We start from the raw sequence: 55,206 nt of genomic DNA, 5'->3' as shown, positions 1-55,206 counted from the left end.
GGCCACGCCGGGACGGTCAGTGACTTGCGCTGCGAATAGAAGGCGACTTCACTCGACCAGTCGAAGCCGTACCATATGACTGTATCGTCTTCAGCCGTATGCGCCTTGATGAATTCAGCGATTTTCAACATGGAATTGTTTTCGGCCGAAATTGCCCAGCGCCGGATCGGCCCGTACAGACCCTCGAAGCCGACGAAATTCGCAACAATGAGCCAGGTCGCGAGCATGGCGTACAAGGAATTCCGTTCCGGAAACAGTTCCTCCGCCATCGTTCCGACGCTGAGGCCAACGGCGATCAGAAAAAAGACGGTGGCGGATACCTGGTAATATTCGTGCACGATGTGCAGATTGGTGAACACAAAAAACTGAAGGAGGCCGGTCAATGTCGCCAGAGCGATCGTCCAGCGCCGCGCCGCGTCGCGCGCCACCATCAGGCCCGCTATGATCGCCGCAAGTCCTGCGGCGCCAAAAACGCTGCCCCGAAACACGCGATCGAACAGCACTTCGATCCAGAGTTTCGAGGACAGACGCTGCTCGACCGTACCGAAATTCCAGTTCGTCAGGCTCGACGACGTCAGCGAGGCTCCTATCGGGTTCTGGTTTTTTATAAAATCGGAATAGGCCGTCCACGTGATCAGGAGGGCAACGCCAAACAGGACCACGGCGGCTGCGGCCGCGACGTGGCGCCATTCTCGCCGCATGACGGCAGGCCGGAGATGGCGCAAGGCAATCGCCAGCGAAAACATGGCGGCGACGGGCAAAGCGGTCGTCGACTTTTGCAATAATCCGAGCGCTAGGAACAGGGCTGCGAGCCCGTAATCATAAAAGGAACCCTGTTTCTGATAAATTCGCGTCGCATAGAAGATAAAAAACAGGGTGAAGAACAGGGCCGTCGTCTCGATCATGAACGTGCTGGACCAGAAAACATATTCCGGTGAGCCCATCACCAGCGCCAAGCAAAAAAACCGGGTCGCCACGCTGGCGCCGATCTGTCGCAGGGTGAGATACAACGGCCAGCAACACAGGAGCATGAAAAGCCAGCTCACTATGCGGCCAGCGGCCTCCAAAGGAGCGTGTGTAAGCTTGACTGCAGCAGCAACAATGGCTTGGTAAATTGGAAATTCAAAAGGAATACTCCAGCCCTGCCCGACTACCGGCGTCCAATAAGCTAGCCGCAAACCATCCTTGATAAAATAATAGGTTGTTATGGCTGTCTGGGTTTGCCGGAAACCAAAGGATTCCAGTATCGGCTGGCCCAGCGCCATCCTGAGATAGTAAGCTGAAAATCCGATAGTGACAATAAAAAGCAGAACACTAACCCGTTGCGGCGAAAGCGCATAACTAAAATAGCGCGATATAGCACAAAAAAAAGAAATAGCCTTCCTAACATTAGGTTCAGTGCTATTTTTTACTTTAATATCCATTCTCAAGCGCTCTTTTGTGCGGCGCTAAGTTGGCAACGATAATGCTCCACAATCAAGAAATACGCCGATGGAGCCTATTTAAACTCTTATCTAGTTTGAGGCAAGCCATAAAAGAGCATGCGTAAATGATGCGAAATGTCGTCAGGTGAATATCCCTCGACTGCCAATTCAGGTTCGGATGGAAAAATGCCCACGAAACGGCCGGGACCAATCGGCAGCGCCTCCAATTTCAAAAGCAGGGCTCGAATTAGGTCCATGTCGCGCTTCATTGAAAAGCCCCGTCCACGTCAAATCGAACAGAGTCACGCACCCCGCAGACCGAGCAGCGAAACCGACGAGCGCGGCCAATATCAGGGAACAGGGTTTCGTCGGGCAAGCGGATCGCATCGAACGGCACAGCCCCGGAGTGCTGGCAAGCGCGGCAGACGGGACAGACGCCCCTCAAGCCCTGCCTTCATTGCGGCGATGGTCGGTGCTGTGACTGGAATATTCGCTGGCATGGGTGCGGCCGAAGTCGAGATCGCAGCTACCGAGTCGGCGCTTACCGATGATTTCCGAAAACTGCTTACCGAATGCTTACCGCTGGGCCGCCGCGTTATAAATCAGCGTCAACTATTTCATCCAAGCTATTGATTTTATTGGTGAGTGCGATGGGACTCGAACCCATGACCCTCTGATTAAAAGTTTAGACGGTAGTGCGACTGAAACGATCGGATCGCCGAACTCAGCGCCGAGCTCACTTAAACTTGCAATCACAGACCGTGGCGACATGGTGGCGACAAAACATCGCTAACTATTGACAGCTCGCTGGCGCCGCCGCCGCAAAATATTTGAAACCAATAGGATATATTTGGAGCGGGTGAAGGGAATCGAACCCTCGTATTCAGCTTGGAAGGCTGCTGCTCTACCATTGAGCTACACCCGCGTGGCCACGTTATGCCAAGCGCCGCGGCGCTTGGCAAGACGGACGCGAAGCGAAAGGACCGGCCGCCTTGCCTTGCAATGCCGAAGTTCGCGCCATGGACAAAGCGGCTTCACGCTGGTTTCCTGAGCTTTAGCCGCCGGGATGACGCCCATGCCCTCCAATATCGACAACCTGATGCGCGTACTGGCCCTAATGGCCCTGTTGTTCTATCTCGCGCCGGGCGTTTTTGGACGAGGGTCGCCGACCAGCCAGGTATGGCTGCGCCGCGCCGCCGTGGCCTGCCTGGCGCTCGGCCTCGTTCTCGCCCTGGCTTTGAGCGTCCGTTGGTTTCTGAGATAATTTTCCTTCGTAACCTTCCCCGTTCGATGGCGTTGACAACCAAGACCTGTTGTTCCGCTGGACCAACGCCAAAGGGAGAAATCGATGACCACGGTGCGCGACCCCAGAATCAAGCCCGTCTCAATCGCCGACTTGCGCCCGACCCAGATCACAGTGGGAATGCGCGAGGTCGATGAGAAGCGCCGGCATTGGCGCGAAAAGAAAACAGCAAAGGGCGCTGAATTTCTTGGCGAACATATGATCCCCGTTATCCTCGGGCCAAAGCAGCGCCATTATGTGACCGACCATCACCATTTGTGCCGCGCTTTGCACGAAGAGGGGGTGGAATTTATCTTGACGAATGTCGTCGCTGATCTGAGCGATGTCGAGCCCGACAGTTTCTGGTTTTTCCTGGACAATCGCAGCTGGATTTATCCATTCGACGAGAAGGGAAAGCGTCGCCCCTATGACGCCATTCCGAAATCCGTCGACAAGCTGGTCGACGATCCCTATCGCTCGATCGCTGGAGAGTTGCGCCGGCTTGGCGGCTACGCCAAGGACACTGTCCCGTTCAGCGAATTTTTGTGGGCGGATTTCCTGCGCCGGCGCATCAAGCGCAAACTGATCGACGCCGACTTCACCGCGGCGACGGGAGAAGCGCTGAGACTGGCCAAGAGCGTCGACGCCAATTACCTCCCCGGCTGGTGCGGGCCAGTCTCCGACTAGAGTCGTTTGCGCCCTATTGCGGCCGGTCCATCTGGAAGATCGCGTCCACCACCGCGTAATCCGCCGCGTACCCGCAGCGCACGATGGTTTTGGCGGCGGCCAGATCGAAGCGGCCGTCCTTGACGTATCTCTCGTCGAGATGAACCCCGACCACCTGCCCCAGGGTCAGGATATTGCCGACAGCCTCGCCTTCGAGGTTTTTCAGCCGAAAAATCTCGGTCACCCGGCATTCGAGGCCGCAGGGGCTGGCGGCGACGCGCGGCGCCTTGACGATCCGGCAGGGCGCCATCTCGAGCCCGGCGAAGAGGAATTCGTTTTCCCCGCGCGGGCGGGAGGCTGAACTGGCGTTCATCGCCTCCCGCAATTCAAATGTCGCCATGTTCCAGACGAATTCGCCGGAGTCCGCAGCGAAAGTCGCGGAATCCTTCGCTCCCTCGCTGGAAAAGCCGATCAGCGGCGGCGCGCCAGAAAAGGCGTTGAAGAAACTGTATGGCGCCAGATTAATCTCGCCGGCGCGGCTCATTGTCGAAATCCAGCCGATCGGGCGCGGCGCGACCAAAGCCTTGAACGGGTCGTGGGGCAGGAGTTTCCGGTCGCGCGAAGCTGGCTCGTAGAACATTCTTCCCCGATCACGGCGTGATCTCAGTTCATCCACCGCAAAGACGTGGCGTTCAGTTGATCGATTCGCCGCGCGAGGGATTCGCCATCAATTCGATTGATTCGATCGCCTGTTTGAGACTGGCCAGCCCCTTCGCGCTCATCCGCAGATGCGCCACGACCCGGCGCTCCGACACGATCCGATCCTCCGTGGCGACGTGGGTGAGCGCTTCCAGCGTGATGTTTCCGATCGCGCCATCGAAACCGAAGGTCGGAGCGCCTTCGAAATAAACAAACGGCGCCGTTGCGCTGCCGATCTGAGACAAGGGGGGCGTGGGGATCCTGGGCATTTTGTTCGATTCTTCGGTCATGATGCGATTCCTCAGCTTTCGATTTCGCTCAAACAATCCGGCGCACACCTTAAAGCTATTTGCGGCTCGGCGCATGAAATGACAATGGCCGGCGACATCGAAATGACAGCCGCGGCCGCGAGACCGGGTTCCGGCCGAGCGACGAGGATCGGACCATCGTTTTTTGCCTGAATCAGCAACAAGCTTCGCGTTGTTTTATGTTGCAGCGCGGAAATCTTTCCATCGAGATTTTGTGAAGATTTCTGTCTTGAAAGTTTCATAGAGTAAGGCTTAGCTAGGGCGATAAGCTTTTTAATTACTCCCGTCCAACTGCAATGGCGGCAAAGAGATTCAGAGTCCGGGGGGAGACCGCCGGAAAAGGACTTTTTTTAAATCGCCGCCGCCCCTAGGGCCAATCGGATTTTGCTTCGACACACCAGACCTTTCGGCACGAAAGACACCGTCGGTCCGGAATGGTCCAACGGCCAACAAACTTCCCACAATTCAAGACAAGACTACATCCCAGGAGAAAAAAATGGCTCTCTTCGACGCGCTGATCAACGATATCGCCACCCGCTTCGGACTTGGCTCGAACGCCGCCCCCCTGGTGCGCGAAGTCCTCAATCTCATTGTGGAGCAGCCGAGAGGCCTGACCGGCTTTCTCGAAAAGCTGAAATCCGTCGGTCTCGGTTCGGAAATCGCCTCGTGGCTCGGCAACCCCGCCGCCGCGGCCCTGCCGACGCAACTGATCGAGGGCGCGCTCGGGTCCTCGCTGCTGGGCGGCCTCGCCAGCAAGCTGGGCCTCAGCTCCTCTATCGTCACCCCCGCCCTCGCCTATGTCGTGCCGAAACTCGTCGGCCTGCTGACGCCCGGCGGCGTAATCCCGGCTACCCTGCCCACCGCCGTCAGTGGCTTCCTCTCCGCCGCGCCCGTCGCTGCGCAGCCGGTCCCCCACCACGCGGAAGCGAGCCACGAGACGACGAAAAGCGGCAATCCCTGGCTTTGGCCGGCGCTTCTCTCCGCCGGCATCCTGGCGCTAGCCGCCTTTCTCATGAACCAGCCCGCTCCCGAGCAAAAGGTCGTGAACGTCGCGCCCGCGCCTGTCGCCACGCCGGCGCCCGCACCCATGGCCGCGATGAAGCCCGCGCCGGTGGTTCCGGCTCCGACGCTGCCGGCTCAGCTCTCGCTCAGCAACGATAACGGCGTGATCCATTATTCCGGCTCCGTGCATGACGAGGCCACCCGCTCGTCGATCCTCGACCAGCTGAAATCGGCCTTCGGCGCGGACAAGATCGTCGGCGAAATCGCCGTCGACGCGAACCGCATGGCCGCCTCATGGACGACCAACCTTGGCCCGGCGCTCGATCACTTCAAGCATCCGGGCCTGAAGGCGTCGTTCAGCGGCAATTCGCTCAACCTCGGCGGCATTGCCCAAAACGACATCAACGAAATCATGAGCTATCTGAAGAACCTGTTCGGCGGCGGCTGGTCGTTTGGCTTGCTCGGCGACAAGGCCTCCGAAGCCGCCGCCGCCAACGCCAAGGTGGCCGCAGCCCTCGCCTCGCTGAAGTCCGGCTTCAACCCCAAGGAACTGCTCGACGTCCTGAACATGTCGGTCATTGTCTTCCCAACCTCCGGCTTTGAACTGCCGGCTTCGGAAGAGCCGCTGATGCAGCAGGCCGCCGCTCTTCTGAAGCAGCTCCCGCCAGGCACAGTCGTCGAGATCGCCGGCTATACCGACAATACCGGCGACGCGACCGCCAATGTGACCCTTTCGCAGAATCGCGCCGACTCGATCCGCAAGGCACTGGTCGGCGCCGGCGTCGACGGCTCGACTCTGGTCTCCAAGGGCTATGGCGAAGCCAATCCGGTCGCCAGCAACGACACCGAAGACGGCCGCTCCAACAACCGCCGCATCGAATATCACATCGCCAAGTAGATTTAAGCGGCCAGCGAAAAACACAACGCTGGGAGGGGCGACCCCTCCCAGGATTCACATTTGAAAGACAAAGAAATAGGGGAGAGAACCATGGCGACCAAGGCCGACTTTACCGCCGACGAGTGGAAGATGATCATGGGAAGCCCGATGCTCGCCGCCTTGGCGGTGACGGTCGCCGACCCCAGCGGCATCTGGGGCCTGCTGCAGGAGGGCATGGCCAGCGGACGCGCCCTGATCGAGGCGAAGAGCGCCCCCGGCGCCAACGCTTTGGTCAAGGAACTTGCCGACGAAATGACCACGTCGGAAGGGCGCACCATGGCGCGCGACGGCGTCAAGGCCGAACTGACCGCCAAATCGCCGGAAGAAATCAAGCAACAGGCGCTGTCGACGCTGGCCGAAGTCGGCAAGATTCTCGACGCCAAGGCGCCGCAGGATGCGCCGGAATTCAAGGGCTGGCTGAAACACGTCGCCGAAAGGGTCGCAGCAGCCGCGTCGGAAGGCGGCATTCTCGGCTTCGGCGGCGTACAGGTCAGCGACAAGGAAAAGGCGACCATCGCCGAAATCGCGACCGCCTTGAATCTCGGCTGATCCATTTGGCCCGAGTAGGGAGTCCGGCTAGCTCCGCAGGCCGGGCGCCTCGTGGCCGGTGCGCGCGACATATTCGTTGTAGCCGCCGCCATATTGGTGGACGCCTTCGTCGGTCAGCTCCAGCACCCGATTGGATAAGGCGGCGAGAAAATGCCGGTCATGCGAGACGAACAGCATGGCGCCCTCATACTGCGACAAAGCCTTGATCAGCATTTCCTTCGTCAAGAGGTCGAGATGGTTTGTGGGCTCGTCGAGCACCAGGAAATTCGGCGGATCATAGAGCATTTTCGCCATCACCAGCCGCGCCTTCTCGCCCCCTGACAGCACCCGGCATTTCTTTTCGATATCGTCGCCGGAAAAGCCGAAACAGCCGGCGAGCGAGCGCAAGGAGCCCTGCCCCGCCTGTGGAAACGAATCCTCCAGAGATTCGAATATGGTGCGCTCGCCTTCCAGCAACTCCATGGCGTGTTGGGCGAAATATCCCATCTTGACGCTGCCGCCGAGGGCGACGGCGCCGCGGTCCGCCTGCGTCGCGCCAGCCACCAGCTTCAACAGCGTCGACTTGCCGGCGCCATTGACCCCCATGACGCACCAGCGCTCCTTGCGGCGGACCTGAAAATCCAGGCCCTCGTAGATGCGGCGGGCGCCATAGCTCTTGTGGACGTTCTTCAGGCTGACGACGTCCTCGCCGGAGCGCGGCGCCGGCGGAAAATCGAACAATATGGTCTGACGGCGGCGGGGCGGCTCGACCTTTTCGATCTTCTCCAGTTTCTTCACCCGGCTCTGCACCTGCGAAGCATGCGAGGCGCGCGCCTTGAAACGTTCGATGAACTTGATTTCCTTGGCGAGCATCGCCTGCTGGCGCTCGAACTGCGCCTGCTGCTGCTTCTCGTTGAGCAGGCGCTGCTGCTCATAATATTCGTAATCGCCCGAATAGCTGGACAGCGCGCCGCCGTCGATCTCGACGATCTTGCCGACGATGCGGTTCATGAATTCGCGGTCGTGCGAGGTCATCAACAATCCGCCGTCGTAGTTTTTGAGAAATTCCTCCAGCCAGATCAGGCTTTCCAAATCGAGATGGTTGCTCGGCTCGTCGAGCAGCATGGCGTCGGGGCGCATGATCAGGATGCGGGCCAGCGCCACGCGCATCTTCCAGCCGCCCGACAAGGCGCCGACATCGCCGTCCATCATCTCCTGTGAAAAGCTCAATCCCGCAAGGATTTCCCGCGCCCTGCCCTCCAGCGCATAGCCGTCCAGCTCCTCGAAACGGCCCTGGACCTCGCCATAGCGCTCGATGATCTCGTCCATGTCGTCGGCGCGATCTGGGTCCGCCATGGCGGTCTCCAACGCATGCAATTCCGCCGCCACCACGCTGACCGGGCCGGCGCCGTCCATCACCTCGGCCACGGCGCTGCGGCCGGCCATTTCGCCGACATCCTGGTTGAAATAGCCGATGGTGACGCCGCGATCGACGGAAACCTGGCCCTCGTCGGGGGATTCCTGACCGGTGATCAGGCGGAACAAGGTGGTCTTGCCGGCGCCGTTGGGGCCGACGAGTCCAACCTTCTCGCCTTTCTGCAAAGCCGCCGAGGCCTCGATGAACAGGAGATGATTGCCATTCTGCTTGCTGATGTTTTCGAGTCGAATCATGCGCGGAAGCCCGTATGTTTTCCCGCGTCCTTAAGCCAATTGGTTCGCCGGCGGTAGTGCGGCCGTCGCCAGCGCCGGAAAACGACAAAAATGCTCGCTCTAGTATCGAGCGGCTGTTTCGAGGGCGTTCATGAGCTCCCGGTCGGAAACCGGCTTGAAAAGCACTGCCTTAGGATCGGCCAGCTGGATGCGCGCCATCGTTTTTGCGTCACTCGATCCAGAGAGAAAAATGATTTTGGAGCCCACGAGCGCGCGGATCGCGAGGGCCGCATCGACGCCGTCTCTTTCGCCTCGCAGGCACATATCCATCAGCACGATCGAGGGTCGAAACTCCCGGGCGAGAGCTACTGCATCGTCGGCTGTGGCGGCGGTGGCGCAGACCTTCATGCCCAGATCTTCAATAATCATCGACAGGCCCACGACGATCAGAAATTCGTCTTCAACTATGAGGACATGATCCTGGAGTTCGTCCGCGCGGAGCTCGGTCATGACTGGACCGGAGCGGCGAGGAGAATTTCGGTGCGGGCTCCGTTGATGTTCTCCATGACCAGTGCGCCTTTGAGCTGGCTGACCAGGCCGGTTATTATATTGATTCCATAGCCTGGCTTCGGCGCGAATGGGGATTGCGCGCTCTCGGATGTTTGCCCGTTATCGGAAACGATCAAGGAGATCTTGTCGTGCTCGCCGCGCCCCAATGCGATGGATACACTGCCGACGCCCTCGGGAAAGGCGTGCTTGAGCGAATTGGTCAGCAATTCGGTCACCAGCAAGCCTAACGGTATGGCGAAATCCAACCCCACCTTCAGAGGAATTGACTGAACGGAAACATTGACGCCGCGATAGGCGCCGGAATCGATGACATTTTTAACCAGGTCCCGCAAAAAAGGCGCGACATCGAAGGTTTTCAGATCTGCCGATTTCATCAATTGCTGATGAACCAGCCCCATGGCGTAGACCCTTTGACGAACATTGCGTAACGCGGCGACGGCGTCCTTGTCGGTGATTTGCCGCGACTGCAACGCCAGCAATCCGTCGACGATCTGGAGGTTATTCTTCACGCGGTGGTAGACTTCGCGGAGCAGGATGTCGCGCTGTTCGAGGGCTTCCTTCAAACGCGCGTTTGTTGCCTTGAGCTCCGCCGTATGTTCGTCGACGCGCCGCCCCAAAGCGAGATTAGCCGCCGTGACGCGAGCTTCGCATTCCGCCAACAGAGCGGCGGTCCGCTCCTGCTCAAGCATCTTCGCCTTGAGTTCCGACTTGAGGCCTTCCAGCTCCGGCATGGCTACCTCACGGCTTCGTTGATTTGGCGGTTAAGTGCTTGGCCGCGCAGGACGGCCATGACCAAGGTGTAAATCGCGGGCTTTCCTTGTACAGGATTTTGCAGAATGCAAATCCTAGCATAAGCAAGGCGGCGCTGTCAGGTCAAAACGCTTTTTATTATGTATTTTTCGGCACTTATGCTATGGTCGAAATTCTCGTGAGCTTCGCGCAAAAACAACGTTGCAAACCTCTGGCTCTCCAGGACGCCGAAACAGTCAGCGAAGACCAGCGGCCACGAAAAATGCGGATCCTTGCTTCAGGGCGGAAACCCATATCCGCCGCTTTTTTCTGCAGTGGTTGTTCTCTAGCCCACTGACGCATTACGTCCCGCGGAGCCGTCTGTTTTGGCCGGGAGGCGAAATATGTCGATTTGGGATTGGCTGTTGAACCCGGCAGGACTGACGCCACATGGTTTCTGCCTGAGCTGGGCGCCCGGCCTGGTCTGGCTGCACGCGGCCTCGGACGCCATCACCGGTCTGGCTTATTTCTCGGTGCCGCTCGCTCTGGCGTCGTTCGCGCGACAGCGGCGCGATCTGCAATATGGCTGGGTGATCTATCTGTTCGTCGCTTTCATCCTCGCTTGCGGCGCCACGCATCTCATGTCGATTCTCACTCTCTGGCTTCCCGTTTATGGCGTTGAGGGGATCATAAAGCTGATTACAGCCGTCGCCTCCATCGCCACCGCGATCCTTTTGTGGCCGATGATTCCAAAACTGGTGGCGCTGCCGTCGCCCGCCAAATTGGAAAGCCTCAACGCGGAGCTGAAAGCGACCATTGCCGAGCAGCAACACACCGCCACTTTGTTGAAGGAAAGCGAGTCGCGTGCAAGAGCGTCAAACCTTAGTCTGGAGCGCCGGGTCGACGATCAAACCGCGGAACTCAGAAACGCCAACACCCATTTGACCGAGGCGCTGGAACAACGCACCGCCGCGCTTGAGCAGCGCGATGTCTTGCTTCGCGAAGTCTATCATCGCGTCAAGAATAATTTGCAGATCATCGACGCCCTTCTGGCCGTGCAAGCCGGGCATTTCCACGATACGGATTCAGCGAGCGCGCTGCTTGATTTGCGCCAACGCGTCTATGCGCTGGGACTGGTCCACCAACAACTGATGGACTCGAAGGATTTGAAGACCTTCGACATTGCGCCCTTTTTGCAGGAACTTGCCGACAACATCATCGAAACGAGCGTTTTTCCTGAGGTCAAGGTTTCCGTGCATGCCATTTCATTAACGGTAGGTCTCGATTTCGCCATTCCCTTGGGATTGCTGGTGACCGAATTGCTGACCAATTCGTTGCGACATGCCTTCCCGACCGGGGCTGGGAACATTGCCGTGGTCCTGGCGCGCAACGAGGAACAAAAGCTTGCCTTGACCGTTTCCGACGATGGTCGGGGACAGGCGCCCAACAAGATTTCAACAGCTGTTCCCAAAGCTGGTTGCGGAATGAAGATCATTTCTGGCCTTGTCGCCCAGCTCAGAGGCACGATAACCGTTCGAAACGAAGGCGGCATGCGCACGGAGATATGCGTCGCCGAGCCGGCCCTGGCATGAGCGAAATGCAAGATGGCAATGCTCAAAACCGGGTGCTCATCGTCGATGATGAGTTCCTGATCGTCATGGGCCTGTCCATGGTGATCGAAGAAATGGGGATGGAAGTCTGCGCGTCCGCAGCCACAGCCGACGATGCGGTCGCGCTTGCTCAAAAATATCGTCCCTCGATCGTGCTGATGGATATGCGGTTGCAGGGCGACAAGGACGGCGTCGATGCGGCGCTGGAGATCCACGAAACAGTTGGCTCCAAAGTCATCTTCATCACGGGCTCGCGGGAGCAGGAAACGGCCTCGCGCATCCGCATGGACCATCCTTCGGCGGTGCTTTACAAGCCCATTTCAGACGGGCAGCTTCGCGCGACGATCGAAAAAATCACTTGCGACTAAACTGCGGGCCTTCGGCATTGGGCGGCCCCGCTTCAGCCGGCAACTCGCATACGCCTCGCACGTCATCGACTTCCTCGATCGCGGCGCGCTCGCCGGCCCAGTCACCGCCTTTCTGTACGATTGGAACATGCTGCCGATTGGGCAGCAGCTATGGGAGAAGGAACTCCATTCCTACAAGGAGTTCCCGCCGCTTCAGGCGCCGGAGACCTATAATCTTTCGGGAATTCTGGACATGATAAAAAAAGGCGGTCATCCGAGCGACTAAGCGCAAGACCCGAGCTTGACACATCAGCGGGCGACCCGAAAGGGCCGCCCGTTTTCGCGGAGACGGCGTTGGCATTGGAGCGGTTCCAGCGGAATTGATGGAGCCCAAGGCAGAGCTTTAAATCGTCTCATACCCTGCGATGGCATCGAAGATTTGGCGGACATGGAGCGATTCGAAAGAAACCTCGGGCAGACGAACGCGGAGGATTGCCTGATGGCCGCTAGATCAGGGGATAGCGCATTGACCTGTCGGGGCCTCGACCGCGACAATGATGAAAAACAAGGATTCGATCGTGTCTTCCAATGATTCAATTTTCCGCTTGAACCGCCGGCTTCTCCTTGCCGCACTGATCGCGGCGCCGGCCTTGACCGCGATGGTTGGCCCGGTCTCGACTTCGGCCCATGCGGCGGAGGATCACGACGCTTTGCCCTCATGGAACGACGGCCCCGCCAAAAAGGCGATCCTCGATTTCATTCGCATCACCACCGACCCATCGAGCAAGGATTTCGTGCCGCCGGAGGAGCGCATCGCCACCTTCGATCAGGACGGCACCTTGTGGGTCGAGCACCCAATCTACTCGCAACTGATCTATTGCTTCGACCGCGTCCCGGCCTTGGTCAAAGCCAGGCCCGAACTGGCCAAGGTCGAGCCGTTCAAGACCGTGCTGACGGGCGATTTCGAGAAGATCGGCAAGCTTCCGCTGCGCGCCATCGAGGAAATCGCGGTCGCGACCCTCACCGGCATGGACGTGGAAATGTTCCAGGCAGAAGTGAAGGCGTGGATCGCCGGAGCCAGGGATCATCGCTGGAAGCGGCCTTACACGGACCTGATCTACCAGCCGATGCAGGAAGTCCTGACGTTGTTCCGCGCCAACGGCTACAAGACTTTTATCGTCACCGGCGGCGGACAGGATTTCGTGCGCGTCTATTCCGAACGCGTCTACGGCATCCCGCCCGAGCAGGTGGTCGGCAGCGCCGTTGGGACAAAATACGGCTACGACAAGAACGGCAAGCCGTTCCTGACCAAGGAGCCGAAGCTTTTGTTAAACGACAACAACGCCGGCAAGCCCGAGGGCATCCATCTCGAGATCGGCCGCAGGCCGCGCGCCGCCTTCGGCAATTCGACCGGCGACCGCCAGATGCTCGAATATACCCAGGCCGGCGACGGCGCGCGGCTATCGATGCTCGTGCTGCATGACGACGGCAAGCGCGAATATGCCTACGGACCGGCTCAGGGTCTGCCCGACAGCAAGGTCGGAACTTTTCCGCAGGCGCTCTATGACGAGGCGAAGAAGGACGGCTGGTTCGTGATCAGCATGAAGGACGACTGGAAGCGCATCTTCGCGTTTGAATAGCCGTGTTCGATACAAGGCCTGCGAGGCGCGCTTCGTTGCGCGCTCATTTTTATCGGAAAAGTCGGGAATCTCAGGAGCTTTCGAGAAAGGCCAGCATCGTATCGGCGTCGGAGACCTTCACGCCGACGCCGCTCGGATTGTCCCTTACATCTGGCTCGGCGAATAATTTTTTGATGTTTCCATCGTCCACGAGCATGGAATAGCGCCAGCTCCGCAGGCCCATGCCCTGCTGCCGGCGATCGACGAGCATGCCCATAAGCCGGGTGAAGTCGCCATTGCCGTCAGGCAGCATGAAGACCCTTTCGATATTCTGCGCCTTGGCCCACTGAAACATCACAAAGGCGTCGTTGACGGCCAGACAGATGACCCGGTCGACGCCAAGGCGTTTGAAATCGTCGTATCGCCGCTCATAGCCGGGCAGATGACTTTCGGAACAGGCCGGGGTGAAAGCGCCCGGCAAAGCGAAAAGCACGACGCGCTTGCCGCCGAAAATTTCCTGGCTGGAGACGTCCTTCCATTCGAACGGGTTGGGGCCGCCAAGCGCGTCGTTCCTGACTCGAATGTGGAAGGTGACGTTGGGCACAGAGGTCGGTGTCATTTTCTTAGACTCGCGCTCATCGGGCTCCGACAATAACGCGACCCTCTTCCCGACACGAGCCCGGAAAAAAAGTCCAGACGCACTTAAGTCCTTTGAAGCCCTCAGCCGGACAACGGCGACTTGACAAAGGCCTCCGGCGCTGCACAGCAGACCAGATCATCATCGTCGGGTCGAGCGGCGTGACCGAAAATCATTGTGGTTGGAGAAGGGATGCCCGGACCAGCCCGCGCTCGACAAACAGACCAGCAACAGAACGAAGAAGGCGAGGCTCCGACGGAGTGAAAGGTCGCCCGGGATCTAAACCCGGCCAGAGTGCGGGTTGCGTCTGAATTTGCGTGACGCCGCCCACCTTGTCTGCCGATCGCCAGGCGCCGCTTCGGAATGGTTCGGTTCAAGTAACTATCGGCAGCATTTATGACAAGGCGAAGTTAAATCCAATGCAAGCAAAGCTTCAGCCGCTGTATTCAATTCAAAGTGTATTTACATGCAAAAATGCCCATTCGGCGCCTATATGAGCGGCGAGTCTTTCTTGTCGGCCTAGGAGTGCTGGCTCGCAGCGCCGGGAGGCGTATGCAGGAGGGCAATTGCCGGGGCCTGGGGAGCGAGGGGTGGTCGCGCCTCCGCCGCCCCGCGAATTGCCTTATACGCGCGCATTTCTCCAGTTTTTCGCGAGGCCAGGATGCTTACTGTCGTCATTCTGATTTGCTCGATCTCCACTCCGCCTGGAGATTGCGACGCCGCCCACGCTCTCGAAATGCTGAATGTCGGTGTAGTCCGCTCGTTGGCGGCCTGCGGCGTTCAGGCGCAAGCAGTGTTGGCCAGGTCCGCCATAAAGCCCGTTCCAGAACGCGAATACGTCAAAGTCAGATGCGCCAGGGAGGGTTGAGCACAGGCGGCCGTCCTGCGCTCGGCATCTGGTCGATCATCTCGTTTTTTTAAGTGGAATGGTGGGAGAGGTAGGACATCCACAACGCTATAAAATCAAGTAGTTAGCCGAAGTGGGTCACATAAATCACCTCATTAGCCAATCACCGGAGTTTCCGACCCACGAGGAATGAAACGGGCGAGCATCTGGCGTATAATTCTTGCGCGTCGCCGGCACAGAGGTCGGCCTGTTTTTTGGTGCCTGCAAGCCCGTCCATTAGTCGGACCCGGAACCCTTGAGCACCCCGAATTGTGCAGTTGGCTGGCAACAGCCTCAGAGCACGTCTGTTAGATTTCATCAACGGGGGTTCCAAGTCGACGGCGTTCGAGGAGGAACAGATGGAAGTTCTGCACGCGCATTGCGCTGGGTTGGACATTCACAAGGACACGGTGGTCGCCTGCGTCCGCCACATGGCGGGCGGCGCCGCCAAGCGAGAGATCAAGACGTTCAAGACGACGACCAAGGAGCTCATGGCCCTGTCGGATTGGCTGTCGGCCGAAGGCTGCGTCAACATCGCCATGGAGGCGACGGGAGTTTACTGGAAGCCGATTTGGCACGTCCTGAGCGATGGCGAATTCGTCTTGATCTTGGCGAACGCGGCCCATGTGAAGAACGTGCCGGGTCGCAAGACCGACGTCAACGACGCGGCTTGGCTGGCCGATTTGTTGGCGCATGGGCTGATCCGCGGCAGCTTCGTCCCGGACGAGCAAACGCAGGAGATGCGCGATTTTCTGAGGACCCGTAAGCAACTGGTGCGCGAGCGGAGCGGCCATATCCAGCGGATCCAGAAGACCTTGGAAGACGCCAATATCAAACTTGATTCCGTCATCGCCAACATCATGGGCGTGTCCGGCCGAGCGATGATCGAGGCGTTGATCGCAGGCGAAACCGATCCCGCCAATCTCGCCAGTCTCGCTCATCGGCAAATCAAAGCCCCGCGCGACGATCTGAATGAAGCCCTGCGTGGCAAGGTGACCAAGCATCATCGCTTCATGCTGCGCCTCCATCTCCAGCAGATCGACGCCCTCGATGCCGCCATCGCTCAGATTGATCAGGAGGTCGACGCCAACGTCGAGCCGTTTCGCGCCCTGATCGATATCCTCAGCTCAATCCCCGGCATCAGCGCTCTCAGCGCAAATGTCATCCTGGCCGAGATCGGCGCCGACATGAGCCGCTTTCCCACGGACGCACATCTGATCTCCTGGGCTGGACTATGTCCCCGCAACGACGAAAGCGCCGGCAAGCGGCGATCCAATCGCATGCGAAAGGGAGCGCCTTGGCTCAAGACCACATTGATCCAATGCGCCTGGGCGGCGGTGCGCAAGAAGGGCTGCTATCTCCAGGCCCAATTCCATCGCCTGCGCTCCCGGCGCGGCGCCAAGAAAGCCATCGGCGCCGTCGCCGCATCGATCCTGACCGCCGCATACCATATGCTCAAGGACGGAACATGTTACCAGGACCTCGGCCCTGATCACTTCGACCGCCGCGCCAAGGCCGTCCAAACTAAACGCCTTGTCGCTCGGCTTCAAAACCTCGGCTTCGCTGTTCAGATCTGTCCTCTGGCCGCGTAAGCCACCAGGATGTTTCTTGTTAGAGAACAGCATCGGTCAAAAATAGTCATAAAGGCATTTGCCGCTTTCCACCGCATTTGAGACCTTCGTGCGGCGATCAGCGAATTTCTCCTATGGGTCTTGGTCGAGTGAACACCGCGAGCGGGCTGACGGCAAAAGCGATTTTGAAGCGGCCGTCTTCGGCTCGTTGTTTTGTGTCGGGGTTCTTGTGGAATAGACTGGCGGCGTTCGGCAATCTCGCGCGTTCACTGGTGCGGCTAATGCCAAAAACTACCGGTTTTCATCCCGCTCGGATCGCTGCTACCAGCGCCGGCCTGCCGAGGATATCCTAATCTATGCGTGCGTGCCTATGTTTCCCGCATTTGCGCCGCCCATTCCATTGGCGCGGCGCAGAGGCTGGAAACGCCAGCCGTATGCGGGAGCGCGCCATCAATGGCCGCCCTCACAATGTCCGGTGAGAGAAAGGCCAGAGGCAACGTCATGCGGACGGAGCGCTCGGAAACTTGCTCGAGGCTCGCGATTTCGGCCAAGCTGGCGACAGAACCATCTGTCAGTCGGTCGACCCAACGGCGGGCGCGGATGACGGCTGCGATCAGACGGGCGCGCGCCTCGGCTCTGATCGGTTCGGCGTTGAAGTCCGGCGCGCCCGATGGGGTAATGACGGCGCGCTTGCGGGTGTGGCGCGGGCGCGTCCACGGGATGGAAATCTCTGATGCCGGAGCCACATCTGGTTGAGATTTAAGCGTCAGCCGCAGTTCGAGATCGAACACGACGACCTGATCGAGCATGGCGGCGACTAGTTCGTCGTCCGCGAGGCTAGCCTCGTCCGACGCGGCGATCGCTGTTTCGTGGATACTCTTCTCTTGGCGTATTCCTCTCAGGCAATCGAGCACCAGCCTCTCGACGTCAACGGCCGGCACACGCGCGACCGAGCCGACTTGTTCGGCCCGGTTCTGCGCCTTCGCGCAGGAGACGTAGTAGCGATAGCGGGCAGGGCCCTTATTCGCATGGGCCGGTGTCATGAGGTTTCCGCGATCGTCGCGGATTTTTCCCATCAAAATGGCCCCGGAACGCCGCCATCGCTCCTTGCGCCCCTTGATGTTGGCGGCGAGGACCGTTTGAACGGCGTCGAAGAGTGCGACATCGACAATCGGTTCATGCTCGCCGCGCCACGATTTTCCGCGAGGGGTGATTTCGCCAAGATAAATGCGGTTTTTCAAGATCACTGACAGCGGCCCATGGGTCAATGCGCCGCCGCCGATAGTCCTGCCGGAAGCGAGTTCGCGAACGCGCGTTTTGAAGCCGCGCATCTTCAACTCTTCAGCTAATGCAGGAACCGATCGAAGCTCCAGATAGCGACGAAACATCGACCGCACTTCTTCGGCTTCTTCCGGCACGATCTTGAGCTTGCGGTTTTCGACGCGGTAGCCCAGGGGCAAGTTCCCGCCCATCCATATTCCTTTTTTCTTCGACGCGGCGATCTTGTCGCGGATCCGCTCTCCCGTGACTTCGCGTTCGAATTGGGCGAAGGACAGCAATACGTTGAGAGTCAGGCGGCCCATGCTGTTGGTGGTGTTGAAAGCCTGGGTGACCGAGACGAACGAGACGCCATTCGCGTCGAATAATTCGACAAGCTTGGCGAAATCGGCAAGCGAACGGGTCAGGCGATCGACTTTGTAGACGACGATGATGTCGACCTTTTTCGAGCGGACGTCGGCGAGAAGCATCTGCAATGCCGGCCGCTCGATCGAGCCGCCCGAGAATCCGCCGTCGTCAAAGCGCGTCGGAATCAAAACCCAGCCCTCATGGGCTTGGCTCTTGATGTAGGCTTCCGCCGCTTCGCGCTGGTTGTCGAGCGAGTTGAACTCTTGCTCGAGGCCGGCGTCGCTCGAAACGCGGGTGTAGATGGCGCAGCGCAGCCGAGTTCGCGTAAGTTTGTCAGCAGGCCTCATGCTCCGCCCCCGTGGGCCCTTTTTCCTGGTTGGCGTCGGCGCGACCGGTCTTGTTCCGCAAGCCAAAGAAATAGGGACCGTTCCAAATTGTGCCGGTGATCGCGCGGGCGACTTCCGATAAGCTGCCATAGGTGCAGCCGTTCCATTGGTATCCCTGCTCTACCACCATGACGCGATGCAGCTCGCCGGCGTGTTCACGCATCAGAAGCGTTCCGGGCCGAAACCTTGTCCTGGGCGCGACAGGCGGAACTGGCGGGACGACGCGTTGGCGCCGGGCACCGTCTTCCGTCTTTGCCGCCGATTGGTTCTTTCGTTCCAAATCGAGTGACTTGGCGACGTCGGCCAGAAACTTCAGCGCGTCCGCATCGAGATCGCCAAAGGCTCTTGCCTGAATCCGGTAGGCGACAATGCGCAAAAGCAGCCATCGGGGGAGGTGCGAAGGCGCGGTCTTTCGCGTTAGTTGACGGTAGCGGATGCGAAGGTCATTGGCGTCAAGCACCTCCAAACGATCGAGTTCCGCGCGGACAAGTTTCTCGAGCGGTTCGGTCGAAACGCCGTTGTCTGTGGTTTGTGATGCCGGCGCCAACACGGTGGCTTGATCTGTTGATCGGCGCGGTGGGCGAGGGGACTGCAGCATGGTTAAGCGCCCACTTTATCCGCAGCAAGCGCGCTCGCATGGTCCAAAACGACGCCCACGGCATCCGGCTTTTCTGTGATCGCGTAGCGCGCGCCATCGGCTCCTGCTCGGCGTTCAATTTTTTGACCCTTCTGCCGAAGCCTCGTCATGGCCGCGCGGACGGTATGCGGCAACCAGCCGGTCGCGGCGGTGAGTTCCCCAATATTGGCTCCGGCCTCCCTGCAAAGAAGGTTAATCGCCAAATCGCCTTTGCTGCCGGGACGCGGAGAGCTGGCCGTTTTTGCTCCTGACTTTGCCCTATTGTTGTCAGCGCCAGCGGCGTTTGCGTCGTTTCCCGACGGCTGGTCTTCTCCGAGGCTATCTTCCGGGTCGATGCCGATAGAAGCGAGGCCTGTTCGCGTAATGCGCAGGCCGACCGGCGAGCCATCTTCATTACGCCGCCAGTGCGGAGAATTTGACGCGACAACGATTTCTTCGGCGAGGCGTTGTTTCAGCAGCGCGCGCGCGACCGTTCCCACCGCGCCTCCCTTTAGCCGGTCGGAAATTGGAATGAGGCGATCGTCGCGATTGGCGGCGGCCGCGAGCAGCACGGCCTGGGTGTCGGAGAGGTACATAGTGGCTCCATTAGGATTATGGCGGCGTTGGCGCCGTCACTGCCTCGGCCCTGCGCCCGAGGACGGGGCAGGGCAGTCCACTTTCCTTGAAGTTTTCTCCTTTTTTGCTCCGTTGCCGATTCAGCGCCAGAACCATCAGGGCATCGCGCTCAATCAGGCGGATGGCGGCTCGCGCCGCTGTCCCGCGCGAGAATAAAGCTCGCGGAGAGAATGCGCTGCGCGTCAAACAGCAGCGGCTCGATTTCGAAAAGCCGCTCCTTGGCTCGCTCGCGCTGGCCGCGTTCGATGGCGTCCTCCGCTTCTTGACGCGGGCGGCGCTCTCAACCAGCCGCCAATTCACGGCGCGAACAATAAACTGCAGGATGTCGCCGCCCATTGGATTTGAGATTTAGCTCCCTTCGCTCGCCTCAGGCGCTGCTTTCCAACTCCGCGCCCCATAATGGCCGCATCCGATCGCCGCGACGCCTCCCGCGCTCACGACAACACACGCTCTTCCGTGCGCTGAAGTCCAGCCGAAACATACGAAATAGATCAATCCAGCAACTGGCCCGGCTTTACGCAAAGCGTTTCGGCGAGCTTTTGGATAATCAAAATCGTTGGGTTGCGGCCGCGGCGTTCGACGTCGGTGATATAGGTGGCGCTGGAGCATTATATCGAACGCTTCGACGCCATTTCGAACGTCAAAGCCAAATTTTCGTCAACCCCACGCCGCAAAACCAGCTTGCAGCGTCGCATCGGCCGGATGTGACGCTTTGGTCCGGCGAAAACCCGTCCGTCGCCGCCATGCGCAATGGCCTCCTCGACTGGCTCATCGCCAGGGCCGGATAGGGCGGGGCCGCAGCCCCGCCCTTCAACTCAGGTGTTGCAATTTTTCGTTTACGGAGGCGCCCGTCGCGCGGAACGATGGCGGACGTCATTCATCGCCGTTGCGCCGGCGCTGCGGCGCGTCGTCGTCGACGGCGAGGGGATTCAATTTTTTTCCGCATTTTCGGCGTTAGGCGCAGTTCTGCAAGCGAGTTCGAACTTCCGAAGGAGCGCTTCCTTAGCGCCGGAAACATCGAAAGCCGGCGTGCCCACGGTCGTGTCCAGCACGCCCCATTTTAACATCAGGTCCAGCAGCATTTTCGTGGCCGGGGAATTGCCCTGAAAGGCTTTCTCCATCTGCGCCCGAAACAGCAGTTCGCCTGCAGGCATGCGGCGGGTCTTGCCGTTTATCTTGGCGGCGCGCGGCTCCATCAAAACATCGATCATCTTGAGGCGGCCTTCATCCTTCCGCTTCGGCCGACCGGCCGGATTGCCGCTGCGGCCCTTTTTGAACTGGTGATCTTTCGGCGGGCGGCCGTATCCCACCGCGTAATCCTCGTCCGCAACTTGACGATCGCCGCTTTCATTGGTGTGTTTCATTGTCTTACGCTCCTGTATTTGAATTAAAAAAAGCGCGTCTTTCGACGCGCCTTTGGCTGGGAGTAGGGGGGAGATTCGGATTAAGGGGTCAGGCGAGGACGAGCTCGGCCATCCTTCCCTCCGCCACAGCTTCGAAGTTTTCGCCGGTGGCGGCCAGAATGGCCGACTTGCCGGTGAAGGCCTCAAACCTGCGGATCGCCACATCGGCATAGGCCGGATCGATCTCGATTCCCCGCGCCCTGCGCCCGGTCATCTCGGCGGCGATGAGAATCGTTCCCGATCCCGCGAAGGGATCGAGCACCACATCGCTGCGCTTGGTCACGTCGCGAATGGCGTCGGCGATCATCTGGGCCGGCTTGACGGTGGGGTGATCGGCAAGGTCTTCGTCGCGGCCCGCACGAAAACTATTGGCGCCGGCGTAGGTCCAGACATTGCTTCGAGAGCGGCCATGTTTTCCGAGCTCGACATTGTTGCGGTGCGGAGCGGCGCCCTGCTTGAAGATCAAGCAGAGCTCATGCATCGAGCGGTAAAGCGATCCCATCCCGGCGTTGGTTTTTTTCCAGACGCACATATTGAGAAGCGACAGGCCGAGGCGGCGCGCCGCGCTCTGCAGGTCATAGGAATGTCGCCAGTCCATGAACACATAGTGGAGCGCGCCTTCGCTAAGGTGCTGACCCGCCTGCTCCATAAAGGCTGCGAGGAAGACGACGAACTCTTCCTCGCCCATCTCGCCGGAGGCGAATGTGAATTCGCGATGAACATTGCGTCCCAGCCCAGAAACATGGCCGGCGATCGGCACGTTATAGGGGGGGGCGGTGATCATCATCGCCGCCTTGCCGCCCTCCATCAAAGCCGCATAATCGGCCGGCGATCTTGCATCTCCGACGAGCAACTTGTGCCTGATCTCCTTCGCCGGGCCGAAAAGCCATAGATCGCCGGTCCGGCTGATCGGCGGCCCGTCGTTTCTTGCCGGAATGTCGTCCTCAAGGCCGGGGTCATTGGCCTTGGCGGCTTCAGCGTCGAGAATCAGATCGACCTTTGGAATCTCAAAACCGATCGTCTCGATGTCGAAGTCAATGCTGACGAGATATTGCAGCTCGATCGCCAACGCTTCTTGATCCCAGCCGGCGCTCGTCGCCAGCTGGTTGTCGGCAAGGACATAGGCCCTGACCTCGTCGGGCGTCATATCGTCATAGCGAAGGACAGGAACCTCTTTCAATCCGATGCTTTTTGCCGCCTCGACACGGCCGTGGCCGACAATGATCCTGTTTTCGCTCGTCGCCAGCACTGGGTTGCGAAATCCGAACCGCTCGATCGATTTTGCTATGCCTCTGATCTGCTTTTTTGAATGCGTGCGGGCGTTGCGCTCATGAGGAACCAATTGATTGATGGCGATCATCTCAATGCTTCGTTTTGTCATGTCTATCTCCAAACGACAAACGCCGGCCATCCCATGCCCGGAGGGACATGGAGTGACCGGCGTCGAGCCGTGATTTGAACTGTTTTTGGGTTAGCGAAACTTCCGAACGGAGGCGGCCTGATCAGTTACAAGCATGGCGAAAGCCTGCGCGATGCGCATGCGCGCGCCGAAGCCTGCAATGGTCGATGAGCCATGTTCGGAAGGGAGCGACGTTTTTTCAGTCAGAGCCGACACGCAAGAATTTTTACTGCGTCCCGCGCCTCAGACGAACCTCCGTCAGCTTGGCTATATTTACCACACAAAATCGGACGTTCGAAAGAAATAATTTGCTCCCTCGATTTAAAAATTTGGCTCGTTCAATCGGCGAAAATCTGCGCCGCAAGTGTTCGCCGTCGAAGGAATAAAAATCAAACGCTTAGCATCAGCTTGCGGGCGCGCCAGGAGGCAATTTTCGGCGCGATCGAGGAATTCGGCGCCGAAGATCAGTGGGCGAAACCGTCTCAAAACCGACATTCATGGCCCGTTCGCGTAGGTCTCAACATGACCCTGGCTGTGTGAAAATGCGCGAGTCAGATCCGCGCGAATCCCTGCATTGAGAGCCGGGAGGATTTCATGAGTCGTTTCGTTGAAGGCGTCGACCGCTTGCAGCTGAGCCTCCTGCCAGAATGCCTTGAGGATTGGGTTGGCGAGGACAACTCCGCTCATGTGATCGAGGCCTTTGTCGACGCGCTCGATTTTCCAACGCTGGGCTTTTCGGGCGTGATCGCAAAGGGGACCGGTCGGCCCGCTTACCATCCAGCGGTGCTGTTGAAGCTCTACATTTACGGTTACCTCAACCGGGTCCAGTCGAGCCGCCGACTGGAACGCGAGGCCGGGCGAAATGTCGAGTTGATGTGGCTGCTCGGCCGGCTGGCGCCCGATCACAAGACAATCGCGGATTTCCGGAAGGAAAACGGCGCGGCTTTGCGCAAAGTCTGCGTGCGGTTCGTCACCTTGTGCCGGACGATGGGTCTGCTGAGCGGCGGCGTCGTTGTCATTGACGGCAGCAAGTTCAAGGCGGTTAACAACCGCGACCGGAACTTCACACGTGCGAAGATGGCGCGGCGCCTGGCTCAGATTGAAGAGAATATAGCCCGCTACCTCAATCAGCTCGATACCGCGGATCGTCAGGAGCCTTCGGACGAGATTGCGATGAAGGTCGAGCACCTGAAAGAGAAGATCGCGGGCCTGAAACAGCAGATGCAGCGTCTCGCAGTCCTCGATGCGCGCATGAAGGCCGAGCCGGACCAGCAAATATCCCTGACCGATCCCGACTCGCACTCGATGGCGACCAGCGGCCGCGGCTCCGGGGTGGTCGGCTACAATGTTCAGGTCGCTGTCGAAAGCAAACACCACCTGATCGTCACGCACGAGGTGACGAATGTCGGCAACGACCGGGCGCAGTTGGCGCCGATGGCGAAGGCCGCAAAGGAGACCCTGGAGGTCGAAACGCTCGATGTGCTGGCGGATCGAGGTTATTTCGACAGCGAGCAGATAAAGCAGTGCGTCGAGGCCGGCGTGACCGTCACTTTGCCGAAGCCGCAGACGTCCAACGCGACAGCGGATGGGAGGTTCGGCAAACCGGACTTTGTCTATCTTCCCGATCAAGACGTCTATCGCTGCCCGGCCAACCAGTTGCTGATCTATCGCTACACCACCATCGAGAAGGGGATGGAGCAACGCCGCTATTGGGCGACGGCGGCCTGCTCGTCCTGCCAGATCAAGAGCAAGTGCACGACAAGCAAAGAGGAACGTCGGCTGACGCGCTGGGCCCATGAGCACCTGGTCGAGGAGGTTCAACGGCGGCTCGACGCCAATCCGGGCGCCATGCGCACGCGCCGGGAGACCGTCGAACATCCCTTCGGCACGATCAAGGCGAGGATGGGCGCCACGCACTTCCTCATGAAACGGCTTCCCAACGTCGCCGCGGAAATGGCGTTGCACGTGCTCGCCTATAATCTGACCAGGGTGATGAATATCATCGGCAGGCCAGCGTTGGTCGCCGCCATCCGCGCAGGATGAAGCCCGGAAGTCACTCGAGTCAGTTGCGTCAATTTGCGCGCAATTTGGCGGACCACCGCCAAGCTATTCGGCAAAGATCCCGACACGAAACAACGAAACGAAGACGCCGCTCGAAAAACGCTCTTGTCACCAGCCCGCTCGGCGTTTTCACACAACCAAGACCCAATGCGGACCTCCATTTGCCGCGTAGATAATGCATCGCGGCTCGAAGCAGTCGTTGGCGCTGGAGGCGCCGAGTCGGCTGTTCGCGTTTGCTATTCCATATCCCATTGGCAGATACGGTAGCCAATGCGTCGCGCTTTGAGATCAAAATGCAAGTGCATTTGGTGGTAGCCGTCCGAGCCCGGCCCAAGCACCGTGGTGAATCGCGCACAGCTTGTGTCGCGGATCTGCGTCATGAAATCGAGATCTTCGTTCGCGCTCCCTATCAAAAGAGTTCGGCCATCTTGGAGCTTGAAACCACGTAGGTCCAAAGCGTTGCCTGTGGCGTGTTCACTGATGATCGCGCCGCTTATACGGTTGCGGCTACGGCACTCGTAACCATCGGATCCGAGGATTTTTGCGAGACCGCCGCCGGCGATCCGAGCGAGCGGGGCTACGTCTTCGCGCACCCAATCTGCGAGCGCCTCTGCAAAATCGCATCGCAGCAGGGATTCCGGCTCCAGGGGAACGCGCGCGCCGTCGGGAAGAATGATGGCGCTGAGCTTCAACGGGGCGGCGATTCCGCAATGATCCGGCCCGACCACGGGCGCGATCAACGCCGCGACGATCCGCCCGCTAGCCATAGCGCGCGTGCAAACCAAGTCAGGCTGAGGGGCGGCCTGTTGCGGACCTGTTTCGATGGACAGAGGAGGTCCAAACTCGCTCGGACGCGGCGGGGGCGCAGGAACGTCGGCGCCTGGTTTTTGGACGGCTGGCGAGTGTCGAAGCGACGGAGAGACGTCTCCTGCAATTGCAGTGAGCCCATAGACGAATAACATCGAGAGGGCAGCGCCGGTCGACGCGACGCATCGATTCAAAATCATGGACGAGATGCGCGCTGGCGGCCTCTCGGACTTCGTCCGCAAAGTTGTCATAGCGAATCGTGAAGTCGCCAAAAACAGCATGGTAATTCGTGGAACTCCTGTTCCCGCCAGCGACATCGACGATCAAAACTGTGCTGTCGCGCCCGGCTCCCGCGGGCGGCGGCGCGGCTATCGCTCCACTCCCCGCGATCATTGCTCGGGCGCGTTTCGAAACGGACGGTTTCGTCGAAGGCAAGGAACGCGTTCACGTATTTCATGGCTGGCTCAATTCGCCGGATTGGCTCGACGCTCCCGTCGAAGGACAAACCGGCGTCATGTTCGCGGATGATCGACCGAGGGAAGAGACTTCAACGAGGTTTGCCGGAGCCGCGCGGCGGCCTCTTCCTGTCGTTGGTTTCGGGCGCTCTCCGGCGTTGCCGCCCAATTCGCGCCGGCGCAGATCAGGGCGCGAGGTGGGCATTTCACGCTTCAAGGGAGGCGCTACTTCTCGACGATTTCCTTCACCGCGTCCCTTACGCCGCCGACGGCGTTCTGTGCCTTGCCTACAGCCTTGTCGTTCCTGCCTTCGGCGACAAGCTTGGCGTCGCCGAGTGTCTTGCCTGCGGCTTCCTTGATGGCGCCAACTGCTTGCTTGGCGACGCCGGCGATTCGATCTTTGTCCATGTTGATGGCTCCTGTTTGTCGAGGGTTTTGCAAGGAACCGGTGGCGGCGAACTATCGGCCGGCCGGTTCGGCGGTTGGAAAAACAATCGCGATTTTATGTTGCCTCGACGAAGGCTGACCCGACAGAATCGGAATGTACTCACGGCCGGGAGAGCTCATCGTTTGATCCCGCCTCTATTCGACGTGAATAGGCATATGCTCGTCGGTCACCACGTCGAAGCGGGTGAGATTGGCGACGCCAAAGGCCGTCGAGATTGGAACGTCCGCCGCGTCGCGACCGCGGCCAATGACGATGCGGCCAATTCGTGGATGGTTGTGACGGGCGTCCATGGTGTACCAGCGCCCTTCGAGATAAACCTCCGACCAGCCGCTGAAATCCATCGGGTTGATATCGGGCGGCACGCCGATGTCCCCGAGATAGCCCGTGCAATAGCGCGCGGGAATATTCATGCAACGGCACAGTGCAATCGCGAGATGGGCGAAATCGCGGCAGACGCCAATACCTTCGTACATTGAATCGCTGGCGCAACGTGTAGGGCGCGCGTCGGGGTAGCTAAATCGGATTTTCGAATGCACGAAGTCGCAGATCGCTCGTACGCGCTGGTAACCGCCCGTCAGTTTTCCGAACGTCGCCCACGCGAAATCGGCGAGTTTGTCGCTGTCGCAATAGCGGCTAGAGACCAGGTACATCAGCACATCGTCGGGCAGAAAAGCGATCGGTGTGAAGGCCATGTCGGGTGGCGTTTCATCAGGTTCGCCCGAGTCTTGGATTACGAAACGGTTGCTGAACGTGACAAAGCCGGGTGGAGCGACAAGACGGGTGACGCGATTGCCAAAAAGATCGACATAAGAACTCATCGCAAGTCGTGGATCCGAGCCGATCACATCCCGCGAAAGCAAGTCAGCGTCACGCGAGGGATGGACATTAAGCTGGAGCAGCATGGGCGTCTGCTCCGGACATTGAAATGTGATGTCAAAGCCTGCCTGGATCAACATTTAGAAATCCTTGAGTTTGGGCCTTCGCGGGCAAATCCCGGCGTATGGCCGCTGCCGATCGTGTTTGCCTTGTGGTGGATGTGAACGTGCGGATCGTTCGGCCGTACGATCAGTGTTTTGATCTCATCCGCGCAGAAATGAAACACGCGGGCTTCGATGATCGATCCAGACGATGCTATGATTGTGCGCGGTCATCGATACGTTCCTTTCCTGTCGCCATAGCCTGCGGACGGCGGGCCAAAGCCCGTCGGCCGCCTCCAGAGCCCTAAATCAGTCGTGACCATGATCGTCGTAATGATGGTGGTGATGATGATGATGATGGTGATGGTGGTGATAATGGTCGCCATCATGGTGATGATGGTGATGTTCCATCGCCATGGGCTCGGCCGCGGGCGCAGCTGGCGCGGGTTCGGCCAAAACGGCGAACGGCGCCAAGGCGAGAGCGGAAGTCAGGATGGTCGCGGCGAAAAATTGCTTCAACATGGTGTTTCCTATCGAGAGTCGTTCCACCCGGCTTGGGAGGGACGTTCGTGGCTTGCGCTCGAAATACAATCGAGCGGCAATGGTTGAAAAATTGGCTTTCTGCGTTGTTGGCTCCCTTCGTTCGCAGACTTTCAATCCGGCCAGGAGACCGGTTTTTCCGTGATGGCGTTGAGCACCGATTGGGTGTCGGCGGCTTGACCCATGGTCTCGGCTTCCGGGTCGAAACGGTTGCGAATATTCGGATTGTCGCGTCGGGATTCTTCGAGAAGCTGAATCACTTTGGCGATTTTTTGCTCGCTGAGAATCGCCAGCTCCAGGATGAGCATTTCCCGGTGATGCGCGAGTTGGTCTTCACGTTCCTGTGAAATGAGGATCAACACGACCATATACAAAGAGGTCAACGAGATCGCCTCGCCCAGCCATGGGAATGGCGGCGAATCGATCATGCGATCGCCAAGAGATGCGGAGAGCAGGTTGAGGCCGATCCAAGCGACGATGACCACGCTGATCACGCCAATGAATTGAGGCCGCCCGAGAAGCTTCACCATGCGGTCGACGACGCGTTGCAGCGGCGTGGCGTTTTCCCGATGCTCGGCGCGGAGCTTCGCAATCGACGAGATCGTCTCGTCGATGTGAACGGGAACAGTCCGCGGCGCGTCATTCATGTTCGTCAAGGCGACTCCTCGAAAAGGAAAATTCGCTGCAGGTCTGGCGCGAAAATGGCGCCCGCTGGGCCGAGCGTAGCAACGGCGCTTGCGAGTCGCTTTTCGACAAGGATGAATCCTCTCTGTCCAGAATGATTTGACCGGCAGAGGCAGAATCAAACTCCGTCGCGCCGCGAAAGGGCAGCCTCGGAATTTACTCACGGGACTTGCATTCTGCGATCTATTCTGTCGCCCCTTTGTCGATTGGCAGGTTTCGGCCTTTATCCAGCGAGAAAGTGGCCGAGCGCGGCGAAGGGCCGCACGCGGTCGCAGACGATCTTCATGATCGCCAACATGGGGATCGAAAGGATGGCGCCGGGTACGCCCCACATCCAGAACCAGAAGACAAACGAAACGATCACAAGAACAGGATTGAGGGTGAAACGTCTTGCGAGAAGCATCGGCGTCAGGGTCTCGCCCTCGATGACATGGATTGCGAGATAGAGGCCCGCCGGCGCCAGCGCGCTCCAGTTGCCGTCGATGGTCAAGAAGCCCGCGAGGAGGAATACGAAGACGCCCAAAGCGGGCCCGATGATCGGCGCGTAGTTCAGCAGGAAGGCGACGGTTCCCCAAAGGATCGGATCGCCAACGCCGGTCAGTTGCATGACCAGGGCCGTGGCGAGCCCGACGGAGAGGTTCATGATGGTAATCGTCACCAGATAGGCGGAAATATCATTTTCGATTTGCTGAGATATATCGATGGCCTGGCGTTTTGCGCCGAAACGCGGCAGGATCTCTACCAGTCGGCGAAGAAAACTGTCGCCCGACAGGAGCAGGAAATATAAAAACAGCACCGTCGTGAACAAACCATCGGCAAAGTTCCGGACGCCTGTGAACAGGGTTGGCAGAAGCGCCGAGCCTGCCAGGGGCCCGCCTTCATCCCGCGGCGGTCCAGCCGAGCCGATATTTTCCACCTGCTGGAAGAATCGGAGCAACGTATCGATTGGCCCTCGAAGAAAGCTGAGCCGTTCCTGAAGTCGAGGAATGCCTTCGGGAAGTTTAGCCGCCCAGGCGCCGGCCGGGCCGGAAATAGCCGCGCCCAGACCGATGATGGCTCCCAGCAGAGTAAAAATGATCAACAGGGCTGCGAGCGGCGCGGGAACCTTCGCTCGCTCCATCATCGCCATGCCCGGTTGCAACAGCAGTTTGAGCGTGATGGCCAAGGCCATTGGCAGCACGATATCACGGGCGACATAAGCCGCCGTCAAAACCGCCAGGGCGAAGAGTCCGCCAAGAAAGATCACCTCCGGTTTGTCGGGAAGCGGCATTTCTGACGGAGGCTGCTCCGTCGGTTCCGCTTCAATCTTTCGATCCGCGTCGCTCATGACAAAACCTGAAACTCAGCCCTGGAACTTTTCGCGGCGAGACAGACATCGGCGATCATCCCGCTCGCGTAAATGCGCCGATCAACTTGCCTGACCGGCGCATGGACTTGATCTTCCCCGATGGAACGCCACGTCGGCATGAACCGAAGGCCGGCGCCCCCGAAGTACGGGCTCACGCGCCTACGGCGCCAACGAGCCAGAGCACCACCAACACGACCAGAACCGTGCCGAGAACGCCGCCAAGCCCGGCGACGCCGTAATGGCTGTGCGCATAATATCCGCCACCGCCGCCGAACAAAAGGATCAAGAGGATGATAAGCAGGATCGTGCCCATTGGTGTTCTCCGTCATTCTGGATCACGGCGGATCCGCCGCCGTTTCGTCCAGTCTAATGTTTCAAACGATCTCGGATCATTGAAAGAGCGTTTGAAAACACTGCATCTCAAAAAGCCTAGGCCGCCGGGCGCCGGCCCGGCAGCGTCGGAAATTACCTATGCGTCCAGAGCGAAGGGATCGATCGCGCCCAGTGTCGCGCGACCTCGGCCAGGGGCTCGTCGAAGCGCAGTTCGAACACTCCCTGCGCTGCGATCTTGAGCCGGCAATGCTGCGTCACCGCTTCGGTCATGGCGCCGACGGCGACGACGTCGCCGATTTCGGCGATACGGTCGACGAAGCAGATTGTCGCCCTGTCCGCCACCACCGCCACGGCGTCGCGCGGCCAAGCGTCGCAGGTTTCGTAAACGCCAATTCTATAAGCGCCGACGCCATAGGTCTTCATAGCGCTGCCTGCGGTTTCAGTTCTCGCGGCGAGTTCAGCATGAACACGCAAGCGTCGTTCTCGAACACCGCGCAGTCTTCTCCGGGCGCACGAACCGAAATGAAGACAATGGCTTCGGTGAGGCTGGCGAAGGACACGCCAGTGGGATATCCGTTGACCCAGATGGAAAACGGCGCAGGACAGGCCCTGCTGTCGCTTTCTCGCGGCTGCGTCCAGACATATCGCCGCTCCAGGGCGTCATAGATCTCGAAGCTCAGGCTTTCGACATTGTTCATCGGAATGGATGTCACTGCGTCATGCAGGGTCGAGAAAGGGGCTCGATCGGCAAAGCCGTTGACCAGGACGCGAAATCTTGGAGTTGCGGAAAATGTCGAGTGAAAGCTGAATGTCGTCATGTTCATTCCCCTGATGAGAACCGGCTGCGGCCTTTGCCAGGAACGACCCGCAGGATAAATTAGGACCCCGCCGGGCAAGATCAGAAGGATCGGAAAACACTCACGCGGCGCGCCGCGCTTCAGGCTCATCAACCGATGTCGAGACGGCGGAACATCGGAACCTTCACCAGGTCCATGGCGATGGCGAAGGCCGCCGCCGTTGCGAGCGTCAGGGCGACCGTGGCGACAGGCAAGGGCGTCATGGCGATTCCACCGACGGCCAGCGTCGAAGCGATCCCGATATCGGCGACGGAAGACACGACAAGCCAGGAGCTTGGGCGGGATGACCACAGGCGCCGGCGTTCGCGATTGTTATAGGTCGTCGCCTGATTGCCGAACACGATGGCGATGAACGCCAGCGTTCTCAGGGCGTCGATGTCGAGCTTCGCGTAATAGGCGCCGAACCCCATCACCGACGTGCAAAAAGCCAGTTCGCCTAATCCCATGATGACGCCGGCTATGGTCAGGTTGCCGATCCTCCAGGCGTTCGGCATGGGCGAAGGCTGGACATTGTCGGTCGCCAGCGACATGCCGAGGAAGTCGCCGGCGATCATGACCAGCACCATCAGCAAGGGCGTCAGGATGGCGTGCCCGGTCATCACCAGTCCGACGGCCAGGAAGAGCACTTGCATGGTCTTCTTGGTGATCGAGTTCAGCGCATAGCTCAGGATGCGCTGGAAGGTCATTCGCCCTTCCTTGACCGCGGAGACGATGCCGCCGAGTCCCGCCTGCGTCAGCACCATCCCCGCGGCCGATTTGGCGACGTCGGTCGCCGTCGAAACGGCGATGCCGATTTGCGCCTGGCGGAGCGCCGGCGCGTCATTGGCGCCGTCGCCGCACATGCCGACCGTGTGGCCGCCATTCTGGAAAGACTTGACAAGCCTGTACTTGTCCTCGGGCAGAACGCCGGCGAAGACCGAAAATTGCTCTGCCCGGAGATTATCGGGGACCGCCCCCGGCGGGCAGGTCTGGCCGGCGAGACCGACCGCGCGAGCGACGATTGCGGCGGTCGCGGGGGCGTCGCCGGTCACCATGATCGTTGCAACGCCCAGAGCTTTCAATGCGGCGATCAGCGGTGCGGAATCCTCGCGCGGCGGATCGCTGAGCGCAATCAATCCGGCGAGTCTTACGCCGTCATCTGGCCCTGCTGCGACGGCGAGAACTCTAAAACCCTTGTCCTCGAGTTCCTTCGCCGCCGCTATTGCCGTCGGGGAAGACGACGCCAGTTTGCTGACGATCGCAAAGGCCCCCTTGATGATCTTGATTGGCTTGCCCGCAGCGTCGGCAGCGGTCGCCTCGGAGCTTTTCCTTGACGGATCAAAGGCGGTAAACTTGCTCAGCTTTGGCGCGTCGGAGACGCGCTGGCTCGACGCCGCCTGGCGAATGGCGGCGTCCACCGGGTCCTGGCCGCCGTCGGAGCTGGCGAGCGACGCCAGCACAAGAACATGGGCGGGATCGAAGCCCGGCATCGCCCGAACATCCGTCACGGCGAGTTCATTGCGTGTCAGCGTTCCGGTTTTGTCGGAGCACAGCACATCCATTGACGCGGCTTCGTCCACCGCCGACAGGCGGGTCGGAAGAACGCCAAGTTTCGCCAGTTCGCGCGCGCCGAGCGCCGCGGCGAGCGTGAAAGTGGCCGGCAATGCGACCGGTATGGATGCGAGCACCGCCGTCAGCACGAGGGGAATGATTTCGGCCGGGGGCATGTTCAGAAAAAAGTACGAATAGACGACAAGCACGATGATGACGATGCCATTGAAACCGGCAAGGTTGCGCACGACGCGCAAAACCGCCTTCTGCTGCGTGCTGACCACATGCGCCGTGCGCACCAGTTCGGCGGTTCGCCCGAATTTCGTATGCGCGCCGGTCGCCGTGACTTCGGCCACCGCCTCGCCGCGCCGCACCAGCGCGCCCGCATAGGTCTCGACGCCCGGTCCCGCCTCGATGGGTATCGATTCTCCGGTCAGCATGGATTGATCGAGCAGAACGCCGCCCTCGGTGAGACGAACATCGGCGGCGACAACCCCGCCAAGGGAAAGCTTCACCACATCGCCCGGAACCAGTTCGGCTGCGGGAACAAGCGCCCACGCGCCGTCGCGCCGCACCGATGCGTTCAGTGCGAGCCGGGACCTTAACGCCGCCAACGTCGCCTGGGCGCGGCTTTCCTGGAACAATCCCAAGCCGGCGTTGAACGCCAGCAGGGTGGCGATGATCGCCGCCGAAACATAATCGCCAAGGATGACCTGGAGGATAATTGCCGCCTCGAGCATCCAGGGAACCGGCGCCCAGAATTTCTCCAGCGCCATCCGCAAAGGATGCATCGAGGTGTCGGGCATGGCATTGGCGCCGACCGTCGTGAGAAGGCGTCGCGCCTCCTGGCTCGTCAAGCCGTCGTCGGAAGCTTGGCGCATGTTGTCCAATTCGCTGTCCTTTCATGCCAAAAGGGCCGCTTCGAAAAGCGGCCCCCTCGTTTTTCTCGGCCGAGGGCCGGCCGTTACTCGATCACTTGCACGATGCGATGGGTCCTGGGATCGACCAGCACCGTCTCATTGTTGACGACCGTATAGCGATAGTCCTGCACGCCGTAGTCGGAGGGAACTTCGTAATAGGTGACGCCGCTGTCGGGGAGGATCGCGCCAACGGCGACGGCATGGTCGTAGGCATAGGAATCATGGTGTTCATGAACGACATAGGTTCTGAAGCGCGGGCGCTGATCGACGCCAAGCAGACCCGCTACGCCGCCTCCAACCGCGCCGACGACGCCCCCCACGACGGCGCCCACGGGACCAGCGGCGCGATCGCCTTCATGTATGCCTTCGTCGGCTCCGCGCACGACGCCCTGGGCGTGAGCCGCAATCGGCAGAACGAGAAACAAGGCGGCTGCGGATAAAATCTTGATGTTCATATCGTGCTCCAAATGAATCTTCGTATTCACGCGCGCCGATCCAGGATGGGTCGGCCTACGCATTGAATGGATCGGGGCGTCAGTGCGCTCCGGCAAACGCCGGGACGTTGCGACGCCCGGCCATTCTGACGTCGATCGAAAGCAGAGAACCGTTGTGCTGGCGGGCGATGTCGTCGACCCAGTCGGCGACGTCGGCGAGCGTCGAGCCGACGGGCATGCCCAGCGCGATGGACCCGTCCGCGAAGATGACACGCAACCTCGGTTCACCCGTTTGCGGCTTATGATGTATATGCATGTCGCTCTCCGTGGTTCGTTTTTCGGGCTCGTTGCGAGATCGCGGGCGCTCGCCCTGAGGCGCCGGCCTCGGCGTTCATTTCACTTTGGCGCGGACCTTCGTCCAGGTCGCGGCCAATTCGTCCGAAGATTTCCTGAAAGAGTATTTGGCCATTTCCCAATCGGCCGCGCCTGTGGTCTCCAGCTTGGCCGAGGCTTCCCTGGCTTTGCTCCAGGCGGCGTCCAAATCTTCCGACGCGGCCATGCGGGCCGCGCTCGATCCGGCCTTGGCGCTTTCACGATCCAGCTTGACGCGCCATTGCTGCATGTGTTCGCGAGCCCGCTCGGTATAGGCGCCGCGTTCGGAGTTCGAAGGGCCGGCCTCGGCCGTCGTGACCTCGGGTGGACGGGGTTCGGGGGGCGCCAGATTCGCCGCGGCGGACCATGCGCCCATCAAAGCGAACGACGCGACGATGATGGTGCGGACGAACATTTTTTTCATGGCGAATTTCCTTGTGTCGGGCGCCGGATCGGGCGGCGTTGCAGCATCCGAGGTCGTCGATGGGCAAACGGTAGCTACGACGGTCTGGCGCGGACAGGATCGGAAACTACTCTAGGCGGTGCAAAGACGGATCGGCGGCATGGGATGTTGCAATGCATCGGCCGTCCGGCCGGAACGAGAACCGGACGCAGGGTCGGAAATTGCTGAATTTTCGATTGATTTCGGGATGAGCCGCAACCGCGGCTTGCCTTCAGGCCGCTGCTTTTGGTTCGCCTAGCGCGGCCCGGATGGCGATAACCAGATCGCATTCGAAATAAGGCTTTTGCAGCACAATCGCGTGAGGCCTGAGCATTCTGACAGCCTTGGCGTCGCCGGTGACGAAAATATGCGGCACAGACCTGACGCCCGTGATCGTCTCGACGGCGCCGATGCCGCTTCCATTCTGCAGATAAGCGTCGACGATCATCAAATCCGGTTTCGACCGATTGGCGGCGGCGACCGCGCCGCTCTCGCTGGCCTCGCGGGCGCAAACCTTGTGGCCAAGCGCTTCGATCAATTCGCCGAGCAGGCCGGCGATCACGCCATCGTCTTCCACGATCATCACGCGGATCATTTTCATGGGCCAATCCGATAACGCTTGCGCTTCCACCAGTGCGTCGCCGCCGGAAGACTTTTTGTGGTTGCTGAGCATAGACCACGCCTGCGCCGCGACGTCAGGTTCGGAATGTACTCACGCCCGCTTTAGGCAAAAGGGCGCCACAGAGCATTGATTAAGTGATAGGATTGGCGCGTCCTGGCTGCGCAGGCGGGTTTCGAAAAGGATTTCGCATGCGGGCGCATCAATCGCCTTCCGGAAAAAAATCTCCCCTCAAAACGCAAGATCGATCGCCGCATGAGCCTGCACCAGCGCCCTGCGCATACTCGATTGTAGCGATCGGCGCCTCCGCCGGGGGGCTCGACGCGTGCAGGCTGTTGCTGGACGCGCTGCCTCCCGACGCCGGCCTCGCAGCGATTCTGGTCCAGCACCTTGATCCGACACATGAAAGCATGTTGGTGGAATTGCTGGTCGGGCATACGTCGATGAAAGTCTGTCAGGCGACGGACGGTCTGCCGATCGAGCGCGAGCATCTGTATGTCATTCCGCCGGGCTCCTATCTCTCCGTCAAGGGCGGCGCCTTGCGGCTCTCCCAGCCCAAAGAGCGTCATGGCGCGCGGCTGCCTTTCGATTTCCTGCTGAATTCCGTGGCGGACGAATTCGGCGAGCGCGCCATTTGCGTCATCCTTTCGGGAACAGGGGCCGACGGCAGCCGGGGCCTGAAGGCGATCAAGGAAAAGGGAGGGCTAGTCGTCGCACAGGACCCCGAAGAAGCCGGCTATGATGGCATGCCGCGCAGCGCGATCCAGACCGGAGCGGTGGATCTCGTGCTGCCGGCGGCAAAAATTGCCGAAGCGATCGTCAAACTTGGTGCGCGCGCGGAGAGAATTTCGCCAATTGGAAAACCGGATCAGGAATGGCTGACGCAAATCATCGACCTGCTGCGCACGAAAACAGCCCATGATTTCAGACTGTACAAACAGGGCACCTTGCAGCGCCGGATCGAGCGCCGGATGGCGCTCGAAACCGATGACATGGACCTTTACCTGCAGATGCTGCGCGACGATCCAAGGGAACTCGATTTTCTCGCCAAGGACCTGCTGATCAACACCACCAGCTTTTTCCGCGACCCGAAAGTGTTCGACTTCCTCGCCGAAAAAGTCCTTCCCGGCCTCGTAGCCCATCAACCGGCGGATCAGCCTTTGCGACTCTGGATCGCCGGATGCAGTTCGGGCGAGGAAACCTATTCCCTCGCCATGCTTTTCCGCGAGGCGATCGCCGCCGCCAACAAAAATATCAAGCTGCAGGTGTTCGCCTCGGACATCGACGCCGATGCGGTCGCGCAGGCCCGCGAAGGTCTTTATCCCTCATCCATCGAGGCCGAGGTGTCGGCGGAGCGGCTGGCGCGCTTCTTCGTCAAGGAGGAGCGGGGCTACCGAATATCGCCCGAATTGCGCGCGGACGTGGTCTTCACCGTGCAGGACGTGCTGGCCGACCCGCCGTTCTCGCGTCTCGATTTCGTATCCTGCCGCAACCTGCTGATCTATCTGGGTCCGGAGGCGCAAGGAAAGGTCATGGCTCTGTTCCATTTCGCCTTGCGCGAGGGTGGCGTGCTGCTTCTCGGCAGCGCCGAGACGGTCGGCGAACCGCACGGCCGCTTTACGGCGATCTCCAAGAGCGAGCGTATTTTTCGCCATACGGCGCGCGGCAGGACGGGTGATTTCGGTTTTCGCAGCGACGGCGTGCGCATTCCCGCGCGCCAGGGCCAGGGGCGGCCGCCGACGCGTGAAACCGTCCTCGCCGAACTTTGCCGGCGGCTGGTGCTGGAGAATCACGCGCCGGCGGCGGTTCTGATCAATCGCAAGAACGAGTGCCTTTTTTCGCTGGGGCCAACGGATCGCTATCTTTCCGTTCCGCCAGGCCAGCCGACGCACGATCTGTTGGCGATGGCGCGAAAAGGCCTGGGCGCGAAGTTGAGATCGATCATCCAGTTGGTTTTCCATGAAAGCGCGCCCGTGGTCGTTGGCGGCTGCCGGGTCGATCGTGACGGCGGGTCGCTGTGCTTCGGCCTGTCGGCGCGGCGGGTCGAAAGCGATGGCGAGGAATTGGCGCTGATCTGTTTCCTCGAGGAGGCGGGGCACGACCGTCGGCAAGGCGGCGCCGGCCCGACGGGAGAGGCTTCGCGGGTCGCCGAGCTTGAGCAGGAGCTGGAAGGCACGCGGCTCGAATTGCAGGGAGCGATCCGCAATCTGGAAATCTCGAGCGAAGAGCAGAAGGCGATCAACGAAGAAGCCTTGTCGGTGAACGAGGAGTTCCAGTCGACCAACGAGGAGTTGCTCACCTCGAAGGAGGAACTGCAATCGCTCAACGAGGAGCTGACGGCGCTTAACAACCAGCTTCAGGAAACGCTCGACCGTCAGCGAACCACTTCCGACGATCTGCAGAACGTGTTGTACAGTACCGATGTCGCGACGATCTTCCTCGACGTGAATCTCAACATCCGATTTTTCACCCCGGCGACTAAGTCTCTGTTCAACGTGATCCCCGGCGATGTCGGGCGCCCGCTGGCGGACCTCGCTTCGCTGGCGGCGGACAACTCGCTTCTTCCGGATTCGCGAGCGGTGCTCGCCAAGCATCTGCCGATCGAACGGCAGATCGAAGCGCGCAGCGGCGCCTGGTACCTGAGGCGAATCCTCCCCTATCGGACGCAGGGCGGCGGCGTCGAAGGCGTGGTCATCACCTTCGCCGACGTCACCGATCGCAAAGGCGTCAACGACGCGCTGGAGGCGGCCAAGCGCAAGGCGGAAACCGCCGACGCGGCGAAGTCCCGCTTCCTCGCCGCCGCCAGCCACGACCTCCGCCAGCCGCTGCAAACGCTCGCCCTGTTGCAGGGGCTGTTGACGCGCGCGGTCGAAAGCGAGCGGGACCGGAAACTGGTGGCGCGAATCGGCGAGACGCTCGGGGCGATGACGGGCATGCTCAATGCTCTGCTCGACATCAACCAGATCGAAGCCGGCTCGGTCCGCCCGGAGATGGCGCTGTTCCGGGTCAATGACCTGCTGGTGAAATTGCACGACGAGTTCAGCTATCAGGCTCAGGCGAAAAATCTCGACCTATGCGTGGTCCCCTGCAGCCTGTCGATTTGCAGCGATGCCAGCCTGCTCGAACAGATGATGCGCAACCTGCTTTCGAACGCCTTGAAATACACCCGGAGTGGAAAAGTACTGCTCGGCTGCCGTCGTCACAGGGGAATGTTGCGCATCGAAGTCTGGGACACCGGGATCGGAATTCCAGACGAGGAAATCCAGGCGATTTTCGAGGAATATCATCAAGTGGGCAATGAGGCGCGCGAACGCAGCCTCGGCCTCGGCCTCGGTCTCTCCATCGTACGGCGGATCGGCAATTTGCTCGGCCATCGCGTGCGCGTGCGCTCGCATCACGGCAAGGGCTCGGTCTTCGCCATCGAAGTAGCGCTGCCGCCGGTATCAGCGGCGCCGAAGCCTTCGGGGTCGCGTCCGGATGTCGATTCCGCGAATGTTGGAAAGATGGTTCGCAAAGGCGCGATACTGGTCGTCGAGGACGATCCTGAATTGCGCGAGCTTCTCGCTGTTTCTCTCGGCGAGGAGGGGCACAAGGTGGCGCGCGCCTACGACGGCTCCGAGGCGATGCAACTGGTCGAGCGGGAAGGTTTCCGGCCCGACCTCATTCTGGCGGATTTCAATCTGCCCAACCGCATGAACGGCCTCGAAGTGGCGGCCACGGTGCGCGAAAAGCTGCATCGCAACGTGCCCGTGATCATTCTGACCGGCGACATATCGATCCACACATTGCGCGCCATTGCCGACGCCGACTGCGCGCAGCTCAACAAGCCGGTGAAGCTCGACGCCGTGACGCAGGCCGTGCAACGGGCGCTAGCGGCCAAGCATGAGCCGGTGCGCGCAAAGCCTCAACAGCGCGTCGAAATGTACGAGGCCCCGGCGGGGCCGGTCGTTTACGTCGTCGATGACGACAGCCACATCCGCGCGGCGATACGCAGCGTGCTGGAGGAAGACGGACGGACCGTCGAGGATTTTGGCGACTGCGAGTCCTTTCTCGAGGCCTACCGACCGGGGCGGGAAGCCTGCCTGCTGATCGACGCCTACCTGCCGGGAATGAGCGGGCTCGAATTGCTCAAGCGGCTCAACGACGAGGGTCACCGGATGCCGGCGGTGATGATCACCGGCAACAGCGATGTGGCGATGGCGGTCGAGGCCATGAAGTCTGGCGCGTCGGACTTCATCGAGAAGCCGGTCGGCCGCGACGAGTTGCTGGCCTGTGTCGAGCGCGCGCTGGAGCATTCGCAGGACGCGAGCAAACTCGTCGCCTGGCGGGAGGACGCCGCCAGCCATTTGAAGGGCCTCACGCAGCGGCAGAAGGAGATCATGGAGATGGTTCTCGCCGGTCATCCGAACAAGAACATCGCGGCGGATCTCGGCATCAGCCAGCGCACGGTCGAAAACCATCGCGCCGCAATCATGAAACGGACCGGCGTGAAATCGCTTCCGGCGCTTGCGCGGCTGGCTGTTGCAGCGGAGAAGTGATTTCGGCGTCGCCGGGATCGAATGCACTCGTCGTCATGAGTAGATTCCTAGGCGCTGTCCGCGCCTCAACGCATTCAGGCGAAAAGTCGCTTCATTGAACGGCGCGAATCCGCGCGCCGCCGGCTTCGCCGATCCACCGGCTTTCGGCCCCAGTTTTCGCTCGTTCCTGGTTAGATTCCGAACCTGCGCGCCAAGCGCCCAGGCGACTAAGCTCGAATGGTCAAAACAGAAAACCGATCAGGAGAGTGAGATGAGAAAGTCGAGCATTTCGGCTGTTATTGCCGCGGTTGCGGTTGGCGCCCTGGCCCTTGGGACGGCGCAGGCGGCGAATCACAGCGGAAGCGGGCACGGCGGCGGCGGGCACGGCGGCGGTGCGCATCGCTGAATGGCCGGTCTCGCCAGATTCATGCGCTTCGGCGACCGGATATTCGGACGCGCCGGCGGCGCATACCGTAATACGGCAATCGCACCAAGAAGATTTCGTCCAGTTTTCACTATAAGTTCGACCTACCGAGGATTACCTGCATGTTGAAATCATCGTTCCTGAGTCTGGCTTTGGCTTTGTCGCTGGCCGGCTCCGTCCTGTCTACAGCCATAGCCGCGCCGACAGGCCTTCCGAGACCTGGGCTGGCGTCGTCAGAGGCCGCCATCGAGACTGTAGCCTATCATCATCATCGCCACCATCATCATTATTATTACTATTATCACCGTCATCACCATCATCACCGTCACCATCATTACTACGGAGCCTATTCTGGTTACGTGGTTGGCGGCGGAGGAGGCGGCTTTCAAGGCGGCGGAGGCGGTCATGGCGGCGGAGGCGGTCATCGCGGTGGCGGACATGGCGGAGGCGGGCATCACGGCGGGCATCGCTGATCCGCAAGTCGTCTGAGTAGATTCCGATCCTCCCACTTCCCGGAAAAAGCCGCCTAACTGGAAGGGTGCCGACAGTCTTCTCGACTGCGGTTTTCAATTCACAAGCGAGGACGTCATGTCAGGTGAAGGACTGCTCACGCTGCTTTTGGTCGGCGTCGTCGCCGGATGGCTGGCGGGCCATTTCGTGCAAGGCACTGGCCTGGGCCTCATCGGCGATGTGATTGTCGGCGTTGCAGGAGCCTTCATAGGAGGATTGCTGCTGCCGCAACTTGGCGTCCATCTCGGTTCCGGGATGGTCGCATCGATCGCCAATGCGACAATCGGCGCAGTTTTGCTCCTCTTCGTCATCCGACTCGTTCGAGGCGGAGGCGGTTTGCGAAGCCGTTGGGGAGGCCTGTTCGGAAGACGCTGGTAAAGCGGCGCCGAACCAGCCACTTCGCGACCATTCCATTCAACGCGTCCGAAAAGCGATTGATTCGGGTGCAACAGGAGTTTTAGCCATGGGTGACCTCATTCGCTTCGGTCGACGCGTACCGCTTCCGTCAACCGTTCAAATCCTCCACGACCTTCTCGTCGCGCAGCAAAATGACAATGCTCATCGAGCCAATATCGCAAGGGACGCTCGATCAAGCATCGATCCCGAAATTGGGCCGCCGACCACAAAAATCTACGTGCCGCCTCAAGGCTAACTTCCAAGTTCGCCTCGGTTGGTGGGAACGGCCGCCTGCAAAGGTTTGCCACGAAAATAAGGGGTCATTGAAATGTCTGCATCGCTTACGCCACCTTATGTCGTCCCTGCCGCGCTGGCGCCGCTGGCTGCAGCGGTTTGTCTGGTCCGAGCGCACCGGTGTTGCGTGCTCAAAGCGAGAGCCTGTTGATTGTGGCAACTGCGGAACAATGACTATTTCAACGTTCATCCTCTAAGGATTATGACTATGACCAATGCACTTTTTATTGCCGTGCTTCTTGCGGGCGTTGCTCTGGCGGGAGCCCAAGCGACAGCTGGGGAGCGGTTGAATGATGGGCTGATGGGCGCTGGGGCAGGCGCTCTTGTAGGCGGGCCCATCGGGGCGGTCGCAGGAGGCGCGATCGGCTACGTGGCAGGGCCAAATATCGCGCATGGATATCGCTATCATCATCACCATCGCCACCATATCCACGATTGAACCCGCCGCCGGCCGCAGGATCTCGACGTCCGCAATGTAGGGCCGCCATTTGGCGGCCTTTTTCCAAAGCCGTCGCTTCCCATGACCCCGGAATGGGGCTCGAGCCTGAACGGCGATGGGCCGCCACGCCAAAATATCGATGTCAGCTTTATGCCAGACAGGGACCCTTTCGCCGCACGACAATTTCCGGTTGTGGCGCCGAGCAGCCGGTGATGATTGTTTTTCGAACGGCTGTTATCTGCGCTTTGGAGCCTAAGCGCTGGCGGTGCGTTGTGCCTGATGGCCCGCAGTGAGCAGGGGGCTGAGGATTGAGTGGTTGGATAGGAGTTTACTTCCATTTCCGAGTCCCACAGCCAGCAACAGGACCGTCAGCTGAACCGGCTCACATGTTCCGTGTTTAGCGCAATTTTTTCCCTGATCGACCCTATTAAAATCCCTGTTAACACCAACGGGAATTTTGCGCGCAAGATCCTGAAATTCCGTGGGATGTTGAAATCGAGAACGCCGTTTCGGGATCACTTTCACCAAAGATTCGCTGTTCTTTCCCTGTTGGCAGGGAAATTTAGTGACAGAGCGGTTGGGGGATCACTGCTTCCAGCACCATCAAAAACAACGAGTCGGCGCGCCGGGATCGCGATTGAGCGCGACAGGCGACCATTTCCTGTCGGCCACGCGACCACGTCACGCCCGATGGTGCTGGCGAAACTCGATCCGCAGACGAGATGAACGCCTTGCGGTCGGCGCGCGCCGCCCTCCGCGGTGCAAGGAAATGCGCTTGGCGGCGACGCAACTGCGTGACCCTCGCAGCCAGCGCGCGGAGGCCGGGATAGCCGTCAGATAGCCCACAATCCGCCAACAATTGAACATAAATGGCCGTCACTTAAGACGCCGTGGGGCGGCGGGTGTTCAGTCCGAGCCCCCTGCCGGCGCTCTCGTTCTATGCCCCCCACAGACCGAGAGCGCCGGATTTTTCCTTTGCAATCTGCTCGTCACGGCCCGTAGCGCGATCTTGGCAAATGCCGATTTGCAACGATCGCCCGCAATCGTGATCGTCGCCGACGAATCACCGAGACCTTTCCGAACAGTTTGGCTAAATTCCACTTGCTCCTCCGGAGGAGGCGAAGCGGGAGCCCGACGTAGGGGGGCGTCGGGCTCCTTGTCTTCCCCCTGCCGAACCTCCAGCGTCACCCGGATCGCAAGCTCAGAACGATCCGAACACCGTGCCGAGTCCGATCACCGCGGCCAGCGCCACCAGCGAACTGACCACGCCGACCATGACGATGTCGAAATAGCTTTCGCGATGGCTGGAGCCGCAGACGGCCAACACGGTGACCACCGCGCCATTATGCGGCAGCATGTCCAGCGTTCCTGCGCCGATCACCGCGACGCGGTGCATCAGGCCGGGATCGATGCCCTGTTCGGCGGCGATCTGCATATAGGCGCCGCCGAGCGCGTCGAGCGCGATGGTCAGGCCGCCCGACGCGGAACCGGTCAAGGCGGCAAGCACGTTGGTCGCCACGGCGAGCGAAACCAAGGGTCCGCCGCCGATGCCAAGCACCCAGTCGCGAACCAAAGCGAAAGCCGGCAGCGCCGCCACCACCGAGCCGAAGCCGACGAGGCTGGCGACGCTGAGCACCGGCAGCACGGAGGCGTTGGCGCCGGCGTCCATCGAGGCGCGCAAGGAAGGCAGGCGGCGGAAATTGATCGCCACCAGCACGGCGATAGCCGCCGCCAGCGCCACCACCACCGCCCAGACGCCGCCGACGGCGGAGAGCGAGGTCTCGCCCCAGGCGGGTTCGGCAAGGAACGAGGCGTCGAGGCGGGGCAGCACGAACAGCGACATCACCAGATTGACGCCGATCACGACAATGAGCGGCAGGAAAGCCAGGACGACCGGCGGGCCGCCCGCGCATTCCTGGCTATGGGCGATCTCAATGGGATCGAAGGCGCCCGCCGTCGTCGCGCGCTCGCGCACGATAAGATCTGTCGACGCATGATCGGCGGCTTTGGCGTCATCCGTGGACAGGATGTCATCGCCAAAACCTTCGCCCTTCGCGCGGGCCTTGGCCTCGGCGCGGGCCAGCCACCACAGGCCGAAAGCCAGCATGATCGCGGAAGCGACGACGCCGAGGCCCGGCGCCGCAAAAGGCGTGGTGCCGAAAAACGGCGTGGGTATGGCGTTCTGGATTGCCGGCGTGCCGGGCAGGGCGGACATGGTGAAAGTCGAGGCGCCGAGCATGATCGCCGCGGGCATCAGCCGTTTGGGAATTCCCGCCGAGCGGAACAGGGCCTGAGCCATCGGCGCGATGACGAAAAAGGCGACGAACAAGCTGACGCCGCCATAGGTGACGAGGGCGCCGGCCAGCACCACCGCCAGCACCGCGCGCTTGGCGCCGAGCTTTTCGGTCATGAAGCTCGCGATGGTCGATACCGAGCCGCTGTCCTCCATCAGCTTGCCGAACAAGGCGCCGAGGAGAAAGATCGGAAAAAACTGCATGATGAACTGCGCCGCGCTGCGCATAAAAGTCTGCGTCCAGTGCGCGAGGGTGGGCTCGCCGGCGAGGAGCGCCGCGAGGATCGCGGCGGCGGGCGCCAGCAAGAGAATGCTCCAGCCGCGATAGGCGAGCCAGATCAGCAGGCCGAGGGCGAAGAGAATGCCGAGCAGACCCATGCGTCAAACTCCTTCCAGCAGGACATCGATGTCCATCGTCGATTTCTTGCCGAGTTCAAAAGCGTGCGCGTCGAGAAAAGCTTGCGCGGATTTGCGGCCCTCGTCGCGCAGCATGGTCAGGAAGGCCCATTCCGTGATCATCTTCGACGAGGCGCCGAGGGTGTTCATGACGTCGTTGCCGACGCGATGGAGGCGCAGTTTCGCCCATTCAGCGCCTTCGCTGTCGCCGGCGTCGACGACCTTGCGGAGCATGGCGATCATGCGCAGTTCCTTGAGCGCGACGGCGTTGAAGGAAATCTCGTTCAGGCGGTTCATGATTTCCGAGGCGGTGCGCGGCGTTTCCGCGCGTTCGACGGGATTGATCGGGATGAGAATCATGTCGTCCGCCTTGCAGTAGCGCACCAGCGGCGTGAGCGTCGGATTGCCGGAATAGCCGCCGTCCCAATAATGGTCGCCCTCGATTTCGACGGCCTGGAACATGCTCGGCAGACAGGCCGAAGCGAGAAGGACTTCGGGCGTGACGGCGTCGTTGCGGAATATCCGGCCCCTGCCGGTATGGACATTGGTGGCGGTGATGAAGACATTGATCGGCGACTTGGCGATCAGGTCGAAATCGATGAATTCGTTCAGAAGGTCGCGCAGGGGATTCTTGCCGGAGGCGCTCAAAGTATAGGGCGAAATCACCCGCGACATCATGTCCGCCATCAGATAGACGGGCGAGTTGTCCATCGTCCAGCGGCCGAGAAGAATGTCGAGCGGCCCGCGCTGCAACGGGCTGAACCGCGCCGCGTCCGAGACGCCGCGCCAGAAATTTTCCAGCGCCGCGCGCGCGCCCTGCGCGCCGCCCCTGGCGTAGCCGGCGGCGAGAACGGCGGCGTTCATCGCGCCGGCCGAAGTGCCGGAAACGCCATCGATCTCCAGCCAGGGCTCTTCCAGAAAACGATCGAGCACCCCCCAGGTGAACGCCCCGTGCGAACCGCCCCCTTGCAAGGCGAGATCCACCAGGATCGGGTCGCGGGAGATTGTTTTTGCAGCGTGTTCCATCTTCATTGGACCTTGCTTTATCGGACTTGGCGGAAATGAATTCGGGGCAAGCTAAGCGGCGCTATCTTAAGTCGCCTTCGCGAGAGCGCCAGACCTTTTTGCTGCGATGCGAAGACTTGAGGCGAGGGAGAGCCACGAAAAGGCCCTGACGCCTCGATCCATAAGCTCGAGGATATTGCTGGGCCTATATGACAGTCTCGCGACTCATCCCTCGGGCAGGTCCACAAGAGCCTCGGCTCCCCCAAGCTTTTCATCGGGCGCCTGTCCCGACAGCAGGACGGCGATCCAGCGGCTTCCCGGATATTGTTCGCAGATGGTCAGGCAGGCGATGGCGATGGGAACGCCGATCAGGGTTCCCGGCAGGCCCCAGAGAAAACTCCAGAAGAACACCGAGAAGACCACGAAAAACGGTGAGATGGACAGGGTTTTGGCGGTGAACAAAGGCTCCAGGTAGCTGCCGATCAGGAACTGCACGATGGTCAGCGCCACCAGCACCAGGACCGCCAGTTCCCACGATCCCGTTTGCGCGAAGGCGAACAGGGTGGGCAGAACGGTGGCGATCAACGGACCGAGGAAAGGGATGTAGTTCAGCGCGAAAGATATGACGCCCCAAGCGGCGGCGACTTCGAGGCCGACGGCAAGCGAAAAGCCCCAGACGATCAACCCCGTCACCATGCTCGCCAAAGTGCGGACCAGCATGTAGCGGCGGATTTTCCTGGCCGTCTTGACGCCAGCGGCGATCAGCCTTCCGCCATTCGGCTCGTCTTCGATCTTGCGAAGGTTTTCCGCGAAGACCCCGGCTTCGAGGAGGCCCATGGTCAGGAAGATCAGGATCAGCAGCGAGAAGCCGATGAGGCCGTTCAACCGGATGGCGATCTGCTGAAACAGCCGCAGCAGCCACACGACATTGAACCGTTCCGCGACGATGGAGGCGATGAAAACGTCGTGCTGCTCCAACCATTGCGTACTGGAAGCGTAAAGCGCTTGCAGGCGATCGAAATTGCGGGTGAGCCATTGGGCGATCTGGCCGCCCCCCCAGGCGATCACGGAGGACAAGGTGACGAAGACCACCAGCGTCACCAGCAGGGTGGCGATGAGCGCCAGCGCCTTCGGCATTATCTTCTGCAGCGCCTTCTGGAACGGCCAGACGATGGCCATGGCGAACAGGGCGAAGGCGACCGGCTCGAAGACGCGGGCGGCGAAATAGAGCGCCGCGATGCCGATCGCGGCGATGACCATCGCCGCCGCCATGCGGATGAGGCCGTTTTCCATTCCATTTCCTTGCAAGAGATCAATGTGGCGCAGGCGGCTTGGCTGGCATGCCTTGTTCGATGCGCTCGATCATATAGGGGAAGAAAGGATTCGACGACATGCGAAGCAGCGAATCCAGGCTGACGATCAGCGTTCCCCGCTCGCCGCGCGGCGAAATGGCGCCGAGATTGACGCCGAAATCCTCGAGCCCGTCCGGCTGCAATCCGTAAAGCGAATCGTTGAGGGGAAAGGGCAGTGCGACATGCGACAGCGAAAACACGCCCGGCGGATAGGCGAGCCCAAGGGCGCGCGATTGCTCTTCGACGGCGCCCGTCTCCGTCACCCGCTCGGCGACTTCGCTGCTGTCGGGCGAGATGTTGGTGATGATCGTGGTGCGGAACAGGCGCGGCGGCGGGTTGAGCAGGCGCGCCAGGGTCGTATTCGAGGCGATGCGCAGCAATTGTCCGAATTTCGCGCTGCGGTTCAGATCGAACAGCACGAGTTCGCTGCCGCTCAAGGGAAGCTGCGCATAGAGGCCGGTGACGATCGCGCGGGTCGAGACGGTGAAGTCGATCACCGATTGAAAGGTGAGGAGCGGCGCCAGGCTGTCGAGACGCTTCTCGTCGGCAAGCCGCGCGATCTGCTGTTGCAGCACGTGCGTCACGAGATAGGACTGGCGCGCGCCATTCACCGGAAACGAATTATACTTGAACGGATTGAACTCCGGCACGACGCCGAGCCAGGCCGCCTTGGCGAAGGCCGGGAAGAAGGACGGCAGCGCGGCTATCCCGGCGAAGCGCGCAAAGCGCGTGATGCCGATCATCGGCGAAATGAGCACGAGACGATCGGGACGCGCCAGTTTCGGATCCTCGATGGCGTCGAGGGCATATTTCAACGCCAGCGCCCCGCCGTTGGAAAAGCCGACCATGTGCAAGGGGAGGGACGGGTCGATGCGGCGGCGCGCTTCCCTGACGGCCAGACGGGTCGCCGCCATCCAGTCTTGCCAAGCGACTTCCGCCAAGGAGCCCGGAACGAGGCCATGCGCGGGCAGCCGGATCGCGATCACGACAAAACCGTGGTCCCGATAGACGCGCGCGATATGGCGCAGGCTATAGGGCGAATCCGTCAGGCCGTGGAGCAGCACCACGGCGCCGGCCCGGGCTCCTTCGGGCTCCAGCACATAGGAGCGATTCCAGTCCTGCGCGAAATTGCCGGGATAGATGGGGCTTTTGTCGAAGTAGCGATTGAACGGGACTTGCTCGCCGGCGGGGAGCTTTTCCGTCACCTCCCTGCGCACATAGGCGAAGGCCTCGTCTTCCGCCTTGAGATAATCGGTCCAGTCGGCGCGGTCGATGGCTTCGGCTTTGAGTTCAGGCGGCGCATGGATGTGCCAGGGCTCCAAAGGCAAGCCGCGTTGCGTGTCGTATATCCGCACGCCGAGCAAAGTCACCAGGACGACGGCGAGCAGCATTGCCGTTCGCTTGGCCAGCCTCCTCATTCGATCAAACACGATATCGATCCCTCTCGCCGCTTGCTGCAAAAAGCTTAAAGATCGCGGCGCGTCGCGGCAATCGATGGACGTAAACGCTGTCACCGAAGCCGGCGACAGGGCGAAAGGTGGTGGCCTATGATCGTTTGGGCTTTGGCGAATCCGATCCCTTTCCCGGCAAGCTCGGACTCCGGTTCATCCGGGAAGAGGCTTGCGGAGATTTTCGCGCCCTTCATTCCAGCCTGGGCCTCGGCGACTTCATCGTCCTTGGCCATAGTGTCGGCGGCGGGATGGCTATTGCGATCGCCGCTACGTGGCCTCACGCCTCGTTTTGCATGGAGCAGACGACGAGTATGGCGGTTGTCGTCAAGCCGAGCGCATCGCATCGCTCACCCAGGGCCGCTCGACGCTCACCAACCAGGAAATATCCAGGGATGGCCGCCGATTCGGGAGAACAGCTCGAATTTCCCTGATGTTTCACCACCGCGCCGCGCAGAAAATAGCCGGATCGCAAGTCCCTGTTTCTTTTTGTTAAATGAAACAAAATCAGCGCCGCAGGTCGGGGAAAAGCTTGACATTAAGCGTCACCATTGTACCTTGACCGTGTCGCCACGGTTTCGCACTTGCCGGTTGCGTCGGGGTCTCCGGAGGGGGAAGATCCTGACTAATTCCCGATCCTTTTGCTGCAAAAAATGCAGGTGTGTATATCGTTTTGATTCGATAAAGGGGGTAACATGTTCAAGTTACTATTTAGCGCGGGCGCCATTGCTCTTTTGACAGCAGTTGCCGCTCCTGCTTATGCCACGACGATCGACTTCTCCACCCTGCCGCTCTATACTCCGGTGACGACGCAGTTTCCGGGCGTAACTTTCTCGCTGATCGGCGGACCTGGACCCGATAATGCTCCGGTTACCGGGTCCTTCGGGACCTACGGTTTGGGCAACTCGCCGACTGGCGAGTACCCAACGACGGAAACACTTAACATTGCCTTTGCTTCCGGAGTGAAGAACCTTTCGTTCACGTTCGACAATTTTGGCAGCAACTCTGAGTTTGGTCCGTCGACCTATTCGGCCTACGGCAAAAGTGGGCTGATTTCGACCGGTAATATAGCGAGCCTTTGCTGCGGTTACGACCCGGTTAGTGTGTTTGGTTCGGGAATTACCGATCTTATGATCGGCAACGGCAGTGGCGGTAATTACAGCTGGGAATTCGGCGTCGGCCAAGTGTCGTACACCAGCGGCGTTCCCGAGGCTTCGACCTGGGTCATGATGCTGGCCGGTTTCGCCGGCCTCGGCTTTGTCGGCTATCGCCGCAACAAGGTTGTGAACTTCGCCGCCTGAGCGACTTGCTCATAGAACCGGAAAGGCCGCCGCGTGGCGGCCTTTTCTTTTGCGCGACGCATCAAAAAAAAGCCGGAGCGCAAGCCCCGGCTTTTTCGTGTCGAACATCAAAAATTCAGCGCGGCAGTTCACTGGCGCCGGTCAGGAAAAGATCGACCGCGCGGGCCGACTGGCGGCCCTCCCGGATCGCCCAGACCACCAGCGACTGACCACGCCGCATGTCGCCGGCGACGAAAACCTTTTCCACGCTGGTCTGGTAGCCAAGGGTGTCGGCGATGACGTTTCCGCGCGCGTCCAAGGCGACGCCGAGTTCCTGCAATATGCCTTCATGCACCGGGGATACAAAACCCATGGCGAGCAGGACGAGGTCGGCGCGCAGGTCGAATTCGCTGCCGCGAATTTCCTTCATCTTGCTGTCGACGCGCACGCAGCGGATGGCCTTGACCGCGCCATTGTCGCCGATGATTTCCTTGGTCATCACCGCGAAATCGCGGTCCGCGCCTTCCTGATGCGACGAGGAAGTGCGCAGCTTCAGCGGCCAATAGGGCCAGGTCGTCAGCTTGTCTTCCAATTCGGGCGGCTTGGGCATGATTTCGAGCTGCATCACCGACAGCGCGCCCTGGCGTATGGACGTGCCGATGCAGTCGGAGCCGGTGTCGCCGCCGCCGATCACGACGACATGCTTGCCGGCGGCGAGAATCGGCTCTTCCGTGCCGAAATTCTCGCGGGACACGCGGCGGTTCTGCTGCGGCAGGAATTCCATGGCGAAATGCACGCCGGCCAGTTCGCGGCCGGGAACCGCCAGGTCGCGCGGCTTTTCCGCGCCGCCGGTCAAGATGGTCGCGTCATGGTCGGCGACGATTTTCGCCGCGGAGCAATCGACGCCGATATTCACGCCATAATGGAAGACCACGCCTTCCGCCTCCATCTGGGCGACGCGGCGGTCGATCAACGCCTTTTCCATCTTGAAATCGGGAATGCCGTAGCGCAGCAACCCGCCGGCCTTGGCGTTGCGCTCGAAGAGATGGACCTCGTGGCCGGCGCGCGCCAATTGCTGCGCGGCGGCCATGCCGGCTGGGCCGCCGCCGACGACGGCGACCTTCTTGTCGGATTTCCTCAACGGCGGCTCGGGGCGAATCCAGCCGTTTTCCCAGCCGCGGTCGACGATGGCGCATTCGATCGTCTTGATCGTGACGGGGCTATCTTCGAGATTGAGCGTGCAGGACGCTTCGCAGGGCGCCGGGCAGACGCGTCCGGTAAATTCCGGGAAGTTATTGGTGGAGTGCAGGTTGCGCGCCGCCTCCTCCCAGTTGCCCCGATAGACGAGATCGTTCCAGTCGGGGATCTGGTTGTTCACCGGGCAGCCGTTATGGCAGTAGGGGATGCCGCAATTCATGCAGCGCGCCGCCTGGTCGCGCGTCGCCTCTTCCGACAGCGGAATGAGGAATTCGGAATAATGGCGGATGCGGTCGGCGGCAGGCTTGTATTTGCGGTCCTGCCTGTCGATTTCGAGGAAGCCGGTCACCTTTCCCATATCATTCCCCTGCGGCGGCCACGGGCCGCTGTTCGGTTTGCGTCATCAGCTCCGCCAAGGCGCGGCGATATTCGACCGGCATGACTTTTCGGAACTTCGGCTTGAAGTTTTCCCAGTCGTCGAGAATTTCACGGGCGCGCGACGAGCCGGTATGATGCAGGTGATTTTCGATCAGCTGCCGCAGGCGCTCGGCGTCGAAACGCGTCATGTCGCTCATGATGTCGACGCGGCCGTGGCCGGCGAGATCGCCGCCCTGATGGTTGAGGCGCTGGTTGAGGTCTTCCTCTTCCACGACCGGCTCCAGGTCGACCATCGACATGTTGCAGCGCGCCTGGAAATCCGCGTCGCCGTCGAGCACATAGGCGATGCCGCCGGACATGCCGGCCGCGAAATTCCGGCCCGTCTGGCCGAGCACGACGACAATGCCGCCGGTCATGTATTCGCAGCCGTGGTCTCCGACGCCTTCCACCACCGCGATGGCGCCGGAATTGCGCACGGCGAAACGCTCGCCGGCGACGCCGCGGAAATAGACCTCGCCGGATATCGCGCCGTAAAGCACGGTATTGCCGACGATGATCGAATTCTCCGGCACGATGTTTTTCGCCTCGCGCGGCGGGTAGATCACGATGCGGCCGCCGGAAAGCCCCTTGCCGACGTAATCATTGGCCTCGCCTTCGAGTTCCAGCGTCACGCCATGCGCCAGCCAGGCGCCGAAACTCTGGCCGGCCGTGCCTTTTGCACGCACATGGATGGTGTTGTCGGGCAGGCCGGTGTGACCATAAATGCGCGCGACCTCGCCCGACAGCATGGCGCCGAAGGTGCGGTTGACGTTGCGGATTTCAGTCTCCAGCCGCACCGGCGCGCCGCGCTCCAGCGCGGCGGCGGCCCGCGCGATCATTTCGCGATCGAGGGTCTTGTCGAGATGATGATCCTGCGGCTCGGAATGATAGATGGTCTGGCCGTCGAGCGGCTGCGGCTTGTGGAACAATTTGGCGAAGTCGAGCCCGTTGGCTTTCCAGTGTTTGATCGCCTTGTCGCGGTCGAGCATCTGCATCTGGCCGACCATTTCGTCCATGGCGCGATAGCCAAGACTCGCCATGATTTCGCGGACTTCCTCGGCGAAGAAGAAGAAATAATTGATGACATGTTCCGGCTGGCCGACGAAGCGCTTGCGCAGCACCGGGTCCTGCGTCGCCACGCCCACCGGGCAGGTGTTGAGATGACACTTGCGCATCATGATGCAGCCCGCCGCGATCAGCGGCGCGGTGGCGAAACCGAATTCATCGGCGCCGAGCAGGGCGCCGACGACGACGTCGCGGCCGGTGCGGATGCCGCCATCGACCTGTACCGCGATGCGCGAGCGCAGGCGGTTCAGCACCAGGGTCTGATGGGTTTCGGCAAGGCCGATTTCCCAGGGGCTGCCCGCATGCTTGATCGAGGTCAGCGGCGAAGCGCCGGTGCCGCCCTCATAGCCGGATATGGTGACGTGATCGGCGCGGCCCTTGGACACGCCGGCCGCGACCGTGCCGACGCCGACTTCCGACACCAGCTTGACCGAAACCAGAGCGCGCGGATTGACGTTCTTCAGGTCATATATGAGCTGCGCCAGATCCTCGATCGAATAGATGTCGTGATGCGGCGGCGGCGAGATCAGGCCGACGCCCTGCGTCGAATGGCGCACCTTGGCGACGACGGCGTCGACCTTGTGCCCAGGCAGCTGGCCGCCCTCGCCGGGTTTGGCTCCTTGAGCCATCTTGATCTGGATCATATCGGAATTGACCAGATATTCCGCGGTCACGCCGAATCGTCCGGACGCGACCTGCTTGATCGCCGAGCGCATCGAATCGCCATTGGGCAGCGGCTTGAAACGATCGGGCTCCTCGCCGCCCTCGCCGGTGTTCGACTTGCCGCCGATCCGGTTCATGGCGATGGCCATGGTCGTATGCGCCTCGCGCGAGATCGAGCCGAAGGACATGGCGCCGGTGGCGAAACGCTTGACGATTTCGCTCGCCGGCTCGACTTCCTCGAGCGGAACGGGCTGGCGTCCATCCTCCGTCGCATCCTTGATGCGGAAAAGTCCGCGAATGGTCAGAAGCCGCTCGGACTGGTCGTTGAGCAGCTTGGCGTAGGCGCGGTATTTTTCCAAAGAATTGCCGCGCACCGCATGTTGCAGCAGCGCGACCGTGTCCGGGGTCCAGTTATGCGCCTCGCCGCGCAGGCGGAAGGCATATTCGCCGCCGACGTCGAGCGCGTTGCGATAGATCGGGGCATCGCCGAAAGCGGCGCGATGGCGCTCCACCGTCTCGCGTGCGATCTCGTCGAGGCCGACGCCTTCGATCGGCGTCGCCGTGCCGGTGAAGTAATCGTCGACCAGGGCTTTCGACAGGCCGACGGCGTCGAAAATCTGCGCGCCGCAATAGGACTGGTAGGTCGAAATACCCATTTTCGACATGACCTTGAGCAGGCCCTTGTCGATCGATTTGATATAGCGCTTGACCGCCTCGTAGCCGTCCACTTCGGGGGGGAACTCGTCGGCCATTCCCGCCAGCGTCTCGAAGGCGAGATAGGGATTGATCGCCTCGGCGCCATAGCCGGCGAGCAAAGCGAAATGATGCACTTCGCGCGCTTCGCCGGTCTCGACCACCAGGCCGACGGAAGTGCGCAGGCCCTTGCGGATCAGGTGGTGATGCACGGCGGCGGTGGCGAGCAAGGCCGGGATCGGGATGCGGTCGGGTCCGACCATGCGATCCGACAAAACGATGATGTTATAGCCGCCGACGACCGCCTGTTCGGCGCGGTCGCACAGCCGGTCGATCATGAACTTCATGCCATGGTCGGCGAGTTCGACGGGATAGGTGATATCCAGTGTCTTGGTGTCGAACGAATCCTCGAAATGGCCGATCGAGCGGATTTTCTCCAGGTCGGCGTTGGTCAGGATCGGCTGGCGAACTTCCAGCCGCTTCTTCTTCGCCGTGCCTTCGTGATCGAGAATGTTGGGGCGCGGGCCGATGAAGGAGACGAGGCTCATCACCAGCTCCTCGCGGATCGGGTCGATCGGCGGGTTGGTGACCTGGGCGAAGTTCTGCTTGAAATAGGAATAGAGCAGCTTCGAGCGCGACGACATCGCCGAGATCGGCGTGTCGGTGCCCATGGCGCCGATCGCCTCCTGTCCGGTCACCGCCATCGGCGCCATCAGGATCGCGGTGTCTTCCTGGGTGTAGCCGAAGGCTTGCTGGCGGTCGAGCAGCGGCACGTCGACGCGCGACGAGCGGGCTTCCACCGGCTTGAGGTCTTCGAGCACGATCTGGGTGCGCTTCAGCCATTCCTTGTAGGGATGCGACTGTGCGAGGGTTTTTTTGGTCTCGTCGTCGGAAATGATGCGGCCCTGCTCCAGGTCGACCAGCAGCATGCGGCCGGGCTGAAGCCGCCATTTGGTAATGATTTTTTCTTCCGGAATCGGCAGCACGCCCATTTCCGAGGCCATGACCACCAGGCCGTCGTCGGTGACCAGATAGCGGGCGGGGCGCAGGCCGTTGCGGTCCAGCGTCGCGCCGATCTGGCGGCCGTCGGTGAAGGCCACGGCGGCGGGGCCGTCCCACGGCTCCATCAGCGCGGCGTGATATTCGTAGAAGGCGCGCCGCTCTTCGCTCATCAACGCATTGCCGGCCCAGGCCTCCGGGATCAGCATCATCATGGCGTGGGCCATGGTATAGCCGCCCTGCACCAGAAATTCGAGCGCATTGTCGAAACAGGCGGTGTCCGACTGGCCTTCGTAGGAAACCGGCCACAGCTTCTCGATGTCGTCGCCGAACAGGGGCGAGGCCACCGAGGCCTGACGCGCCGCCATCCAGTTCACATTGCCGCGCAAGGTGTTGATCTCGCCGTTATGCGCCACCATGCGGTAGGGATGGGCGAGTTGCCAGGACGGGAAGGTGTTGGTCGAGAAGCGCTGATGCACCAGCGCCAGCGCCGATTCAAAGCGCGGATCGTGCAAGTCGC

51 protein-coding genes and 1 tRNA gene are annotated in these 55,206 nt (G+C 60.6%); 17 read left to right on the top strand and 35 right to left on the bottom strand.

What is annotated here, in order from left to right; all coding sequences use genetic code 11:
• Together ACLP2E_RS09910 and ACLP2E_RS09905 are read right to left on the bottom strand one after the other, a co-directional pair.
• On the bottom strand, positions 1-1,424 hold a 1,424-nt coding region (locus tag ACLP2E_RS09910; protein ID WP_442465807.1), incomplete at its 3' end, for a glycosyltransferase family 39 protein.
• Between the two features lie 851 nt (positions 1,425-2,275).
• A tRNA-Gly gene (locus ACLP2E_RS09905) sits at positions 2,276-2,349 on the bottom strand.
• 150 nt (positions 2,350-2,499) lie between these two features.
• Between ACLP2E_RS09905 and ACLP2E_RS09900 the strand changes: the two genes are divergently transcribed.
• Both ACLP2E_RS09900 and ACLP2E_RS09895 read left to right on the top strand, forming a co-directional pair.
• Positions 2,500-2,688 (top strand): hypothetical protein, encoded by a 189-nt coding sequence (locus tag ACLP2E_RS09900; RefSeq protein ID WP_442465806.1) that lies wholly within the window; start codon positions 2,500-2,502, stop codon positions 2,686-2,688.
• 84 nt (positions 2,689-2,772) lie between these two features.
• A complete protein-coding gene (locus ACLP2E_RS09895) occupies positions 2,773-3,393 on the top strand; it encodes a ParB-like protein (RefSeq protein WP_442465805.1) in 621 nt (206 codons plus the stop codon).
• A 13-nt stretch (positions 3,394-3,406) separates the two neighbouring features.
• Here the strand turns inward: ACLP2E_RS09895 and ACLP2E_RS09890 are convergent, their stop codons facing one another.
• Together ACLP2E_RS09890 and ACLP2E_RS09885 are read right to left on the bottom strand one after the other, a co-directional pair.
• Complete coding sequence (locus ACLP2E_RS09890; protein ID WP_442465804.1) at positions 3,407-4,012, bottom strand: flavin reductase family protein; 606 nt, start codon at positions 4,010-4,012, stop codon at positions 3,407-3,409.
• A gap of 52 nt (positions 4,013-4,064) precedes the next feature.
• Positions 4,065-4,361, bottom strand: a complete 297-nt coding sequence (locus tag ACLP2E_RS09885) for a hypothetical protein (protein WP_442463463.1) — start codon at positions 4,359-4,361, stop codon at positions 4,065-4,067.
• Between the two features lie 514 nt (positions 4,362-4,875).
• Between ACLP2E_RS09885 and ACLP2E_RS09880 the strand changes: the two genes are divergently transcribed.
• Positions 4,876-6,279 carry an OmpA family protein gene (locus ACLP2E_RS09880; RefSeq protein WP_442465803.1) on the top strand — a complete coding sequence of 468 codons (1,404 nt, stop codon included), beginning with the start codon at positions 4,876-4,878 and terminating at the stop codon, positions 6,277-6,279.
• 90 nt (positions 6,280-6,369) lie between these two features.
• Positions 6,370-6,867, top strand: coding sequence for a hypothetical protein (locus ACLP2E_RS09875; RefSeq protein WP_442465802.1), 498 nt, complete (start codon positions 6,370-6,372; stop codon positions 6,865-6,867).
• A 27-nt stretch (positions 6,868-6,894) separates the two neighbouring features.
• On the opposite strand, the gene ACLP2E_RS09870 is transcribed toward ACLP2E_RS09875, so the two are convergent.
• From ACLP2E_RS09870 to ACLP2E_RS09860, 3 genes are all read right to left on the bottom strand, one after another.
• Positions 6,895-8,517, bottom strand: a complete 1,623-nt coding sequence (locus ACLP2E_RS09870) for an ABC-F family ATP-binding cassette domain-containing protein (RefSeq protein ID WP_442462540.1) — start codon at positions 8,515-8,517, stop codon at positions 6,895-6,897.
• A gap of 99 nt (positions 8,518-8,616) precedes the next feature.
• Positions 8,617-9,006: a response regulator gene (locus ACLP2E_RS09865; RefSeq protein ID WP_442462541.1), complete on the bottom strand. Its 390-nt coding sequence runs from the start codon at positions 9,004-9,006 to the stop codon at positions 8,617-8,619.
• Positions 9,003-9,797 carry a sensor histidine kinase gene (locus tag ACLP2E_RS09860; protein WP_442465801.1) on the bottom strand — a complete coding sequence of 265 codons (795 nt, stop codon included), beginning with the start codon at positions 9,795-9,797 and terminating at the stop codon, positions 9,003-9,005. The genes ACLP2E_RS09865 and ACLP2E_RS09860 overlap by 4 nt, the downstream gene beginning before the upstream one ends.
• Positions 9,798-9,835: 38 nt before the next feature.
• Between ACLP2E_RS09860 and ACLP2E_RS09855 the strand changes: the two genes are divergently transcribed.
• From ACLP2E_RS09855 to ACLP2E_RS09835, 5 genes are all read left to right on the top strand, one after another.
• Positions 9,836-10,153 carry a hypothetical protein gene (locus tag ACLP2E_RS09855; RefSeq protein WP_442465800.1) on the top strand — a complete coding sequence of 106 codons (318 nt, stop codon included), beginning with the start codon at positions 9,836-9,838 and terminating at the stop codon, positions 10,151-10,153.
• Between the two features lie 46 nt (positions 10,154-10,199).
• On the top strand, positions 10,200-11,387 hold the full coding sequence (locus tag ACLP2E_RS09850) for a sensor histidine kinase (RefSeq protein ID WP_442465799.1): 1,188 nt from the start codon (positions 10,200-10,202) through the stop codon (positions 11,385-11,387).
• Positions 11,384-11,773 carry a response regulator gene (locus tag ACLP2E_RS09845; RefSeq protein ID WP_442462544.1) on the top strand — a complete coding sequence of 130 codons (390 nt, stop codon included), beginning with the start codon at positions 11,384-11,386 and terminating at the stop codon, positions 11,771-11,773. The genes ACLP2E_RS09850 and ACLP2E_RS09845 overlap by 4 nt, the downstream gene beginning before the upstream one ends.
• 127 nt (positions 11,774-11,900) lie before the next feature.
• Positions 11,901-12,038 (top strand): hypothetical protein, encoded by a 138-nt coding sequence (locus ACLP2E_RS09840; RefSeq protein WP_442462545.1) that lies wholly within the window; start codon positions 11,901-11,903, stop codon positions 12,036-12,038.
• Positions 12,039-12,330: 292 nt separating this feature from the next.
• Complete coding sequence (locus tag ACLP2E_RS09835) at positions 12,331-13,392, top strand: HAD family hydrolase (RefSeq protein WP_442462546.1); 1,062 nt, start codon at positions 12,331-12,333, stop codon at positions 13,390-13,392.
• A 70-nt stretch (positions 13,393-13,462) separates the two neighbouring features.
• On the opposite strand, the gene ACLP2E_RS09830 is transcribed toward ACLP2E_RS09835, so the two are convergent.
• Positions 13,463-13,990: a peroxiredoxin gene (locus ACLP2E_RS09830; RefSeq protein ID WP_442465798.1), complete on the bottom strand. Its 528-nt coding sequence runs from the start codon at positions 13,988-13,990 to the stop codon at positions 13,463-13,465.
• Between the two features lie 1,263 nt (positions 13,991-15,253).
• On the opposite strand from ACLP2E_RS09830, the gene ACLP2E_RS09825 reads away from it, so the two are divergent.
• Entirely contained in the window at positions 15,254-16,486 is a 1,233-nt protein-coding gene (locus ACLP2E_RS09825) for an IS110 family transposase (RefSeq protein ID WP_442465797.1), read from the top strand.
• 347 nt (positions 16,487-16,833) lie between these two features.
• On the opposite strand, the gene ACLP2E_RS09820 is transcribed toward ACLP2E_RS09825, so the two are convergent.
• The 5 genes from ACLP2E_RS09820 to ACLP2E_RS09800 form a co-directional block, all read right to left on the bottom strand.
• Complete coding sequence (locus ACLP2E_RS09820) at positions 16,834-18,438, bottom strand: recombinase family protein (RefSeq protein WP_442465796.1); 1,605 nt, start codon at positions 18,436-18,438, stop codon at positions 16,834-16,836.
• Positions 18,425-19,075, bottom strand: coding sequence for a DUF2924 domain-containing protein (locus ACLP2E_RS09815; RefSeq protein ID WP_442461734.1), 651 nt, complete (start codon positions 19,073-19,075; stop codon positions 18,425-18,427). Before ACLP2E_RS09815 ends, ACLP2E_RS09820 begins: the two co-directional genes overlap by 14 nt.
• A 2-nt stretch (positions 19,076-19,077) precedes the next feature.
• Positions 19,078-19,689, bottom strand: a complete 612-nt coding sequence (locus ACLP2E_RS09810) for a DUF3489 domain-containing protein (RefSeq protein ID WP_442461733.1) — start codon at positions 19,687-19,689, stop codon at positions 19,078-19,080.
• Positions 19,690-20,658: 969 nt separating this feature from the next.
• A complete protein-coding gene (locus tag ACLP2E_RS09805; protein ID WP_442461732.1) occupies positions 20,659-21,093 on the bottom strand; it encodes a DUF5681 domain-containing protein in 435 nt (144 codons plus the stop codon).
• An 88-nt stretch (positions 21,094-21,181) separates the two neighbouring features.
• Positions 21,182-22,513, bottom strand: a complete 1,332-nt coding sequence (locus tag ACLP2E_RS09800; protein WP_442465795.1) for a site-specific DNA-methyltransferase — start codon at positions 22,511-22,513, stop codon at positions 21,182-21,184.
• A gap of 612 nt (positions 22,514-23,125) precedes the next feature.
• On the opposite strand from ACLP2E_RS09800, the gene ACLP2E_RS09795 reads away from it, so the two are divergent.
• Positions 23,126-24,574 (top strand): IS1182 family transposase, encoded by a 1,449-nt coding sequence (locus ACLP2E_RS09795; RefSeq protein ID WP_442465794.1) that lies wholly within the window; start codon positions 23,126-23,128, stop codon positions 24,572-24,574.
• A 254-nt stretch (positions 24,575-24,828) separates the two neighbouring features.
• On the opposite strand, the gene ACLP2E_RS09790 is transcribed toward ACLP2E_RS09795, so the two are convergent.
• The 14 genes from ACLP2E_RS09790 to ACLP2E_RS09725 form a co-directional block, all read right to left on the bottom strand.
• Entirely contained in the window at positions 24,829-25,359 is a 531-nt protein-coding gene (locus ACLP2E_RS09790; protein ID WP_442465793.1) for an extensin-like domain-containing protein, read from the bottom strand.
• 720 nt (positions 25,360-26,079) lie between these two features.
• The gene (locus ACLP2E_RS09785; RefSeq protein ID WP_442461728.1) at positions 26,080-26,262 is read right to left on the bottom strand and encodes a CsbD family protein; all 183 of its coding nucleotides are present in this window, start codon (positions 26,260-26,262) and stop codon (positions 26,080-26,082) included.
• Positions 26,263-26,436: 174 nt separating this feature from the next.
• Positions 26,437-27,258 carry a transglutaminase-like domain-containing protein gene (locus tag ACLP2E_RS09780; protein WP_442461727.1) on the bottom strand — a complete coding sequence of 274 codons (822 nt, stop codon included), beginning with the start codon at positions 27,256-27,258 and terminating at the stop codon, positions 26,437-26,439.
• 270 nt (positions 27,259-27,528) lie between these two features.
• Positions 27,529-27,741, bottom strand: coding sequence for a hypothetical protein (locus ACLP2E_RS09775; RefSeq protein ID WP_442461725.1), 213 nt, complete (start codon positions 27,739-27,741; stop codon positions 27,529-27,531).
• A 131-nt stretch (positions 27,742-27,872) separates the two neighbouring features.
• Positions 27,873-28,406: a DUF1003 domain-containing protein gene (locus ACLP2E_RS09770; protein ID WP_442461745.1), complete on the bottom strand. Its 534-nt coding sequence runs from the start codon at positions 28,404-28,406 to the stop codon at positions 27,873-27,875.
• A 260-nt stretch (positions 28,407-28,666) separates the two neighbouring features.
• A complete protein-coding gene (locus tag ACLP2E_RS09765) occupies positions 28,667-29,713 on the bottom strand; it encodes an AI-2E family transporter (RefSeq protein WP_442461724.1) in 1,047 nt (348 codons plus the stop codon).
• A 229-nt stretch (positions 29,714-29,942) separates the two neighbouring features.
• Positions 29,943-30,104 (bottom strand): DUF3309 family protein, encoded by a 162-nt coding sequence (locus ACLP2E_RS09760; RefSeq protein ID WP_442461723.1) that lies wholly within the window; start codon positions 30,102-30,104, stop codon positions 29,943-29,945.
• Between the two features lie 152 nt (positions 30,105-30,256).
• Positions 30,257-30,547: a hypothetical protein gene (locus ACLP2E_RS09755; protein ID WP_442465792.1), complete on the bottom strand. Its 291-nt coding sequence runs from the start codon at positions 30,545-30,547 to the stop codon at positions 30,257-30,259.
• Positions 30,544-30,942, bottom strand: a complete 399-nt coding sequence (locus ACLP2E_RS09750; RefSeq protein WP_442465791.1) for a hypothetical protein — start codon at positions 30,940-30,942, stop codon at positions 30,544-30,546. The genes ACLP2E_RS09755 and ACLP2E_RS09750 overlap by 4 nt, the downstream gene beginning before the upstream one ends.
• Before the next feature lie 128 nt (positions 30,943-31,070).
• Entirely contained in the window at positions 31,071-33,392 is a 2,322-nt protein-coding gene (locus tag ACLP2E_RS09745; protein WP_442461744.1) for an HAD-IC family P-type ATPase, read from the bottom strand.
• Between the two features lie 83 nt (positions 33,393-33,475).
• Complete coding sequence (locus ACLP2E_RS09740; RefSeq protein ID WP_442461720.1) at positions 33,476-33,886, bottom strand: DUF1236 domain-containing protein; 411 nt, start codon at positions 33,884-33,886, stop codon at positions 33,476-33,478.
• A gap of 79 nt (positions 33,887-33,965) precedes the next feature.
• Entirely contained in the window at positions 33,966-34,181 is a 216-nt protein-coding gene (locus ACLP2E_RS09735) for a hypothetical protein (protein ID WP_442465790.1), read from the bottom strand.
• A 75-nt stretch (positions 34,182-34,256) separates the two neighbouring features.
• Positions 34,257-34,661, bottom strand: coding sequence for a hypothetical protein (locus tag ACLP2E_RS09730; protein ID WP_442461718.1), 405 nt, complete (start codon positions 34,659-34,661; stop codon positions 34,257-34,259).
• Positions 34,662-34,911: 250 nt separating this feature from the next.
• Positions 34,912-35,280 carry a response regulator gene (locus tag ACLP2E_RS09725; protein ID WP_442461717.1) on the bottom strand — a complete coding sequence of 123 codons (369 nt, stop codon included), beginning with the start codon at positions 35,278-35,280 and terminating at the stop codon, positions 34,912-34,914.
• Positions 35,281-35,489: 209 nt separating this feature from the next.
• Here ACLP2E_RS09725 and ACLP2E_RS09720 point away from each other — a divergent pair, with 209 nt between their 5' ends.
• On the top strand, positions 35,490-39,836 hold the full coding sequence (locus ACLP2E_RS09720; protein ID WP_442465789.1) for a chemotaxis protein CheB: 4,347 nt from the start codon (positions 35,490-35,492) through the stop codon (positions 39,834-39,836).
• Positions 39,837-40,056: 220 nt separating this feature from the next.
• On the opposite strand, the gene ACLP2E_RS09715 is transcribed toward ACLP2E_RS09720, so the two are convergent.
• Both ACLP2E_RS09715 and ACLP2E_RS09710 read right to left on the bottom strand, forming a co-directional pair.
• The gene (locus tag ACLP2E_RS09715) at positions 40,057-40,215 is read right to left on the bottom strand and encodes a hypothetical protein (RefSeq protein WP_442465788.1); all 159 of its coding nucleotides are present in this window, start codon (positions 40,213-40,215) and stop codon (positions 40,057-40,059) included.
• Between the two features lie 257 nt (positions 40,216-40,472).
• Positions 40,473-40,706: a hypothetical protein gene (locus ACLP2E_RS09710; RefSeq protein WP_442465787.1), complete on the bottom strand. Its 234-nt coding sequence runs from the start codon at positions 40,704-40,706 to the stop codon at positions 40,473-40,475.
• Positions 40,707-40,827: 121 nt separating this feature from the next.
• Here ACLP2E_RS09710 and ACLP2E_RS09705 point away from each other — a divergent pair, with 121 nt between their 5' ends.
• From ACLP2E_RS09705 to ACLP2E_RS09695, 3 genes are all read left to right on the top strand, one after another.
• Complete coding sequence (locus tag ACLP2E_RS09705; RefSeq protein WP_442464581.1) at positions 40,828-41,127, top strand: GlsB/YeaQ/YmgE family stress response membrane protein; 300 nt, start codon at positions 40,828-40,830, stop codon at positions 41,125-41,127.
• 85 nt (positions 41,128-41,212) lie between these two features.
• Positions 41,213-41,401, top strand: coding sequence for a hypothetical protein (locus tag ACLP2E_RS09700; protein ID WP_442465786.1), 189 nt, complete (start codon positions 41,213-41,215; stop codon positions 41,399-41,401).
• A gap of 246 nt (positions 41,402-41,647) precedes the next feature.
• Complete coding sequence (locus ACLP2E_RS09695) at positions 41,648-41,878, top strand: hypothetical protein (protein ID WP_442464580.1); 231 nt, start codon at positions 41,648-41,650, stop codon at positions 41,876-41,878.
• A 1,201-nt stretch (positions 41,879-43,079) separates the two neighbouring features.
• Here ACLP2E_RS09695 and ACLP2E_RS09690 read toward each other — a convergent pair.
• From ACLP2E_RS09690 to ACLP2E_RS09675, 4 genes are all read right to left on the bottom strand, one after another.
• Positions 43,080-44,549: a GntP family permease gene (locus tag ACLP2E_RS09690; protein ID WP_442465785.1), complete on the bottom strand. Its 1,470-nt coding sequence runs from the start codon at positions 44,547-44,549 to the stop codon at positions 43,080-43,082.
• A gap of 3 nt (positions 44,550-44,552) precedes the next feature.
• Positions 44,553-45,593, bottom strand: coding sequence for a patatin-like phospholipase family protein (locus ACLP2E_RS09685; protein WP_442462301.1), 1,041 nt, complete (start codon positions 45,591-45,593; stop codon positions 44,553-44,555).
• Positions 45,594-45,797: 204 nt separating this feature from the next.
• On the bottom strand, positions 45,798-46,865 hold the full coding sequence (locus tag ACLP2E_RS09680) for an AI-2E family transporter (RefSeq protein WP_442465784.1): 1,068 nt from the start codon (positions 46,863-46,865) through the stop codon (positions 45,798-45,800).
• A gap of 19 nt (positions 46,866-46,884) precedes the next feature.
• Positions 46,885-48,315: an alpha/beta hydrolase gene (locus ACLP2E_RS09675; RefSeq protein WP_442465783.1), complete on the bottom strand. Its 1,431-nt coding sequence runs from the start codon at positions 48,313-48,315 to the stop codon at positions 46,885-46,887.
• Positions 48,316-48,431: 116 nt separating this feature from the next.
• Between ACLP2E_RS09675 and ACLP2E_RS09670 the strand changes: the two genes are divergently transcribed.
• Complete coding sequence (locus tag ACLP2E_RS09670; RefSeq protein WP_442465808.1) at positions 48,432-48,806, top strand: alpha/beta fold hydrolase; 375 nt, start codon at positions 48,432-48,434, stop codon at positions 48,804-48,806.
• A 261-nt stretch (positions 48,807-49,067) separates the two neighbouring features.
• Positions 49,068-49,673: a PEP-CTERM sorting domain-containing protein gene (locus tag ACLP2E_RS09665; RefSeq protein ID WP_442465782.1), complete on the top strand. Its 606-nt coding sequence runs from the start codon at positions 49,068-49,070 to the stop codon at positions 49,671-49,673.
• A 115-nt stretch (positions 49,674-49,788) separates the two neighbouring features.
• Here ACLP2E_RS09665 and ACLP2E_RS09660 read toward each other — a convergent pair whose 3' ends face one another.
• Complete coding sequence (locus ACLP2E_RS09660) at positions 49,789-51,207, bottom strand: glutamate synthase subunit beta (protein ID WP_442465781.1); 1,419 nt, start codon at positions 51,205-51,207, stop codon at positions 49,789-49,791.
• A gap of 1 nt (position 51,208) precedes the next feature.
• The coding region (gltB, locus tag ACLP2E_RS09655; protein WP_442465780.1) for a glutamate synthase large subunit at positions 51,209-55,206 on the bottom strand (3,998 nt) is incomplete at its 5' end.

The organism is Rhodoblastus sp. (assembly GCF_052145335.1).
GTDB lineage: Bacteria > Pseudomonadota > Alphaproteobacteria > Rhizobiales > Beijerinckiaceae > Rhodoblastus.
The sequence above is the reverse complement of the archived record's forward strand: the minus strand, read 5'-3'. Positions and strand labels throughout refer to the sequence as shown.

Bases quoted from the DNA above. Each gene is read 5' to 3' on its own strand.
- ACLP2E_RS09900 (WP_442465806.1), top strand. From the start codon at position 2,500: ATGCCCTCCAATATCGACAACCTGATGCGCGTACTGGCCCTAATGGCC.
- ACLP2E_RS09895 (WP_442465805.1), top strand. From the start codon at position 2,773: ATGACCACGGTGCGCGACCCCAGAATCAAGCCCGTCTCAATCGCCGAC.
- ACLP2E_RS09890 (WP_442465804.1), bottom strand. From the start codon at position 4,012: ATGTTCTACGAGCCAGCTTCGCGCGACCGGAAACTCCTGCCCCACGAC.
- ACLP2E_RS09885 (WP_442463463.1), bottom strand. From the start codon at position 4,361: ATGACCGAAGAATCGAACAAAATGCCCAGGATCCCCACGCCCCCCTTG.
- ACLP2E_RS09880 (WP_442465803.1), top strand. From the start codon at position 4,876: ATGGCTCTCTTCGACGCGCTGATCAACGATATCGCCACCCGCTTCGGA.
- ACLP2E_RS09875 (WP_442465802.1), top strand. From the start codon at position 6,370: ATGGCGACCAAGGCCGACTTTACCGCCGACGAGTGGAAGATGATCATG.
- ACLP2E_RS09870 (WP_442462540.1), bottom strand. From the start codon at position 8,517: ATGATTCGACTCGAAAACATCAGCAAGCAGAATGGCAATCATCTCCTG.
- ACLP2E_RS09865 (WP_442462541.1), bottom strand. From the start codon at position 9,006: ATGACCGAGCTCCGCGCGGACGAACTCCAGGATCATGTCCTCATAGTT.
- ACLP2E_RS09860 (WP_442465801.1), bottom strand. From the start codon at position 9,797: ATGCCGGAGCTGGAAGGCCTCAAGTCGGAACTCAAGGCGAAGATGCTT.
- ACLP2E_RS09850 (WP_442465799.1), top strand. From the start codon at position 10,200: ATGTCGATTTGGGATTGGCTGTTGAACCCGGCAGGACTGACGCCACAT.
- ACLP2E_RS09845 (WP_442462544.1), top strand. From the start codon at position 11,384: ATGAGCGAAATGCAAGATGGCAATGCTCAAAACCGGGTGCTCATCGTC.
- ACLP2E_RS09840 (WP_442462545.1), top strand. From the start codon at position 11,901: ATGCTGCCGATTGGGCAGCAGCTATGGGAGAAGGAACTCCATTCCTAC.
- ACLP2E_RS09830 (WP_442465798.1), bottom strand. From the start codon at position 13,990: ATGACACCGACCTCTGTGCCCAACGTCACCTTCCACATTCGAGTCAGG.
- ACLP2E_RS09825 (WP_442465797.1), top strand. From the start codon at position 15,254: ATGGAAGTTCTGCACGCGCATTGCGCTGGGTTGGACATTCACAAGGAC.
- ACLP2E_RS09820 (WP_442465796.1), bottom strand. From the start codon at position 18,438: ATGAGGCCTGCTGACAAACTTACGCGAACTCGGCTGCGCTGCGCCATC.
- ACLP2E_RS09815 (WP_442461734.1), bottom strand. From the start codon at position 19,075: ATGCTGCAGTCCCCTCGCCCACCGCGCCGATCAACAGATCAAGCCACC.
- ACLP2E_RS09810 (WP_442461733.1), bottom strand. From the start codon at position 19,689: ATGTACCTCTCCGACACCCAGGCCGTGCTGCTCGCGGCCGCCGCCAAT.
- ACLP2E_RS09805 (WP_442461732.1), bottom strand. From the start codon at position 21,093: ATGAAACACACCAATGAAAGCGGCGATCGTCAAGTTGCGGACGAGGAT.
- ACLP2E_RS09800 (WP_442465795.1), bottom strand. From the start codon at position 22,513: ATGACAAAACGAAGCATTGAGATGATCGCCATCAATCAATTGGTTCCT.
- ACLP2E_RS09795 (WP_442465794.1), top strand. From the start codon at position 23,126: ATGAGTCGTTTCGTTGAAGGCGTCGACCGCTTGCAGCTGAGCCTCCTG.
- ACLP2E_RS09790 (WP_442465793.1), bottom strand. From the start codon at position 25,359: ATGGCTAGCGGGCGGATCGTCGCGGCGTTGATCGCGCCCGTGGTCGGG.
- ACLP2E_RS09785 (WP_442461728.1), bottom strand. From the start codon at position 26,262: ATGGACAAAGATCGAATCGCCGGCGTCGCCAAGCAAGCAGTTGGCGCC.
- ACLP2E_RS09780 (WP_442461727.1), bottom strand. From the start codon at position 27,258: ATGTTGATCCAGGCAGGCTTTGACATCACATTTCAATGTCCGGAGCAG.
- ACLP2E_RS09775 (WP_442461725.1), bottom strand. From the start codon at position 27,741: ATGTTGAAGCAATTTTTCGCCGCGACCATCCTGACTTCCGCTCTCGCC.
- ACLP2E_RS09770 (WP_442461745.1), bottom strand. From the start codon at position 28,406: ATGAATGACGCGCCGCGGACTGTTCCCGTTCACATCGACGAGACGATC.
- ACLP2E_RS09765 (WP_442461724.1), bottom strand. From the start codon at position 29,713: ATGCCGCTTCCCGACAAACCGGAGGTGATCTTTCTTGGCGGACTCTTC.
- ACLP2E_RS09760 (WP_442461723.1), bottom strand. From the start codon at position 30,104: ATGGGCACGATCCTGCTTATCATCCTCTTGATCCTTTTGTTCGGCGGC.
- ACLP2E_RS09755 (WP_442465792.1), bottom strand. From the start codon at position 30,547: ATGAAGACCTATGGCGTCGGCGCTTATAGAATTGGCGTTTACGAAACC.
- ACLP2E_RS09750 (WP_442465791.1), bottom strand. From the start codon at position 30,942: ATGACGACATTCAGCTTTCACTCGACATTTTCCGCAACTCCAAGATTT.
- ACLP2E_RS09745 (WP_442461744.1), bottom strand. From the start codon at position 33,392: ATGCGCCAAGCTTCCGACGACGGCTTGACGAGCCAGGAGGCGCGACGC.
- ACLP2E_RS09740 (WP_442461720.1), bottom strand. From the start codon at position 33,886: ATGAACATCAAGATTTTATCCGCAGCCGCCTTGTTTCTCGTTCTGCCG.
- ACLP2E_RS09735 (WP_442465790.1), bottom strand. From the start codon at position 34,181: ATGCATATACATCATAAGCCGCAAACGGGTGAACCGAGGTTGCGTGTC.
- ACLP2E_RS09730 (WP_442461718.1), bottom strand. From the start codon at position 34,661: ATGAAAAAAATGTTCGTCCGCACCATCATCGTCGCGTCGTTCGCTTTG.
- ACLP2E_RS09725 (WP_442461717.1), bottom strand. From the start codon at position 35,280: ATGAAAATGATCCGCGTGATGATCGTGGAAGACGATGGCGTGATCGCC.
- ACLP2E_RS09720 (WP_442465789.1), top strand. From the start codon at position 35,490: ATGCGGGCGCATCAATCGCCTTCCGGAAAAAAATCTCCCCTCAAAACG.
- ACLP2E_RS09715 (WP_442465788.1), bottom strand. From the start codon at position 40,215: ATGCGCACCGCCGCCGTGCCCGCCGCCGCCGTGCCCGCTTCCGCTGTG.
- ACLP2E_RS09710 (WP_442465787.1), bottom strand. From the start codon at position 40,706: ATGCCCGCCGTGATGCCCGCCTCCGCCATGTCCGCCACCGCGATGACC.
- ACLP2E_RS09705 (WP_442464581.1), top strand. From the start codon at position 40,828: ATGTCAGGTGAAGGACTGCTCACGCTGCTTTTGGTCGGCGTCGTCGCC.
- ACLP2E_RS09700 (WP_442465786.1), top strand. From the start codon at position 41,213: ATGGGTGACCTCATTCGCTTCGGTCGACGCGTACCGCTTCCGTCAACC.
- ACLP2E_RS09695 (WP_442464580.1), top strand. From the start codon at position 41,648: ATGACCAATGCACTTTTTATTGCCGTGCTTCTTGCGGGCGTTGCTCTG.
- ACLP2E_RS09690 (WP_442465785.1), bottom strand. From the start codon at position 44,549: ATGGGTCTGCTCGGCATTCTCTTCGCCCTCGGCCTGCTGATCTGGCTC.
- ACLP2E_RS09685 (WP_442462301.1), bottom strand. From the start codon at position 45,593: ATGGAACACGCTGCAAAAACAATCTCCCGCGACCCGATCCTGGTGGAT.
- ACLP2E_RS09680 (WP_442465784.1), bottom strand. From the start codon at position 46,865: ATGGAAAACGGCCTCATCCGCATGGCGGCGGCGATGGTCATCGCCGCG.
- ACLP2E_RS09675 (WP_442465783.1), bottom strand. From the start codon at position 48,315: ATGCTGCTCGCCGTCGTCCTGGTGACTTTGCTCGGCGTGCGGATATAC.
- ACLP2E_RS09665 (WP_442465782.1), top strand. From the start codon at position 49,068: ATGTTCAAGTTACTATTTAGCGCGGGCGCCATTGCTCTTTTGACAGCA.
- ACLP2E_RS09660 (WP_442465781.1), bottom strand. From the start codon at position 51,207: ATGGGAAAGGTGACCGGCTTCCTCGAAATCGACAGGCAGGACCGCAAA.